This is a genomic window from Streptomyces sp. E2N166 (assembly GCF_003671715.1).
GTDB classification, from domain to species: domain Bacteria; phylum Actinomycetota; class Actinomycetes; order Streptomycetales; family Streptomycetaceae; genus Streptomyces; species Streptomyces thinghirensis.
On sequence record NZ_RAIF01000018.1, the window covers coordinates 147,557 to 200,575 of the forward strand.

The 53,019-nt window shown below is 72.1% G+C and carries 44 protein-coding genes and 1 tRNA gene; 16 read left to right on the plus strand and 29 right to left on the minus strand.

From position 1 onward, the window contains the following. Positions 1–175 precede the first annotated feature (175 nt). The 3 genes from EBH09_RS14925 to EBH09_RS14935 all read right to left on the minus strand — a co-directional run bounded on the left by EBH09_RS14925 (position 176) and on the right by EBH09_RS14935 (position 6,024). A complete protein-coding gene (locus tag EBH09_RS14925; RefSeq protein WP_193776324.1) occupies positions 176–2,053 on the minus strand; it encodes a PQQ-binding-like beta-propeller repeat protein in 1,878 nt (625 codons plus the stop codon). A 151-nt stretch (positions 2,054–2,204) separates the two neighbouring features. Further along, the gene (locus tag EBH09_RS14930) at positions 2,205–3,974 is read right to left on the minus strand and encodes a PQQ-binding-like beta-propeller repeat protein (RefSeq protein ID WP_121747499.1); all 1,770 of its coding nucleotides are present in this window, start codon (positions 3,972–3,974) and stop codon (positions 2,205–2,207) included. A 235-nt stretch (positions 3,975–4,209) separates the two neighbouring features. Next, positions 4,210–6,024: an ABC-F family ATP-binding cassette domain-containing protein gene (locus EBH09_RS14935; RefSeq protein WP_121747500.1), complete on the minus strand. Its 1,815-nt coding sequence runs from the start codon at positions 6,022–6,024 to the stop codon at positions 4,210–4,212. 143 nt (positions 6,025–6,167) lie between these two features. On the opposite strand from EBH09_RS14935, the gene EBH09_RS14940 reads away from it, so the two are divergent. After that, the gene (locus tag EBH09_RS14940; RefSeq protein ID WP_238697315.1) at positions 6,168–6,776 is read left to right on the plus strand and encodes a Uma2 family endonuclease; all 609 of its coding nucleotides are present in this window, start codon (positions 6,168–6,170) and stop codon (positions 6,774–6,776) included. Between the two features lie 11 nt (positions 6,777–6,787). Here the strand turns inward: EBH09_RS14940 and EBH09_RS14945 are convergent, their stop codons facing one another. The 6 genes from EBH09_RS14945 to rsmI all read right to left on the minus strand — a co-directional run bounded on the left by EBH09_RS14945 (position 6,788) and on the right by rsmI (position 12,478). Continuing rightward, positions 6,788–7,684, minus strand: a complete 897-nt coding sequence (locus EBH09_RS14945; RefSeq protein ID WP_121747502.1) for a 4-(cytidine 5'-diphospho)-2-C-methyl-D-erythritol kinase — start codon at positions 7,682–7,684, stop codon at positions 6,788–6,790. A 7-nt stretch (positions 7,685–7,691) separates the two neighbouring features. Then, positions 7,692–8,552, minus strand: a complete 861-nt coding sequence (gene rsmA / locus EBH09_RS14950; protein ID WP_121747503.1) for a 16S rRNA (adenine(1518)-N(6)/adenine(1519)-N(6))-dimethyltransferase RsmA — start codon at positions 8,550–8,552, stop codon at positions 7,692–7,694. Positions 8,553–8,632: 80 nt separating this feature from the next. Then, on the minus strand, positions 8,633–9,952 hold the full coding sequence (locus EBH09_RS14955) for a resuscitation-promoting factor (RefSeq protein WP_121747504.1): 1,320 nt from the start codon (positions 9,950–9,952) through the stop codon (positions 8,633–8,635). A gap of 100 nt (positions 9,953–10,052) precedes the next feature. Continuing rightward, positions 10,053–10,943: a TatD family hydrolase gene (locus EBH09_RS14960; protein WP_121747505.1), complete on the minus strand. Its 891-nt coding sequence runs from the start codon at positions 10,941–10,943 to the stop codon at positions 10,053–10,055. Between the two features lie 42 nt (positions 10,944–10,985). After that, entirely contained in the window at positions 10,986–11,423 is a 438-nt protein-coding gene (locus tag EBH09_RS14965) for a hypothetical protein (protein WP_121747506.1), read from the minus strand. Positions 11,424–11,629: 206 nt separating this feature from the next. Further along, positions 11,630–12,478, minus strand: coding sequence for a 16S rRNA (cytidine(1402)-2'-O)-methyltransferase (rsmI, locus tag EBH09_RS14970; protein WP_121747507.1), 849 nt, complete (start codon positions 12,476–12,478; stop codon positions 11,630–11,632). Positions 12,479–12,587: 109 nt separating this feature from the next. On the opposite strand from rsmI, the gene EBH09_RS14975 reads away from it, so the two are divergent. From EBH09_RS14975 to EBH09_RS14985, 3 genes are all read left to right on the plus strand, one after another. Beyond that, on the plus strand, positions 12,588–14,333 hold the full coding sequence (locus EBH09_RS14975; RefSeq protein ID WP_121747508.1) for a phospholipid carrier-dependent glycosyltransferase: 1,746 nt from the start codon (positions 12,588–12,590) through the stop codon (positions 14,331–14,333). Positions 14,334–14,499: 166 nt separating this feature from the next. Further along, positions 14,500–16,131: a penicillin-binding transpeptidase domain-containing protein gene (locus EBH09_RS14980; RefSeq protein ID WP_121747509.1), complete on the plus strand. Its 1,632-nt coding sequence runs from the start codon at positions 14,500–14,502 to the stop codon at positions 16,129–16,131. Between the two features lie 127 nt (positions 16,132–16,258). Next, positions 16,259–17,929 (plus strand): penicillin-binding transpeptidase domain-containing protein, encoded by a 1,671-nt coding sequence (locus EBH09_RS14985; protein ID WP_121747510.1) that lies wholly within the window; start codon positions 16,259–16,261, stop codon positions 17,927–17,929. 30 nt (positions 17,930–17,959) lie between these two features. Here the strand turns inward: EBH09_RS14985 and EBH09_RS14990 are convergent, their stop codons facing one another. Continuing rightward, complete coding sequence (locus EBH09_RS14990; RefSeq protein WP_121747511.1) at positions 17,960–18,343, minus strand: SsgA family sporulation/cell division regulator; 384 nt, start codon at positions 18,341–18,343, stop codon at positions 17,960–17,962. A 164-nt stretch (positions 18,344–18,507) separates the two neighbouring features. Here EBH09_RS14990 and EBH09_RS14995 point away from each other — a divergent pair, with 164 nt between their 5' ends. The 4 genes from EBH09_RS14995 (at position 18,508) to EBH09_RS15010 (ending at position 22,372) form a co-directional block, all read left to right on the plus strand. Then, complete coding sequence (locus EBH09_RS14995) at positions 18,508–19,563, plus strand: energy-coupling factor ABC transporter permease (RefSeq protein ID WP_121747512.1); 1,056 nt, start codon at positions 18,508–18,510, stop codon at positions 19,561–19,563. A gap of 1 nt (position 19,564) precedes the next feature. Then, positions 19,565–20,326, plus strand: a complete 762-nt coding sequence (gene cbiQ / locus EBH09_RS15000; RefSeq protein ID WP_121747513.1) for a cobalt ECF transporter T component CbiQ — start codon at positions 19,565–19,567, stop codon at positions 20,324–20,326. Beyond that, the gene (locus EBH09_RS15005; RefSeq protein WP_238697316.1) at positions 20,314–21,072 is read left to right on the plus strand and encodes an ABC transporter ATP-binding protein; all 759 of its coding nucleotides are present in this window, start codon (positions 20,314–20,316) and stop codon (positions 21,070–21,072) included. The genes cbiQ and EBH09_RS15005 overlap by 13 nt, the downstream gene beginning before the upstream one ends. 82 nt (positions 21,073–21,154) lie before the next feature. Further along, entirely contained in the window at positions 21,155–22,372 is a 1,218-nt protein-coding gene (locus EBH09_RS15010; RefSeq protein WP_121747812.1) for a serine hydrolase domain-containing protein, read from the plus strand. On the opposite strand, the gene EBH09_RS15015 is transcribed toward EBH09_RS15010, so the two are convergent. The 5 genes from EBH09_RS15015 to EBH09_RS15035 form a co-directional block, all read right to left on the minus strand. After that, a complete protein-coding gene (locus tag EBH09_RS15015; RefSeq protein WP_121747813.1) occupies positions 22,352–22,627 on the minus strand; it encodes a DUF1876 domain-containing protein in 276 nt (91 codons plus the stop codon). The genes EBH09_RS15010 and EBH09_RS15015 overlap by 21 nt on opposite strands. A 56-nt stretch (positions 22,628–22,683) precedes the next feature. Beyond that, entirely contained in the window at positions 22,684–23,529 is an 846-nt protein-coding gene (locus EBH09_RS15020) for a DMT family transporter (RefSeq protein WP_121747515.1), read from the minus strand. Then, positions 23,526–24,038, minus strand: coding sequence for a YbaK/EbsC family protein (locus tag EBH09_RS15025; protein ID WP_121747516.1), 513 nt, complete (start codon positions 24,036–24,038; stop codon positions 23,526–23,528). Before EBH09_RS15025 ends, EBH09_RS15020 begins: the two co-directional genes overlap by 4 nt. 137 nt (positions 24,039–24,175) lie before the next feature. Further along, positions 24,176–26,407, minus strand: coding sequence for an MMPL family transporter (locus EBH09_RS15030; RefSeq protein ID WP_121747517.1), 2,232 nt, complete (start codon positions 26,405–26,407; stop codon positions 24,176–24,178). Between the two features lie 98 nt (positions 26,408–26,505). Beyond that, positions 26,506–27,108, minus strand: a complete 603-nt coding sequence (locus tag EBH09_RS15035; protein ID WP_121747518.1) for a TetR/AcrR family transcriptional regulator — start codon at positions 27,106–27,108, stop codon at positions 26,506–26,508. Positions 27,109–27,287: 179 nt separating this feature from the next. Here EBH09_RS15035 and EBH09_RS15040 point away from each other — a divergent pair, with 179 nt between their 5' ends. Further along, positions 27,288–30,797, plus strand: a complete 3,510-nt coding sequence (locus EBH09_RS15040) for a S41 family peptidase (RefSeq protein WP_121747519.1) — start codon at positions 27,288–27,290, stop codon at positions 30,795–30,797. Between the two features lie 111 nt (positions 30,798–30,908). Here EBH09_RS15040 and EBH09_RS15045 read toward each other — a convergent pair whose 3' ends face one another. The 4 genes from EBH09_RS15045 to EBH09_RS15060 form a co-directional block, all read right to left on the minus strand. Further along, positions 30,909–31,124 (minus strand): hypothetical protein, encoded by a 216-nt coding sequence (locus EBH09_RS15045; RefSeq protein ID WP_121747520.1) that lies wholly within the window; start codon positions 31,122–31,124, stop codon positions 30,909–30,911. A gap of 86 nt (positions 31,125–31,210) precedes the next feature. Then, the gene (locus EBH09_RS15050) at positions 31,211–32,104 is read right to left on the minus strand and encodes an SDR family oxidoreductase (RefSeq protein ID WP_121747521.1); all 894 of its coding nucleotides are present in this window, start codon (positions 32,102–32,104) and stop codon (positions 31,211–31,213) included. Next, the gene (locus EBH09_RS15055; protein ID WP_121747522.1) at positions 32,101–33,045 is read right to left on the minus strand and encodes an alpha/beta hydrolase; all 945 of its coding nucleotides are present in this window, start codon (positions 33,043–33,045) and stop codon (positions 32,101–32,103) included. Before EBH09_RS15055 ends, EBH09_RS15050 begins: the two co-directional genes overlap by 4 nt. Further along, complete coding sequence (locus EBH09_RS15060) at positions 33,042–34,622, minus strand: NAD(P)/FAD-dependent oxidoreductase (protein WP_121747523.1); 1,581 nt, start codon at positions 34,620–34,622, stop codon at positions 33,042–33,044. Before EBH09_RS15060 ends, EBH09_RS15055 begins: the two co-directional genes overlap by 4 nt. Positions 34,623–34,755: 133 nt before the next feature. Between EBH09_RS15060 and EBH09_RS15065 the strand changes: the two genes are divergently transcribed. Continuing rightward, complete coding sequence (locus EBH09_RS15065) at positions 34,756–35,427, plus strand: MerR family transcriptional regulator (RefSeq protein WP_121747524.1); 672 nt, start codon at positions 34,756–34,758, stop codon at positions 35,425–35,427. Positions 35,428–35,452: 25 nt separating this feature from the next. Here the strand turns inward: EBH09_RS15065 and EBH09_RS15070 are convergent, their stop codons facing one another. Then, positions 35,453–36,256: an exodeoxyribonuclease III gene (locus EBH09_RS15070; RefSeq protein WP_121747525.1), complete on the minus strand. Its 804-nt coding sequence runs from the start codon at positions 36,254–36,256 to the stop codon at positions 35,453–35,455. A gap of 129 nt (positions 36,257–36,385) precedes the next feature. Here EBH09_RS15070 and EBH09_RS15075 point away from each other — a divergent pair, with 129 nt between their 5' ends. Beyond that, complete coding sequence (locus EBH09_RS15075; protein ID WP_121747526.1) at positions 36,386–36,871, plus strand: GNAT family N-acetyltransferase; 486 nt, start codon at positions 36,386–36,388, stop codon at positions 36,869–36,871. Between the two features lie 21 nt (positions 36,872–36,892). Here the strand turns inward: EBH09_RS15075 and EBH09_RS15080 are convergent, their stop codons facing one another. The 8 genes from EBH09_RS15080 to galU all read right to left on the minus strand — a co-directional run bounded on the left by EBH09_RS15080 (position 36,893) and on the right by galU (position 44,449). After that, positions 36,893–38,638, minus strand: coding sequence for a hypothetical protein (locus tag EBH09_RS15080; RefSeq protein ID WP_121747527.1), 1,746 nt, complete (start codon positions 38,636–38,638; stop codon positions 36,893–36,895). 196 nt (positions 38,639–38,834) lie between these two features. After that, positions 38,835–38,908: transfer RNA gene (locus EBH09_RS15085), tRNA-Ala, on the minus strand. A gap of 82 nt (positions 38,909–38,990) precedes the next feature. Beyond that, positions 38,991–40,244 (minus strand): gephyrin-like molybdotransferase receptor GlpR, encoded by a 1,254-nt coding sequence (gene glpR, locus EBH09_RS15090; protein ID WP_121747528.1) that lies wholly within the window; start codon positions 40,242–40,244, stop codon positions 38,991–38,993. Positions 40,245–40,416: 172 nt separating this feature from the next. Beyond that, complete coding sequence (locus tag EBH09_RS15095) at positions 40,417–41,025, minus strand: GNAT family protein (RefSeq protein WP_238697341.1); 609 nt, start codon at positions 41,023–41,025, stop codon at positions 40,417–40,419. 23 nt (positions 41,026–41,048) lie between these two features. Continuing rightward, complete coding sequence (locus tag EBH09_RS15100; protein ID WP_121747530.1) at positions 41,049–41,588, minus strand: MogA/MoaB family molybdenum cofactor biosynthesis protein; 540 nt, start codon at positions 41,586–41,588, stop codon at positions 41,049–41,051. Then, the gene (gene moaC / locus EBH09_RS15105; RefSeq protein WP_121747531.1) at positions 41,585–42,106 is read right to left on the minus strand and encodes a cyclic pyranopterin monophosphate synthase MoaC; all 522 of its coding nucleotides are present in this window, start codon (positions 42,104–42,106) and stop codon (positions 41,585–41,587) included. The genes EBH09_RS15100 and moaC overlap by 4 nt, the downstream gene beginning before the upstream one ends. An 85-nt stretch (positions 42,107–42,191) precedes the next feature. Continuing rightward, positions 42,192–43,475, minus strand: a complete 1,284-nt coding sequence (gene glp / locus EBH09_RS15110; RefSeq protein WP_193776357.1) for a gephyrin-like molybdotransferase Glp — start codon at positions 43,473–43,475, stop codon at positions 42,192–42,194. Between the two features lie 71 nt (positions 43,476–43,546). After that, on the minus strand, positions 43,547–44,449 hold the full coding sequence (gene galU / locus EBH09_RS15115; RefSeq protein WP_121747815.1) for a UTP--glucose-1-phosphate uridylyltransferase GalU: 903 nt from the start codon (positions 44,447–44,449) through the stop codon (positions 43,547–43,549). A 93-nt stretch (positions 44,450–44,542) separates the two neighbouring features. Between galU and EBH09_RS15120 the strand changes: the two genes are divergently transcribed. Beyond that, on the plus strand, positions 44,543–45,163 hold the full coding sequence (locus tag EBH09_RS15120; RefSeq protein WP_121747532.1) for a 5-formyltetrahydrofolate cyclo-ligase: 621 nt from the start codon (positions 44,543–44,545) through the stop codon (positions 45,161–45,163). Positions 45,164–45,247: 84 nt separating this feature from the next. Here the strand turns inward: EBH09_RS15120 and EBH09_RS15125 are convergent, their stop codons facing one another. Continuing rightward, a complete protein-coding gene (locus EBH09_RS15125; protein WP_121747533.1) occupies positions 45,248–48,055 on the minus strand; it encodes a penicillin acylase family protein in 2,808 nt (935 codons plus the stop codon). A 291-nt stretch (positions 48,056–48,346) separates the two neighbouring features. Here EBH09_RS15125 and EBH09_RS15130 point away from each other — a divergent pair, with 291 nt between their 5' ends. The 4 genes from EBH09_RS15130 to EBH09_RS15150 all read left to right on the plus strand — a co-directional run bounded on the left by EBH09_RS15130 (position 48,347) and on the right by EBH09_RS15150 (position 52,910). Then, positions 48,347–49,894 (plus strand): potassium/proton antiporter, encoded by a 1,548-nt coding sequence (locus EBH09_RS15130; RefSeq protein ID WP_121747816.1) that lies wholly within the window; start codon positions 48,347–48,349, stop codon positions 49,892–49,894. Between the two features lie 450 nt (positions 49,895–50,344). Beyond that, positions 50,345–51,574 (plus strand): MFS transporter, encoded by a 1,230-nt coding sequence (locus EBH09_RS15140; RefSeq protein WP_345940938.1) that lies wholly within the window; start codon positions 50,345–50,347, stop codon positions 51,572–51,574. Positions 51,575–51,642: 68 nt separating this feature from the next. Continuing rightward, positions 51,643–51,975 carry an FmdB family zinc ribbon protein gene (locus tag EBH09_RS15145; protein ID WP_121747535.1) on the plus strand — a complete coding sequence of 111 codons (333 nt, stop codon included), beginning with the start codon at positions 51,643–51,645 and terminating at the stop codon, positions 51,973–51,975. 83 nt (positions 51,976–52,058) lie between these two features. Continuing rightward, entirely contained in the window at positions 52,059–52,910 is an 852-nt protein-coding gene (locus EBH09_RS15150) for an S-methyl-5'-thioadenosine phosphorylase (protein ID WP_121747536.1), read from the plus strand. Positions 52,911–53,019: the final 109 nt, after the last annotated feature.

The following is a 53,019-nucleotide window of genomic DNA, read 5'->3' on the forward strand; positions in this document are numbered from 1 at the left end:
GCCCCCACCCCGCCCTTCATGCCCCGGAAGCTACACGCTGGCTCGACGTCGCGCTGCCCCTACCGGCGAGAACCGCCCCGGATCGCTGAAATCCCCCGCAATACGGCCCCGCCCCTGAACAGGGACGGGGCCGCGACGGGGGCCGTGGAGCCGGCCGGCGGTGCGCCGAGCGGCGTCAGCCGCTGGTGCCGAATCCGATCGCCAGGTACTCCTTCTCGTCCGCGCTGGACGGCTCGCTGGCGTACACCTCTGACATGTACAGGCGCCCCTGCGAGTAGAGGATCTCGGAGTACTCCGGAAGCATGCTCGACTCGACGTCCCGCACCGCCTCCGTCGCCGGGTTCTCCAGCAGCGTGGTCTGCTTGAACGACCCGCCGTCGATGCTCACGATCTGGCCGCCCTTGTCGTACGGCGGGCGCTTGTAGGCGATCACGTTGCCGCCGTCCATGCGCAGCGGGGTGATCGTGTAGCCGTCGCCGGCGTCGGCGCGCTGACCGGTCTGCTTGCCGGTGGCCAGGTCGAAGGCGACGACCTCGTTGGTCCGGCTGTACGACTCGCCGCTGCCCTCGTGCTCCTCGGTCGGGATGTAGAGCCGGTCGTTGCCGACCGCGAGCCCCGAGCAGTGCTCGATCTTGGTGATGGTGTCGCAGCGGGCCGCGAACTGCTCGCCCGGCGCGGAGATGCGGGTGAGCAGCTTGCCGGTCTTGTTGTCGATCGAGAAGAAGTCCGAGATGCCGCTTCCGTCACCGGCGGAGTCGCCGACGTCGGCGGCCACGACCAGCGGGTTCGTCGACACGATGCCCGCGTACTCGATGCCCTTGGCCATCTTGTACTCGGAGATCACCTTCCCGCTCTTCGGGTCGATGGTCTGGATGTTCAGCTGCCGTGCGTCGTACGAACCGCACTTGCGCACGGCGACCAGCTTCTCGCCGCCGCCGTAGCCGGCGTCGTAGCAGGTGTCGGTGGTCTTCGGGGACCACAGGAGGTCGCCCTTGGCGATGTCCCAGGCCACGCCGCCGTCGGTGCTGCCGGCCGCGACGGTTTCGCCGCTGATCGTGACGTTGTCGAAGGACATCGGCTGGTCACCGGCGGTCTTCGTCCACAGCTTCTTGCCCGCGTCCAGGTCGATGACCGCGACCTGGGTGCAGCCGTGCGAGGGCTCCGCCTTGGTGGGCATGGCGGGCTGGTGGACGACGACCGTCTTGTTGTCGTCGGTGACGTGCCGGCTGGCCGTGCAGACCGGGCCGTCCAGCTTGATCGTCCACTTCTCGCCGCCCTTGGCGGGGTCGTAGCCGACGATCTCGGCGATGCCGCTCTTGGCGTACACCTTGTCGGTGAGCCACGAGCCGGAGACGACGACGCTGTTGTCCTCCTTGCTCACCGCGGGCGCGGGGACCTGGAAGAGCACCTTGGAGGCGGGGTCGGAGGGCACCTTCTCCTCGCCGCCGGAGGACTTGCCGCCCTCACCGCCCTTCTCGTCCGTGCCGCCCTTGCCGCCGGTGCCCCCGCTGGAGGTCGCGGTGTCGTCCTTGCCCCCGTCGTCGGAGGAGCCGGCGTACCAGACACCGCCGCCGATGATCAGGGCGATGGCGACGACGGCCGCCACGATGATCACCATCTGCGCGTTGATCTTCCGCCCGCCGCCCGGCCCTCCGGCCTGGGCCTGCATCGGCACGGTCGCCTGCGGATAGCCGTAGCCGGGCTGACCGGGGTAGCCGGGCTGACCGGGCTGGCCGTAGGGCGGCGTCGGCTGTCCGTACGGGCCGGGCTGCTGGCCCGGCTGCTGACCGGGGTAGCCGTACCCGGGCTGGGGCTGCGGCGGAGTCTGCGGATATCCGTACCCCGGCTGCGGCGAGCCCGTCGGCGGGGTGGGCGGAGCCGCGGGCGCCTGCGGCGGCGTCTGCGGGTAGCCGTAGCCCGGCTCCGGGGCCTTGCCGAGGTTCGGCCCATCGCCCGACGGCGGGGTGGGCGGCTGCGGCGGCTGGCCCTGCGGCGGGCCGAAGCCTCCCCCCTGCGGGGGCTGGTTGGGCGGCGGGGGCGGCGGCTGGGTCATGGCTTGAGTACCTCGGGGAGCGGAGACGACGGGGACGGCCGGGATGGCCGGGCGAACCGGCCTGGGCGGCCGGATCGCACGGGCCGGGCTGATCGCACGGGCCGGGCTGATCGCACGGGCCGGGTCGATCGCACGGGTCGGGCGGAGAAGGTCACTTGCCGAAGGCGAGCATCAACTTCTCCTTCGACTCGTCGTTGCCGGTCAGGCGGGTGGTGGAGATGTAGAAGCGCCCGTCGACCCAGTCGATGTCCTTGGAGTAGAAGCTGTTCTCGATGTCCGCGACACCCTGCGGGTTCTGGAGCAGCTTGACCGGCTTGTGGCTGCTGCCGCCGGTCGCGATCGACACGACCTGGCCGCCGGCGTCGTAGGACGGCTGCACGTAGGCGATGAGCTGGTCGCCCTCGACCCGCAGCGGCATCATCGACTCGTCCGCGGGGGACTTCGCGCGCCACTTCTCCTTGCCGGTGGTGAGGTTGATCGCGACGATCTCGTTGGCGCCGCTGGTCGCCTCGGTCGGCAGGTAGAGCGTGCCCGCGGCGACGGCGACGCCCGCGCAGCCCTGGAGGTCGCGGTCGAGGATGGCCCAGCCGCACTCGGGGGCGAAGTCCTCGTCGACGCCGACCTGTTCGAGGACCTTGCCCTTGGAGGTGAAGGTGGAGATGTTCCAGACCTTCTTGTCCTCGTCGGTGGCGTAGACGACGAGCGGGTCGACGGAGTAGGCGCGCTCCACCCGCCACCCCTTCTCGTACTTGTAGGTCCACAGGACCTTGCCGGTCTTCGGGTCGAGGCCCTGGACCTCGTCGTGCGCGTTGTTGCCGCCGGCGCCGCAGGAGGCGACCTGGATGATCGTCTTCGGGCCGCTCGCGAAGCCGGCCGGGAAGCAGGCGTCGCCGTACCGCTTCTTGTCGTACAGCTTCTTGCCGCTGCGGACGTCGTAGGCGGTGCCGGACTGGGAGCGGCCGACCATCAGGATGTCGCCGCTGACGTTCAGTTCGACGGAGAGGGTGGTGTCGAAGAGTTCGCCGTCCTCGACCTCCTCCTTCCAGCCCTTCTCACCGGTGGCGAGGTCGATCTCCTGCATCTGGTTGCACTTGGCGCGGTCGCTGGAGCCGCTCATGTAGGCGACGACGATCTTGTCGGCGGCCGTCTTCTCCGGGGTGACCGCGCAGATCTTCTCCGGGAAGGCGATCGGGTCCCAGGTGGGCTTGCCGTCACCGACGTTGTAGGCGAAGACCTGCTTGTACGCCGCCTTCACCGCGGTCTCGCCGGTGATCCACATGCCGGGGGCGTCGGCGCCGGAACCGGGGGCGTCGGGCGCCTCCTTGTACCAGAGCACCTTGGACTCGCCTGCCTGGCGGCCCTCGTTGAGGTCCTCGGGATCCTCGCCGCCGTCGCCCCTGCCGTCGCCCGGATTGACCGGGGCACCGCCGGAGCCGGAGGGCTTGGGGTCGTCGCTCTTGCCGGCGACGGGCTTCTTGTCCTTCTCCTCGTCACCGCCGGTCGCGGTGACCGCCCACACGCTGCCGCCGATGACGAGCAGGGCCGCGACGGCCGCGACGACGGCCAGGGCGGGCTTGCCCTTGAAGGGGTTGCGGGATCCGGAGCCGCCGGGCGGCGGGGTGCCGGGCGCGCCCGGGAACTGCGGCTGCGGATAGCCGTAGCCGGGCTGCTGGCCGTACGGACCCGGCTGCTGGGGCTGGGCGTACGGGCCGGAGTTGTACGGGCCCGGCTGTCCGTAGGGACCCGGCTGACCCGGTTGTCCCGGCTGCTGCGGGTAGCCGTACCCCGGCTGCGGCTGCTGCGGCGGACCGGTCGGCGGGCCCTGCGGGGGCGGCGGGGTCGGTGCCCCGAAGCCTCCCGGCGGTGGATCCTGCGGTGCTCCGAAGCCACCCTGCGGCGGCTGGTTGGGCGGCTGGCTCATCAGCGCGTTCCCCCTTATTACTCACTGATTTCTAGCCACGTCCCGAGGTACGCGCTGGCCTCGGAGTCGTTTGACGGCAGTCATTCAGACAGTTCTCGGACGGCCTTTCTATCACCCGGGCAGCACGGACCACCGGGCCGCGTCCGCCCCTGTTCCCAAGGGAGGACCGGCTCGTGATGCCTCTGTTACGGGCCTTCACGCCCTCTTCACGCCGTACGCGCCCCCGCGCGCGGGGCTAGGCGTCCTCCGCCAGTTCCAGCCAGCGCATTTCCAGCTCCTCGCGCTGAGCGGCCAGTTCGCGCAACTCGGTGTCCAGTTCGGCCACCTTCGCGAAGTCGGTGGCGTTCTCGGCGATTCGCGCGTGCAGCCTGGTCTCCTTCTCGGAGACCTTGTCCAGCTGCCGTTCGATCTTCTGGAGTTCCTTCTTGGCGGCGCGCACGTCGGCGGCGCTCTTCTCGGGCGCCTCCGCGGCCGGCTTCGCGGCTGCCGCGAGTACGGTGGCCGCGGCCGCCTCCTCCATGCGCCGGCGCCGCTCCAGGTACTCGTCGATGCCGCGCGGCAGCATCCTCAGCGCGCCGTCGCCGAGCAGGGCGAAGACCCGGTCGGTGGTGCGCTCCACGAAGAACCGGTCGTGGGAGATGACGATCATCGAGCCGGGCCAGCCGTCGAGGACGTCCTCCAGCTGGGTCAGGGTCTCGATGTCGAGGTCGTTGGTGGGCTCGTCGAGGAAGAGGACGTTGGGCTCGTCCATGAGGAGGCGGAGCAGCTGGAGGCGGCGCCGCTCACCGCCGGACAGGTCGCCGACCGGCGTCCACTGCTTCTCCTTGCCGAAGCCGAACGTCTCGCACAGCTGCCCGGCGGTCATCTCCCGGCCCTTGCCGAGGTCCACGCGCTCACGGACGCGCTGCACGGCCTCCAGCACTCGCCAGGTCGGGTCGAGTTCGGCGACCTCCTGGGACAGGTACGCGAGCTTGACGGTCCTGCCGACCCGGACGTGCCCGCCCGCGGGCTGCTGCTCCCCGTCGCTGTACGCGGCGTTCGCGAGGTCCCGCAGCAGGGAGGTCTTGCCGGCGCCGTTGACGCCGACGAGGCCGATGCGGTCGCCGGGGCCGAGCTGCCAGGTGACGTGCTTGAGCAGCACCTTGGGGCCGGCCTGGACGGTGACGTCCTCCAGGTCGAACACGGTCTTGCCGAGCCGCGACGACGCGAACTTCATCAGCTCGCTGCTGTCCCGGGGCGGCGGCACGTCCGCGATCAGCTCGTTGGCGGCCTCGACGCGGAAGCGGGGCTTGGAGGTGCGGGCGGGGGCGCCGCGCCGGAGCCAGGCCAGCTCCTTGCGGACGAGGTTCTGCCGCTTGGTCTCCTCGGTGGCGGCGATGCGCTCGCGCTCGGCGCGGGCGAAGACGTAGTCGGAGTAGCCGCCCTCGTACTCGAAGACGTCGCCGCGCTGCACGTCCCACATGCGGGTGCAGACCTGGTCGAGGAACCACCGGTCGTGGGTGACGCAGACGAGTGCGGAGCGGCGCTCGCGCAGGTGCTTGGCCAGCCAGGCGATGCCCTCGACGTCGAGGTGGTTGGTGGGCTCGTCGAGGACGACGAGGTCCTGTTCGTCGATGAGCAGCTTGGCGAGCGCGATACGGCGCCGCTCGCCGCCGGAGAGCGGCCCGATGACGGTGTCCAGGCCCTGCGGGAAGCCCGGCATGTCCAGCCCGCCGAACAGCCCGGTCAGCACGTCCCGGATCTTGGCGTTGCCGGCCCACTCGTGGTCGGCGAGGTCGCCGATGACCTCGTGCCGGACGGTGGCCTCGGGATCGAGGGAGTCGTGCTGGGTGAGCACGCCGAGCCGCAGCCCGCCGGAGTGGGTGACGCGGCCGGTGTCCGGGTCCTCCAGCTTGGCGAGCATCCGGATCATGGTCGTCTTGCCGTCGCCGTTGCGGCCGACGACACCGATGCGGTCCCCTTCGGAGACGCCGAGGGACACGCCGTCGAGGAGGGCACGGGTGCCGTACACCTTGGTGACGTTCTCGACATTGACCAGGTTGACGGCCATTTCTCTCCTGACTGGGGGACGATCAGCCTTCAAGCGTAGGCCCTCCGGGGGGTGGGGTGACGCGGACGGGGGTCGTCACTCTTTGTGGTGACGTATGTCGGCCCACCCGGCTACGGTGGGGAGCAGGCAGCAGGATCCCGCCCATGGGAGGAACCATGACCGCCGAGTCCGCAGAGCACCGCCGCCCGCGCTGGCCGGTGCCGCCCGTGGACGGTTACACCGTGGACGACCTGTTCACCCTGCCGGATCTCCCGCCGCACACCGAGTTGATCGACGGGAGCCTGGTTTTCGTGAGTGCCCAGCGGGACTTCCACAGTGTTGTCATCGATCTGCTGGTGAGCGAGTTGCGCCGCACCGCCCCCCGGGAACTGCGGGTCCGCCGTGAGATGACCGTCGTTATCGACCGCCGCAACGGCGCGGAGCCGGACGTCTCGGTCGTCCACGCGGAAGCCGTGCAGAATCGGGAGCAGACGTACTACAAAGTCGCCGATGTTCTGCTCGCCGTCGAAGTGGTGTCGCCGGACTCCGAGGCGCGCGACCGCGATTACAAGCCTCACAAGTACGCGGCGGCGGGCATCCCCCATTACTGGCTCGTCGACATGACGGGCCAGGACCAGCACCCGGTCGTCCAGGTCTACGAACGCGGCGAGGCCACCGGCACCTATGCCCTGACCGGCATCTACCACGACCGGGTCAAGGTCAACGTGCCCTACGACATCGACGTCGACCTGACCGCGATCAACGAGTTGTAACGCGCACCGCGTCAAGACACCGTCGCCCCCGCCACCGCCCCCACCGCCGTACGCACGTCACGGCAGGTGCCCGACGCCCGCAGCACGCCGGCGATGTCGGAAGCCGACCGCGCGTCGGTCGCGAGGAAGGCCGTCGTCGGTCCCGAGCCCGAGACCAGGGCCGCCAGCGCACCCGCCGCCCGCCCCGCCGCGAGGGTGTCGGACAGCTCGGGGAAGAGGGAGAGCGCGGCCGGCTGGAGGTCGTTGGTGACGGCGACGGCGAGCGCGGCGGTGTCGCCCTTGGCGAGAGCGTCGAGCACGGGCTGCGCGGCGACCGGCTCCGGAATGTCCAGGCCCTCCCCCAGCCGGTCGAACTCGCGGAAGACGTCCGGCGTGGACAGGCCGCGCGAGGCCATCGCGAACACCCAGTGGAAGTCGCCGCCGACCTCCAGCTCCGTCAGCTTCTCGCCGCGCCCGGTGCCCAGAGCCGCCCCGCCGACCAGGCTGAACGGCACGTCGCTGCCCAGCTCGGCGCAGATCGCGAGCAGCTCGTCGCGCGAGGCGCCGGTGCCCCACAGGGCGTCGCAGGCGACCAGCGCGCCCGCGCAGTCGGCGCTGCCGCCCGCCATGCCGCCGGCCACGGGGATGTCCTTGGCGATGTGCAGGTGGACGTCGGGCTCGCGGCCGTATCGCGCGGCCAGCGCCTCGGCAGCCCGTGCCGCGAGGTTGGTGCGGTCGAGGGGGACCTGGTCGGCGTCCGGGCCCTCGCACGTGACGCGGAGTCCGTCGGCGGCCGGGGTCGCGGTGATCTCGTCGTACAGGGAGACGGCGAGGAAGACGTTGGCCAGGTCGTGGAAGCCGTCGGGGCGGGCGGCGCCGACCGCGAGCTGGACGTTGACCTTGGCGGGGACGCGGACCGTCACGCTCACTTGCTCGTCACTCCTTGTGTTCGGCGATACGCGCGAACTCTTCCACGGTCAGCGCCTCTCCGCGCGCCTGCGGCGACACGCCCGCGGCGACGAGGGCGGCCTCGGCGGCCGCCGCCGAACCGGCCCACCCCGCGAGGGCGGCCCGCAGGGTCTTGCGGCGCTGGGCGAAGGCGGCGTCGACGACGGCGAAGACCTCGCGCTTGGAGGCGGTGGTCTTCAGCGGCTCGGTCCGCCGGACGAGTGACACGAGCCCGCTGTCGACGTTGGGCGCGGGCCAGAAGACGTTGCGGCCGATGGAACCCGCCCGGCGGACCTCGGCGTACCAGTTGGCCTTGACGGAGGGCACGCCGTACACCTTGTTGCCGGGTCCGGCGGCGAGCCGGTCGGCGACCTCGGCCTGGACCATGACGAGGGTGCGCTCGATGGTCGGGAAGGTGTCGAGCATGTGCAGGAGGACGGGCACGGCCACGTTGTACGGGAGGTTGGCGACCAGCGCGGTCGGGGCGGGGCCCGGCAGCTCGGTCACGTGCATCGCGTCGGAGTGGACCAGGGCGAAACGGTCGGCGCGCTCGGGCATCCGGGCGGCGACGGTGGCGGGGAGGGCGCCGGCGAGTACATCGTCGATCTCGACGACGGTGACCCGGTCGGCGGCCTCCAGCAGGGCCAGGGTGAGCGAGCCGAGACCCGGTCCCACCTCGACCACCACGTCGTCGGGGCGTACCTCGGCGGTGCGGACGATACGGCGGACCGTGTTCGCGTCGATCACGAAGTTCTGGCCGCGCTGCTTGGTGGGGCGTACGCCGAGCGCTGCCGCGAGTTCACGGACGTCGGCGGGACCCAGGAGGGCGTCGGGGGCGGGGCTGCTCACCCCGCAAGGGTAGCCGGGAGCGGCAGCGGGACCGTCCGGACCGGGAGGGGGCGGGCGCGCGGTGGTCCGGGCGTCGCCGGTCAGCCCTGCAGTCGTGCCCCGCAATGCGGCCACGAGTCGGCGCCGCCGCGTACGTACAGCTTCTTCGCGCGGTACGTCTGTTCCGATGCCGGCGCGTCCTGGGGGCGGCCCTCGCCGCCGAGGCTCTGCCAGGTGTGGGTGTCGAACTGGTAGAGGCCCCCGTACGTCCCCGAGGGGTCGACGGCGTCCGGGCGGCCGCCCGACTCGCACGCGGCCAGGCCCTGCCAGTTCAGGTGGTCGGCGCCCCGCACGGACGCCGGCCGGGGGCGGGTGCCGACCCGCACGATCTGCGGGCTGGGTTCGCGCACCACCTCGGTGTGCAGCAGGAGCGGCTTCTCGCGGACGCCGTTGACGGTGCGCAGCGCGTACGTGGTGCGGCGCAGACCGGGCCGGCCCGCCTGCTCGACGACCTCGGTGCCCCGGTAGAGGGCGGCGTCCTCGGCCCGCCGCACGTCGAACGGGATCGGGTCCTCGCGGACCTCCTGGGAGCGGGTGATCCGCAGCACCGTGACGGTCTGCCCGTCGCGGGGGAAGCCGGTCGCCGGGACGGAGGTGGTGTCCTGGCCGCTCAGCGTGACCCCGGCCTCCTCGACGGCCTCGCGCACGGTCGCGGCGTTGGTGCGCACGGTGCGGGTCCGGCCGTCCGCCATGACCGTCACCACCCGCTCGGTCCGTACGTTCAGGGCGAGGCCCTCGCGTCCGATGCGCCGGGAGCCCTCGGTGGACAGGTACGCGCCCTCCGTCCGCACGCCGAGCTGCCTCAGCGCCCCCGCCACCGTCTCGGCGGTCGTCCACACCTGGCGCCGATGGCCGTCGAGGGTGAGCAGGACGGGCCGTCCGTAGCGGACGGAGACCTCCTCGCCGCTGGTGAGCGGGGTGCCGGGCGCGGGCACGATCACGTCGTGGGCGCCCACCTCGACGCCTTCCCGCGCGAGCAGTTCGGTCACGTCGTCGGCGAAGGTGTGCAGCGTGCGCGGGGTGCCGTCGACGGTCAGCTCGACCGCCTTGTCCTTGGCGACGAAGGCGGTGGTGCCGCCCGCGAGGAACGCCACGACCAGCGCGCGCGGCAGCAGCCGGCGCAGCGAGCCGTCCGCGCGCCCGGCGCACCGCTCGCGTCGCCGACGTGCGGCCCGGCCGTCGCCAGGCACCGGAGCGGGGGTTTGGGGAGCGCCCTGCCGGGGCAGCGCGGGCCCGGTCGGCTCGTGGGCGGGGCGGTAGGTGTCGCCGTACGCCAGGGTCGGTGCGCTGTGCACGTCGTAAGGCGCGTACGTCTCGTGCGTCTCGTGGGTCGCGAAGGTTTCGAACTGCGTTCTGCTCACGCCGACACGCTCCAGGGGTCCGGATCGGGCCCCCAGAACCTAGCGGAGCGTGCGTCACTCTCCAAAGCGACGCGACTACGCAGTGTGGTGCCGTCCCCGCTCAGTACCCGAAGGCGCGGGCCGTGTTCGCGGCCAGGGCCGTCGCCAGCGCGTCCTCGTCGACACCCCGCACGTCCGCCATGGCACGCACCGTGACCGGCACCAGGTAGGGCGCGTTGGGCCTGCCCCGGTAGGGCACCGGTGTGAGGAACGGCGCGTCGGTCTCCACCAGGACCAGCTCGGGCGGGGCGACCGCGAGCGCGTCGCGCAGGTTCTGGGCGTTCTTGAAGGTGACGTTGCCGGCGAAGGACATGTAGTACCCGGCGCTCGCGCAGATCTCGGCCATCTCCGCGTCGCCGGAGTAGCAGTGGAAGACGGTGCGCTCGGGGGCGCCCTCCTCCTTGAGGACGCGCAGGACGTCGGCGTGGGCGTCGCGGTCGTGGATGACCAGGGCCTTGCCGTGCCGCTTGGCGATCTCGATGTGGGCGCGGAAGGACCGCTCCTGGGCCGCCTTGCCCTCGGGGCCGGTGCGGAAGTAGTCGAGGCCGGTCTCGCCGACGCCCTTGACCTGCGGGAGTGCCGCCAGCCGGTCGATCTCGGCGAGGGCGTCGTCGAGCGCCGCGTCCCCGCCGGGCGCGCGCGCCCCCTGCCTCGACCAGCCGTCGGGGTCTCCGTGGACGACGCGGGGCGCCTCATTGGGGTGCAGGGCGACCGTGGCGTGGACGGCGTCGTGCGCCGCCGCCGTCTCGGCCGCCCAGCGGGAGCCGGCGAGGTCGCAGCCGACCTGGACGACCGTGGTGACCCCGACCGACGCGGCCTTGGCGAGAGCCTCCTGCACCGTGCCCGACTGCATGTCGAGGTGGGTGTGCGAGTCGGCGACCGGCACCCGGAGGGGCTCGGGGAGCGGGGGCGCGTCGTTCTTGTCGGACCGGCCGGAGGCGTTCGAAGGCATGCCTCCGATCCTACGAAAGGTCCCCCGGGCCCGGAACGGCCGTCAGCTCGCCCCGCGGTGGAGGTGCAGGGCGTTCAGGAGGTCGGCCAGGTGCCAGTGCCGGCGCTCGGGGGTGAGCCCCCGCGCCCCGGGTCCCGGCGCCTCGGGCACCTGCGGCACCTCCAGGGGGCCGGCCGGCGGCACCCGGTGGAGGCCGTGCGCAGCGCCGCGCACCGAGGCGACCCGCCCCGGCCGCATGATCCGTACGAGGTGGTTGCCGCAGTTGTCGCAGGTCGGACGGGTCAGCGGGGAGGGCACGACGCGGCCGTCCGTGACGTAGAGCACGAACTCGTTGCCGTCGGCGCCCTTGTGGTGCTCGATCTCGAACGACTGCTCCCAGCCGTGCCCACAGCGCATGCAGGCGAAGGAGTACGACTCGTGGACGACGGCGGTGGCTCCGGCGCGCAGCGCGGTTCGCGCCGCACTCTCACTCGTGCTCATCCCGGCTCCTTCGGTTCGCTGGCAGATCCGTTCTCGCTCCTTCCTTCAGTGGACTCCTCCACCAGCGGGAAAGCACCGGATCTGCCGAGTGTTTGAGCCGATTTGGGTTGCCCTTGGCGCAAGGGACCGAATGGTCAGGAGCGGGTCAAGCGCGGCCGGATCGCGACCGTGAGGAAAAGCTTGGACCGCGTGGAAGAACAGGACCGTCAGGCCCCGGCGTTCTTCGCCGCCACCACCGCGTCGAACACCTCCCGCTTGGGCAGGCCCACCTGTGCGGCCACCGCGGCGATCGCCTCCTTGCGCCGCTCCCCCGCCTCCTCGCGCACCCGCACCCGGCGCACCAGTTCCTCCGCGCCGACCTCCTCGGCCCCCTGCTCCGGCGCACCCTCGACCACGACGGTGATCTCACCGCGCACCCCCTCGGCGGCCCACGCTGCCAGCTCGCCGAGGCCGCCGCGCCTGACCTCCTCGTAGGTCTTGGTCAGTTCCCGGCAGACGGCGGCCCGCCGGTCGGCGCCGAAGACCTCGGCCATGGCGGCGAGGGTGTCGTCGACGCGGTGCGTGGACTCGAAGTAGACGAGGGTTCGCCGTTCCCCGGCCACCTCGCGCAGCCGGGTCAGCCGCTCGCCGGCCTTGCGCGGCAGGAAGCCCTCGAAGCAGAACCGGTCGACCGGCAGCCCGGACAGGGCGAGCGCGGTGAGCACGGCGGACGGGCCGGGCACGGCGGTGACGCGGACGTCCCGCTCGACGGCGGCGGCGACCAGCCGGTAGCCGGGGTCGGACACGGACGGCATCCCGGCGTCGGTCACGAGCAGCACGCGCGCGCCGCCCGCCAGCTCCTCGACCAGCTCGGGCGTACGGGCGGACTCGTTGCCCTCGAAGTACGACACGACACGCCCTCGGGGCGTGACGCCGAGGGCCTGGGTGAGCCGGCGCAGCCGCCGGGTGTCCTCGGCGGCGACGACGTCCGCGCCGGTCAGTTCCTCGGCGAGCCGCGGCGGGGCGTCCCGGACGTCGCCGATGGGGGTGCCCGCGAGTACAAGGGTTCCAGTCACTCCCCCATCCTCCCAGGGACGGGCGGACGCCCTGCCGCCAGGACGCATCCGGACCACCGGTGAGGGCCATGCGCGGGACGCGCACAGTACGGTTCCCTACGATGGCGCGGTGACCAGTACCGCGTCCTCCACGGACACCCGGCAGGACCAGGCCCCGCACGACCGGCGGCCCCCCTGGCAGCAGCGGCTGCGCCGCTTCGGCTACACGGCGGGGCCCGCGGCCGGCGACGTCCGCGACCGGCTGGTGCCGCCGTACACGAGCCCCGGTCCTCGCCTGTGGGCCTTCCTGGGCCTGGCCAAGGCGCCGGCCGGCCGGATCGTGCGCTGGTCGGCGTGGGGCGGGCCGCTGCTGGTGGCGCTGCTGGCGGGCGTGCTGCGGTTCTGGAACCTGGGCAGCCCGAAGGCGGTGATATTCGACGAGACGTACTACGCCAAGGACGCCTGGTCGCTGATCCACCGCGGTTTCGAGGTCAACTGGGAGAAGAACGCCAACGACCTGATCCTGAACTCGGGCGGTGACGTCCCGATCCCGACGGACGCGGCGTACGTCGTGCATCCGCCGGTCGGCAAGTACGTCATCGGGCTCGGCGAACTTCTGTTCGGGTTCGACCCGTTCGGCTGGCGGTTCATGACCGCCTTGCTCGGCACGCTGTCGGTGCTGCTGCTGTGCCGGATCGGCAGGCGGCTGTTCCGCTCGACCTTCCTCGGGTGCCTGGCGGGCGCGCTGATGGCGCTGGACGGGCTGCACTTCGTGATGAGCCGCACCGCGCTGCTGGACAGCGTGCTGATGTTCTTCGTGCTGGCGGCCTTCGGCTGCCTGGTCGCCGACCGCGACTGGGCCCGCGGGAAACTCGCCGCCGCGCTGCCGGTGGACGACGACGGCCTGGTCCGCCCGGACGCGCACATCGCCGAGACGTTCCGGCTCGGGTGGCGCCCCTGGCGGCTGGCGGCGGGGCTGATGCTGGGCCTGGCCGCGGCCACCAAGTGGAACGGCCTGTACATCATGGCGGCCTTCTGCGTGATGGCCGTGCTCTGGGACGTCGGCACCCGCCGGGTCGCGGGCGCCCACCGGCCGCATCTGGCGGTGCTGAAGTACGACCTCGGCTGGGCGTTCCTGTCGACGGTGCCGGTCGCGCTCGCCACGTACGTCCTGTCCTGGCTGGGCTGGATCCTCTCCCCCGCCGACGGCAGCGGCGGCTACTACCGCGACTGGGCGGCGACCGACGGCAGAAACAGCTCCTGGTCCTGGCTCTTCCCGGACTGGTGGCGCAGCCTGTGGCACTACGAGACGCAGGTGCTGGAGTTCCACACCAACCTCACCTCGCCGCACACCTACCAGTCGAACCCCTGGAGCTGGATCGTCCTCGGCCGTCCGGTCTCGTACTTCTACGAGTCGCCGGCGCCCGGTTCGGACGGCTGCCCGGCCGACGCGGGCGAGAAGTGCGCCCGCGAGGTCCTGGCGCTCGGCACCCCCTTGCTGTGGTGGGTGGGCTGCTTCGCGCTGCTGTACGTCCTGTGGCGCTGGGCCTTCCGCCGCGACTGGCGCGCGGGCGCCATCGCCTGCGGCATCGCGGCCGGCTATCTGCCCTGGTTCCTGTACCAGGAGCGGACGATCTTCCTCTTCTACGCCGTCGTCTTCCTGCCGTTCCTGTGCCTGGCGGTGGCGATGCTGCTGGGGGCGATCGTGGGCCGGCCGGGCTGCGGCGACGCCCGGCGGGTCGCGGGGGCGACGGGCGCGGGCGTACTGGTGCTGCTGATCGCGTGGAACTTCATCTACTTCTGGCCCATCTACACGGGCACCGCGATCCCGATGGAGGACTGGCGGTCACGTATGTGGCTCGATACCTGGGTCTGAGTCCGGGCCCGAGGACGCCGTATCTCCATTCGGCCAACAAACGGAAACATCCGTCCCGCCGGTCACACGCTGCACATAGAGTGCAACCCACAACTGCTTCTGAACGCGTTCAAGAGGGCGGACGGAAGTTCTGAACGGGGAGCCGGGAACGGGGAGGGGACTGCCGATGGGCAGGGGGGTGAAGGTCGCCGTCATAGGCGGCGTGTTCGCCGTGATGGTGGGCGGGGCCGGGTACGGCGCCTACAACGTCGTGTCGGCGCTGGACGGCGGCGGGGGTTCGGGAGCCGCCGGGACGGCGAAGAAGAGCGGACCGCCCGGCGGCGACGAGGTCGAGGAGACGACGGAGAAGTTCTTCACGGCCTGGGAGAAGGGGGACGCGGCCACGGCCGCGTCGTACACGAACAACGCCACGGTCGCCGGGACGCTGCTCACCGCCTACGGCGAGGCGGCGCACATCACCGACGTCGAGATCACGCCCGGCACGGCGACCGGCACCGCCGTGCCGTTCACCGTGAAGGCGAAGGTGTCGTACGAGGGCGCGGCCAAGCCGCTGACGTACAAGAGCAAGCTGACGGTGGTGCGCGGGGAGACCAGCGGACGCGCGCTGGTCGACTGGGACCCGTCCGTCGTCCATCCGCGGCTGAAGGACGGCGACACCCTGGTCACCGAGGAGTCGTCGACCCCCCAGATCCAGGCGGTCGGCCGCGACGGCACCGTGCTCACGAAGGAGAAGTACCCCTCCCTCGGCCCGGTCCTGGACACCCTGCGCCAGAAGTACGGCGACCAGGCGGGCGGCACCCCCGGTGTCGAGCTGATGGTCCGGCACGCGGCCGCCGAAGCCGCCGACACGTCGCTCCTGACGCTGACCGAGGGCGAGCCCGGCAAGCTGGAGACGACGCTCAGCGCGAGCGTGCAGTCGGCGGCCGAGAAGGCGGTGAAGCGGTACGGCGAGTCCTCGGTGGTGGCGGTCGAGCCGAGCACCGGCGAGGTGCTGGCCGTGGCGAACAACCGCGCGGACGGCTTCAACGCGGCCTTCCAGGGGCAGGTCGCCCCCGGCTCCACGATGAAGATCATCACCGCGGCGATGCTCATCGACAACGGCGTGACCTCGGTGAACGACCCGGCACCCTGCCCCGACACGGCGACCTGGCAGAGCCAGACCTTCAAGAACCTCACCGGCATGAAGGCCGACATGAGTGCCACCCTCGCCAACACCTTCATGCGGTCCTGCAACACCGGCTTCATCAAGCTCATCGACGAGGACCCGCTCACGGACTCCTCGCTGACGACGGAGGCCGAGGAGCGGTTCGGGCTCGGGAAGAACAACTGGCAGACCGGCATCACTTCCTTCGACGGCAAGGTCCCCGCCGTGAGCGGCCCGGACCGCGCCGCCAACGCCATCGGCCAGGGCCAGGTCCAGATGAACCCGCTGAACATGGCGTCCGTGACGGCGACCGCCATCACCGGCGAGTTCCGCCAGCCCTACCTGGTCCCGCCCGGCCTGGACGACCGTGAGCTCGCCACCGCCAAGGGCCTGCCGCAGAGCACGGCCGCCCAGCTCAAGCAGATGATGCGGCTCACCGCCACGCAGGGCACCGGCGCCCCGGCCATGTCCGGGCTCGGCGGCGACATCGGCGCCAAGACCGGGTCGGCCGAGGTCGACGGGCAGACCACGTCCAACAGCTGGTTCACCGGCTTCCGCAACGACGTCGCGGCGGCGGCCATGACCGAGGAGGGCGGCCACGGCGGCGACGCGGCCGGCCCGATCGTGGCGGACGTGCTGCGGGCCGGGGGATAGGCGGCAGAGCCTACGACGGGCCGGACGCGACGGGTGCCCCTACTGTGGTCGCCGTCGTTGGAAGCATGAGGCAGCGAGGGCACCGAGGGACCCCGGGAATCCGGGCGCCGCGGAGGAACGGGACACAGTGGGCAGCAGAAGGGCCGCGGGCGAGCGGCGGAGGACGAAACCCGCCGTGGTCGGCAGCGTGGCCGCGGTGGTCGTGGCCGGCGCCGGATTCGGCGCCTACGCGATGTACGGCGGCGGGGCCGGCACCGAGGACGGCGCCCGGACGGCGTCCGCGGCCGGGGAGGAGGTGAAGTCGGGCCCCCTCACGGCGGCCGAGGTCACCTCGACGGCCCAGCGGTTCCTGACCGCCTGGCAGAAGGGCGACGTCGCCGGGGCGGCCGCCGCGACCGACGACGCCGAGGCAGCGAAGGTCCTGCTCACCGGCTACACCAAGGACGCCCGGGTCAAGGACGTCGCACTCACCGCGGGCGCCCCGGCCGGGGAGAGGGTCCCGTTCGCCGTGAAGGCCACCGTCGCGTACGAGAAGACGACGAAGCCACTGGCGTACGACGGCGCGCTGACCGTCGTCCGCCGGGCCGGCGACGGCGAGCCGCGCGTCGACTGGCACGCCGCCGTCGTCCATCCGGAACTGAAGGACGGCGACAAGCTGGTCACCGGGGAGGCCGGGACCCCGCCGGTCGAGGCGCTGGACCGGGACGGCGCGGAGATCAGCGCCGCGAAGTACCCGTCGCTCGGCACCGTCCTGGACGGCCTGCGCGAGAAGTACGGCGAGAAGGCCGGCGGCACCCCGGGCATCGAGCTGAGCGTGGTCCGCGGCAAGGAGTCGAAGGCGGCGAAGGCCTCCGACAAGACGCTGCTGGAGCTGAGCGAGGGCAAGCCCGGCACCGTGAGGACGACCCTGGACCCCGCCCTCCAGGCCGCCGCCGAGAAGCAGGTGGCCGGCAAGGCGCGGGCGTCGGTGGTCCTGCTGCGCGCCTCCACGGGCGAGGTCCTCGCGGTCGCCAACGGCGGACACGGCTTCAACACCGCCTTCCAGGGCTCGCTGGCTCCCGGCTCCACGATGAAGGTCATCACCGCCTCGATGCTGATCGAGAAGAACCTGGCGTCGACGGACAAGAAGCACCCGTGCCCGAAGTACTTCAGCTACGGCGGCTGGAAGTTCCAGAACGACGACAAGTTCGAGATCAAGGACGGCACCTTCAAGGCGAGTTTCGCCCGTTCCTGCAACACGGCCTTCATCAGCCAGGCCCCCGAGCTGGCCAACGACGACCTGACCAAGCAGGCGAAGGAGGTGTTCGGCCTGTCGATGAACAACTGGTCGGTCGGCGTGCCCACCTTCGACGGCTCGGTGCCGGTGCAGAGCGCGGCCCCGATGGCCGCCTCCCTCATCGGCCAGGGCGGGGTGCGGATGAACCCGCTGAACATGGCGTCCGTGTCGGCGACCGTGAAGTCGGGCAGCTTCCACCAGCCGTACCTGGTCGCCCCGTCGGTCGACGGGCGCAAGCTCGCCACGGCCTCCCGCACGATGTCGTCGTCGACGCTGGCGCAGCTGCGCGAGCTGATGTCCTACACGGCGGCGGCGGGCACCGCCGCGGAGGCGATGGCCGGGGTCGGCGGTGACGCGGGCGCGAAGACCGGCTCGGCGGAGGTCGACGGCCAGGAGAAGCCCAACGGCTGGTTCACCGCGTACAAGGGCGACCTGGCCGCGGCGGGCGTGGTCCAGCAGGGCGGCCACGGCAGCGAGTCCGCGGGCCCGATCGTCGCGGCGCTGCTGAGGAACGCCGGCTGAGCACCGGCGCGAGCACGTGCGGCCGGTGGCTCAGTGGGCCACCGGCTGGGCCACCGCCGTGTAGGTCCGGCGCAGGAACCGGATGAGCGCCTTGGTCTCGAACTGGACCACGGAGCAGCCCTGCGGGGTGTGGAACTCGACGACCGCCTGCACCCGCCCGCACGGCCACACCCGCACCTCGCCGCTTCCGGCGGGGGCGCGCAGGCCCTGTTCCAGCAGCGCCCGGTCGAAGGTCCACTCACGGAAGCCGGTGCCCGGGCCGCGGCCCCGCGCGGGCAGTCCGACGCGCACCGACCGCGGGTCGTGGTCGGGGTCGTAGCGCAGCACGACCGGTATCGCTCCGCCGTCGTCCTCGTCGGGAAGGTCCGCGTCCGTCAGAACGTGGGCTCGTGCGTACTGTTCGACAACGGACATCGGATCGCCCCTTGCGCTGTGCCACCTGTGCGAAAGCTCTGCGTCCACCCTTCTCCAATGTCCCATATTTCCCGGACCACGCCCTTCGAGGCGCATCTCACATGTGAGATCAGCCTTTACCTCGCTCTTGCAAAGGGATTGCAACTGGTCCCTATCATCGAGTCGTGCATGTACCTGACGGATTCATCAACGCCCCGACCTCGGCCGTGACCGGAGTCGTCGCCGCGGGCGCCATCGCGGTCAGCCTGCGCGGCGCGCGCCGCGAGCTGGACGAGCGGACGGCACCCCTCGCGGGGCTGGTCGCGGCGTTCATCTTCGCGGTGCAGATGCTGAACTTCCCCGTCGCCGCCGGCACCAGCGGACATCTGCTCGGCGGTGCCCTCGCGGCGATCCTCGTGGGCCCCTGCACGGGGGTGCTGTGCGTCTCCGTCGTCCTGCTCATGCAGGGCATCCTCTTCGCCGACGGCGGCCTGACAGCGCTCGGCGTGAACATCACCGACATGGCGGTCGTCACCACGGTCGTCGCCTACGCCCTCTTCCGGGGCCTGGTGATGATCCTGCCGCGTACGCGCCGCTCGGTCACCGTCGCCTCCTTCGTCGCCGCCCTCGTCTCCGTCCCGGCCGCCGCCCTCGCCTTCACGTTCCTGTACTGGATCGGCGGCACCACCGACGTCGCCATCGGCAAGGTCGCCACCGCGATGGTCGGCGTGCACGTGCTCATCGGCATCGGCGAGGCCGCGATCACCGCGCTGACCGTCGGCGCCGTCATCGCCGTACGCCCGGACCTCGTGTACGGGGCGCGCGGGCTCACGCGGAAGCTCAAGCTGCGGGTGAACGGCGAACTCGTCGACGTCCCCGACGCGGAGCCGGCCGCCGCGCCCGCCGCCGCCCGCTCCCACCGCAAGTTGTGGATCACGGGCCTGGTCACCTCGCTGGTCCTCGCCGGCTTCGTCAGCTTCTACGCCTCCGCCGACCCCGACGGCCTGGAGAAGGTCGCCGCCGACAAGGGCATCGACGAGAAGACCGAGGAACACGCGAACGCCGGCTCCCCGCTCGCCGACTACGGCGTCGAGGACATCACCGACGCCCGCGTCTCCGGCGGCCTCGCGGGTGTGATCGGCGTCGGCGTCACGGTCGTCGCGGGCAGCGCGGTGTTCTGGTCGGTGCGCAGGCGGCGCACCGAGGACACCTCCCCCACCAGCACGGACGCGACCGTCTGACATGGGCGCCGGCCACACTCACCGGCTCTACCGGCACGGGGACTCCCCCGTGCACGGTCTCCCGCCGCACACCAAGCTCGCCGCGACCTTCGCCTTCGTGATCGTCGTGGTGTCGACGCCCCGCGAGGCGATGTGGGCCTTCGGCCTCTACGCCCTGCTGCTCGCGACGGTGGCCTGCGCCGCCCGGATCCCGGCCGGCTTCCTGCTGGGGCGGCTGCTGATCGAGGTGCCGTTCGTCGCCTTCGCGGTGCTGATGCCGTTCGTGGCCCAGGGCGAGCGGGTCGAGGTGCTCGGCATGTCGCTGAGCGTGAACGGTCTGTGGGGCGCGTGGAACGTACTGGCCAAGGGCACCCTGGGCGTCGCCGCCTCCGTGCTCCTCGCCTCCACCACCGAGCTGCGTGAACTGCTGCTCGGCCTCCAGCGCCTGAAACTGCCGCCGCTGCTCGTGCAGATCGCGTCCTTCATGATCCGGTACGGGGACGTCATCGCGGACGAGATGCGCCGGATGCGGATCGCCCGGGAGTCGCGCGGCTTCGAGGCGCGGGGCGTCCGGCACTGGGGCGTGCTCGCCAAGTCGGCCGGGGCGCTGTTCATCCGCTCCTACGAGCGCGGCGAGCGCGTCCACCTGGCCATGGTCAGCCGCGGGTACGCCGGTTCGATGCCGGTGATCGACGAGGTGACCGCCTCCCGGGCGCAGTGGTCGTACGCGCTGGCCCTCCCGTGTGCCGCGCTCGTCATTTGTCTGCTGGGGTGGGTGCTGTGACAGCTTCTCTGGACGTCTCCGGTCTCGCCTACGCCTACCCCGACGGGCACCAGGCCCTCTTCGGTGTGGACTTCTCCGTCGCCCGCGGCGAGCGGGTCGCGCTGCTGGGCCCGAACGGCGCGGGCAAGACGACGCTCGTGCTCCACCTCAACGGCATCCTGACCGGTGGCACCGGCAAGGTCACGGTCGCCGGGCTGCCCGTGGACAGGCGGAACATGGCGGAGGTCCGGCGCCGGGTCGGCATCGTCTTCCAGGATCCCGACGACCAGCTCTTCATGCCGACCGTGCGCGAGGACGTGGCGTTCGGACCGGCGGCGGCCGGGATGAAGGGGACGGAGCTGGAAGGTTGCGTGGACCGGGCGCTCGCCCTGGTCGGCATGGCGGAGTTCAAGGACCGGCCCCCGCACCACCTCTCCTTCGGCCAGCGACGCCGGGTGGCGGTGGCGACCGTGCTCGCCATGGAGCCGGAGATCCTCGTCCTGGACGAGCCCTCGTCCAACCTGGACCCGGCCTCCCGCCGCGAACTCGCCGACATCCTGCGCTCCTTGGACGTCACGGTCCTGATGGTCACCCACGACCTGCCCTATGCCCTGGAGCTGTGCCCGCGCGCCCTGATCCTCAGCGACGGCGTGATCGCGGCGGACGGCCCGACCGCCGGCCTGCTCTCCGACGACGAGCTGATGCGCGCCCACCGCCTGGAACTGCCCTTCGGCTTCGACCCGCGGTCGGTGTCGGCGAGCGGGTGAGGAATCGCAGGGGGCCGGCGACGGTTGCACCCACTGTCGCAGGCGATCGGAAGGAACCCGGAACGTGGACGCGGACGCGGACATGGACGTGCACGGCACAGTGGCCGAGGGCTTCGAGCCGGTCAGGGACGCGTTCGCACGGAACTTCACGGCGCTCGGGGACCGGGGCGCGGCGGTCGCCGTCTACCGGGACGGGCGCAAGGTCGTCGACCTGTGGGGCGGCACCAGGGACGTCGATGACACAGCCGGCACCCGACCGTGGCGCAGGGGCACCGCCCAGGTCGTGCGCTCGGCCACGAAGGGCGTCGCCGCGGCCGTACCGCTGCTGCTGCACCAGCGCGGGGAGCTGGACCTGGACGCGCCGGTGGGCGAGTACTGGCCGCAGTTCAAGGCGCACGCGAAGGAGCGGGTGCTGGTCCGGCACGTGCTCAGCCACCAGGCCGGGCTGCCGGTCCTCGACCGTCCGCTCACCCCGGAGGAGGCTCTCGACCCGCTGCGCGGGCCGCAGGCCGTCGCCGACCAGGCTCCCGTCTGGGAACCCGGCACCGACCACGGCTACCACGCGCTGACGTACGGCTGGCTGCTCGACGAACTGGTCCGCAGGGCGACGGGCGGGCGGAGCACCGGCGAGTGGATCGCGGACGAGATCGCGGGGCCGCTGGGCCTGGATCTGTGGCTGGGGCTGCCCGCCGCGGAGGAGGCGGCGGGCCGGGCCGGGCGGTCCGGGCGCGTCGAGGAGCCCGAACCGTCGGGCAGCGGCCCGCGGCTGCGCCCCAAGCGCGCGGTCACCGAGGCCTACCGGGACCCGGGCTCCCTCACCCGCCGCGCCTTCGCCGCGATCACGCCGTTCCCCGACCAGAACGACCCGGCCTACCGGGCGGCGGCCCTCCCCGCGACCAACGGCATCGCGACGGCCGACGGACTGGCCCGCTTCTACGCCGCGCTGATCGGCGAGGTCGACGGCGTGACGCCGCACGCCCGGCTCTTCGACCCGGCGACGCTGGAGCGGGCCCGCGCCGAGGAGTCGGCCGGGCCGGACCGGGTCCTCGTCGTGGGCACCCGCTTCGGCCTCGGCTACATGCTGCACGGCGGCGCGTCCCCGTTCCTGTCCCCCGGGTCCTTCGGCCACCCGGGCCGCGGCGGCGCGCTCGGCTTCGCCGACCCGGAGGCGGGCATCGCCTTCGGGTATGTCACCAACGGCTTCCGCAGGACCGTGACGGCGGACCCGCGGGCGCAGGCACTGGTGCGTGCGGTGCGGGCGTCGCTCCGGCGGACCGGTTCAGACGTGGATGGGGTGTGAGGTCCTCCCCGACGCCGCGTCGATCTCGTCGTGCGCCTTGGTGAGCAGTTGCATCGCCAGCTCGTTCAGAGCGCGCGCCCCCGCGACCTCCTCGCCGACCCTCGGCTGATGGGAGTCGACGCGGTGGCGGCTGGCGTGGCCATGGCCGCGGACCTCGCTGCCGTCGGGGAGCCGCACCATCGCGACCGCCCGCGTGTGCTGGTCGTCCTCCATGAACTCCAGCTCGACATGCCATCCCACTGCGGTGTGCATCATGACGATCACCTCCGGAACACCTGCTTCCAGGGTGCTCCTCGCAGCCGCCGTGCGCACTATCCCGTGTGCAGCATCAGTCCGATCCCGACGACGAGGAGGCCCGCCGCCGCGATCCGGGGCGCGCCGAACCGCTCCTTGAAGAAGAGGGCGCCGATCGCCGCGCCGACCAGGATCGAGGACTCGCGCAGGGCGGCGATCGGCGCGAGTTCCGCGCGGGTCTGCGCCCACAGGACCAGCGCGTACGCGGCGACGGACAGCACCGCGCCGAGCAGCCCCAGACCGGCGTGCGGCCGCAGCAACGCCCAGGCTCCGGTGCGGTGGCGGTACAGGAAGTAGGCCGGGAGGACCGTCCCCTGCACCGCCATCAGCCAGGCGATGTAACCGAGGGAGGACCCGGAGGCGCGCACGCCCAGCCCGTCGACGACCGTGTACACCGCGATGGTCGCCCCGGTCGCCAGGGCCGCGCCGATCGCCGCCCAGTCGGGCCGGCGTCCGCGCAGCCCCCACAGGGCGACGCCGGTCAGCCCCGCGCAGGAGACCAGGATGCCGCCGGTCGCCCAGCCGTCCGGCACCTCGTGCGCGAAGACGGCGGCGAGGACGGTGACCAGCAGCGGTGCGCTGCCGCGGGCGATCGGGTAGGCCTGGCCGAAGTCGCCCAGCCGGAACGACCGCATCAGCAGGGCGTAGTACGCGATGTGGATCGCGGCGGAGACGAGGAGGTAGGGCCACGCGCCGGCCGCCGGGAACGCCGTGAACGGCAGCAGCGCGAGCCCGATGAGCATCCCGCCGCCCGAGATCAGCGCGAAGCCGGTCAGCTTGTCCGTGATCCGGTGGGCGATGGCGTTCCAGCTCGCGTGCGTGACCGCGGCGAGCAGGACGGCGCCGGTGACCAGGGGGGTCACTCGGAGCGCTCGCGCACGTCCACGAGGGTGGCGCCGGCGGTGGCGACGAGTTCCTTGGGTTCCATCGGGAAGACGGCGTACGGGGTGCCGGCGGCGGCCCAGACGACCTCGTGCGCGAGCAGGGAGCGGTCGGCGAGTACCCGGGTCCTGCTCCGGTGCCCGAAGGGCGGCACGCCGCCGATGGCGTACCCGGTGGTCTCCCGTACGACGTCGGCCTTGGCCCGCGTGACCTTTCCGGCGCCGAGCTCCTCCCGGACCCGGTCCAGGTCGACGCGTGAGGCGCCGTCCATGAGGACCAGCACGGGCACGCCGTCGGCGGCGAAGATGAGCGACTTGCAGATCTGGCTCAGCCCGCACCCGATCGCGGCGGCGGCCTCGGCGGCGGTGCGGGTGGCCTCGGGGAAGCGCCGGGCCCGTCCGGCCAGGTCACCGAGGCCGAGTTCGCGCAGGGCCGCGGCGAATCGGGGGTGGGCGGCGGGGGTCGCGGAGGCGTCGTCGGTCGTCGTCATGGACGGCACCGTAGCGGTACGTGTAGCCGGCAGGCGACCGGGTTGCGGCGTCCTCGCGCGACAGGAAGCCGGTGAGGGCAGCCCCGTCCCCACGGAGCCCTCACCGGCTGGTCTGTCGTCCTGTCAGAGATGGCGCGTCAGGTGCGTGCCGGCTCCCGGTCCTCGGCGGGGCCCGAGCCCCGCTCTTCGGCCGTGCGCAGGCCCTCGCCCTCGACGTCCACGTTGGGCAGCGCGCGGTCCAGCCACTTCGGCAGCCACCAGGCCTTCTTGCCGAGCAGCGCGAGGACCGCCGGGACGATGGCCATGCGGACGACGAACGCGTCGAAGAAGACGGCGATCGCCAGGCCGAAGCCGATCATCTTGACCATCGACTCGCTGGAGCCGATGAAGCCCGCGAAGACCGCCATCATGATGACCGCCGCGGCCGTGACGACCCGCGCTCCGTGCCTGAAGCCGGTGACGACCGCCTGGTTGGGCTTCTCGCCGTGGACGTAGGCCTCCCGCATGCGGGTGACCAGGAAGACCTCGTAGTCCATCGCCAGGCCGAAGACCACGCCGACCATGAAGATCGGCATCATCGACATGACCGGACCGGTCTCCTCCACCCCCATCAGGCCGGACAGCCAGCCCCACTGGAAGACCGCGACGACCGCGCCCAGCGCCGCCATGACGGAGAGCAGGAAGCCGAGGGCCGCCTTCAGCGGGACCAGGATCGAGCGGAAGACCACGATCAGGAGGAGGAAGGCCAGGCCGACGACCAGGACCAGGTACGGCAGCAGCGCGTCGTTCAGCTTCTCGCTGACGTCGATGTTCATCGCCGTCGAGCCGGTGACCAGGGTCTCCGCACCGGTGTCGGCCTTGATGTCGCCGCCCGCGTCGCGGATGGCGTGCACCAGGTCCTCGGTCTGGACGGAGGACGGCTTGGAGTCCGGGATCACGGTGATGGTCGCGGTGTCGCCGCCCTTGTTGGGCGCGGGCGGGGTGACCGCCACGACGTCCTCGAGGCCCTTGATCTCGTTGGAGACGTCGGTGAAGACCTGCTTCGGGGCGTCGCTGCCCTTCGCGTCGACGACGACCATCAGCGGGCCGTTGAAGCCCGGCCCGAAGCCCTCCGACAGGAGGTCGTACGCCCGGCGCTGGGTCGTGGACGTCGGCTGGGAGCCGTCGTCGGGCAGGCCCAGTTCCAGGGAGGCCGCGGGGATCGCGGCGGCTCCGAGGCCGATGACGCCCAGGAGCAGGACGGCCAGCGGGCGGCGGACGACGAAGCTCGCCCAGCGGGTGCCGAGGTTGGCCTTGGCGGGCTTGCCGCCGGCCTCCGCGTCGTTCTTCCTGCCGCCGCCCAGGAGCCTGCTCTTCGCGCCGGTCGGCTTGACCCTGCGGCCGGCGTAGCCGAGCAGCGCGGGGACCATCGTGAGGGCGATCAGGACCGCGATGGCGACGGTGCCGGCCGCCGCGATGCCCATCTTGGTCAGCATCGGGATGTTGACGACCGCGAGGCCGACCAGGGCGATGACGACCGTGAGGCCGGCGAAGACGACGGCCGAGCCGGCGGTGCCGACCGCCCGGCCCGCGGCCTCCTCGCGCTCACGTCCCTCGGCGAGTTCGGCGCGGTAGCGGGAGACGATGAACAGGGCGTAGTCGATGCCGACCGCGAGGCCGATCATCATCGCCAGGATCGAGGTGGTGGAGCCCAGTTCCAGTGCGCCGGCCAGGGCCGTGATCGACGAGACGCCGATGCCGACGCCGATCAGGGCCGTGAGCAGGGGCAGTCCGGCCGCGACCAGCGAGCCGAAGGTGATGACGAGGACGACGGCGGCGACCGCGATGCCGATGATCTCCGTGGCGCCGGTGTGCGGGACGGCCTGCAGCGCGTCACCGCCGACCTCCACGGTCAGCCCGGCGTCGCGCGCCTGCTGGGCGGCGTCCTCCAGGGCGTCCTTGGTGGTGTCCTCCAGTTCCATGCCGGAGACGTCGTACCGCACCGACGCGTAGGCGATCGTGCCGTCCTTGCTGACGGCGTTGCCCGTGTACGGGTCGGCGACCGAGGCGACCTCGGAGCCGTCGGCGAGGTCGGCGACCGTCTTCTCGACGGTCGCCTTGTTGTCGGCGTCCGTCATCGTCTCGCCGGGCGGTGCCTTGAAGACGACGCGTGCGGTCGCCCCGTCGGCGCTGGTGCCGGGGAAGCGCTCTTCGAGCAGGTCGAAGGCCTTCTGGGCCTCGGTGCCGGGGATGGAGAAGGAGGTGGTGCCGGCGGGCGGGGCACTGGCCGCGCCGACGCCCGCGAGGGTCAGCAGCGCCACCCATATCAGGGCGACGAAGTGCCGCCGGCGGAAGGCGAGCCGGCCGAGTTTGTAGAGGAACGTGGCCACTGGGGCGTACTCCCGGTCAGGTCGTGGGAACTTCAGGGCAGGGGGGATCGGCCCGACGACGTGAGCGGTTACGTCAGGTGGGGCTCAGGCGGGGTTGCTCAGGTGGTGGGGACGCCGAGGGCGGGGAGGATCACGGCGTCGATGTAGGAGGTGAGGAAAGCCCGGGTCGGCGGCTGGTCCTCGAGCAGCGTGCGGGTGGCGAAGGCACCGACCAGCATGGGCACGAGGAAGTCCAGTGCCGGGCAGTCCGCTCTGATCTCGCCCCGGTCGACGGCGCGTTGCAGCAGATGCCGGAACTCCGCCATCTCCGGTTCGACGAGTTGGTCCCGGAAAGCTTGGCGCAGGTCCGGGTTCTGGTGGAGCGCCATGGCCACGCCGCGCATCAGCGCGGAGTTCTGGGCCATGGTGCAGTCGTCCTCGCGGGCCATCAGGGCGTGCAGGTCGCCGCGCAGCGAGCCGGTGTCGACATCGCCGATCTCACCGGGCTTGTTGTGCCGCATGGCCTTGACGACCAGCTCGGGCTTGCCGCCCCACTGGCGGTAGAGCGTCGCCTTGCTGGACCGGGTGCGCGCCGCCACGGCGTCCATGGTGAGGGCGTCGTAGCCGACTTCCCGGAGCAGGTCGAGCACTGCCTCGTACAGCTCGGCCTCGCGTTCGGGAGTGATCCGACTGCGGCGCGCGGTGGCTGCTGCCTCGGTCATCCCGCTCACCCCTCTCCGTCCACTCCGTCTGAACGACACCGTTTCGTACACGACCAAGGTACCCCACCCTCTAGCGAAACGAAACGGTTTCGTTCGTGTTCTGGGTCACGGTCGTCGGTCACTCATGAGCGCCGACGGGAGCGCGGGCCGAGTTGCCGGGGTCCGGCCCCCGGCAAAGCATGGGGTGGGTGAGCTATCTGCGCCTTCCGCACCTCAGTGGCGACCAGCTGTGCTTCGTGGCCGAGGACGACCTCTGGCTCGCGAACCTCGACGGTCCGGGCCGTGCCTGGCGGCTCACCGTCGACCGCACCAAGGCCGGCCACCCGCGCTTCTCGCCCGACGGCCGCCACATCGCCTACACCAGCTGGCGCAGTCTGTCGCCGGAGGTCCACCTCGTGCCGGTGGACGGCGGGCCCGGACGCCGGCTCACCCACTGGGGCGGCCTCGACACCCGGGTCTGCGGCTGGTCCCCGCCCGAGCCCGACGGCCACGCCGCCATCCTCGCCGTCGCCTCGCACGGCGAGCCCTTCTCCCATCTGACCTGGGCCTACAAGGTCACCCCCGACGGCGACCCCGGCCGCAAACTGCCCTGGGGACCGGTCACCGACATCCAGGCCGCCGACCTCGACGGGGAGCGCAGGACCCTGCTCCTCACCGGCACCCCGCCGCACGAACCCGCCGCCTGGAAACGCTACCGGGGCGGCGCCACGGGCAGACTCTGGCTGCACGGGCAACGGCTCCTGCCCGACCTCCAGGGGCACCTGCACTCCCCCATGTTCGTCGGCGGCCGGATCGCCTTCCTCTCCGACCACGAGGGCGTCGGCAACCTCTACTCCTGCGCCCAGGACGGCTCCGACCTGCGCCGCCACACCGACCACGACGCCTGTTACGCCCGGCACGCCGCGAGCGACGGCGACCGCGTGGTGTACCAGTGCGCGGGCGACCTGTGGATCGTCGACGACCTGACGCCCGGCTCGGTGCCGCGCCGGCTCGACGTCCGGCTGAGCGGGCCGCGCGCGGGACGGCGTACGTACCAGGTACCCGCTGCGCAGCACGTGGGCGGCGTCTCCGTCGACGAGACGGGCCGCGCGAGCGCCGTCGTCGTACGCGGCAGCCTGTACTGGCTCACCCACCGCGACGGCCCGGCCCGCACCCTCGCCGACACCCCGGGGGTACGGGTGCGGCTGCCGGAGATGCTCGGGGCGAGCGGGCGGATCGCGTACGTGACGGACGCGGAGGGCGAGGACGCCGTCGAGATCGCCCACCTGCCGCGCGCGACCGGGGGCCGCGCGCCCAGGCGGCTCGCCTCGGGGAAGCTGGGCCGGGTCCTGGAACTGGTCTCGGACCCGGCGGGCGAGCGACTCGCCATCGCCTCGCACGACGGCCGGCTCCTGCTGCTCGACGTCTCGGAGGAGGACGCGGAGGTCGCCCGGGCGCTGGACGCGGTGGCCACGGAGGGCCCGGCGGCGGAGGCAGGGGATACGGGGAGCCCGGCGGAGGCAGGGGACACGGTGGCCACCGGCACCGGCACCGGCACCGGCGCCGGCACCGATGGCAACGGCGGCGCGGACCCGGGCCCGGACGGCGCGACGGAGGTTGCCGGGGACAGTGGCACGGCGGGGGCCTCCGGCCACACCGGTGCCGCCGCGGGCCGCGTCACCGAGCTGATCCGGTCCGTCAACGGCCCCGTGAGCGACCTCGCCTTCTCCCCGGACGGGACCTGGCTCACCTGGTCGCACCCGGGCATCGGACGGTCGCTGCGCCAGATCAAGATGGCCCGGATCAACGGGCAGAACGGGCAGAACAGGCAGGAGGGCCCGCTCGTCGTCGATGTCACCGACGGCCGCTTCGAGGACGAGAACCCGGTGTTCACACGGGACGGCCGCTATCTCGCCTTCCTGTCCTGGCGCGGCTTCGACCCGGTGTACGACGTGCACACCGGCGACCTGTCCTTCCCGCTGGGCTGCCGCCCCTACCTGGTGCCGCTGTCCTCCGCGACCCCCTCCCCCTTCGCGCTGAACCCGGAGGGCCGTCCCGCCGCCGGGGGCCTGGACCCGCTGGAGGACGAGCCCGGCGAGGGGGGCGCGGTGACCGTCGAGGTGGAGGGGCTGGAGAACCGGGTGACCCCGTTCCCGGTCACCGCGTCCAAGTACTCGGCGCTGCACCCGGTCGCGGGCGGCGGCCTGGTCTGGCTGCGCTGGCCCATCTCCGGCGCGCTCGGCGAGACCTTCGCCAACCCGGCGGATCCGAGCGAGCGGCCCACCCTGGAGCACTTCAACCTCGCCAAGGCGAAGAAGTCCGAACTGGTCGACCACCTCGACTGGTTCCGGGTCAGCGGCGACGGCACCCGCCTGGTCGTACTCGACGAGGGCGACCTGCGCGCCGTACCGGCGACCGAGATGGGCGACGGCGACTCGACCACCTGGATCGACCTGCGCCGCATCCTGCACGAGGTCGACCCGGCCGCCGAGTGGCGCCAGGCGTACGACGAGGCGGGCCGTCTGATCCGCGCCTACTTCTGGGACCCCGGCATGTGCGGCATCGACTGGGACGCGGTGCTGGACCAGTACCGGCCGCTGCTCGAACGGGTCGCCTCCCCCGACGAGTTCGCCGACCTGCTCCGCGAGGTGCTCGGCGAACTCGGCACCTCGCACGCGTACGTCGCCGCCGCCCGGCGCAACGAGGGTCCGGCCCACTACCAGCGCTGGCAGGGCCTGCTCGGCGCCAACTTCGTGTGCCGGGACGGCCACTGGGTGGTCAAGCGCATCCTGCCCGGCGACTCCTCCGACTCCAAGGCCCGCTCCCCGCTGGCCGGCACCGGCATCCGCGAGGGGGCGGCGCTGACCCACGTGGACGGCCGTCCGGTGGATCCGGTGGCGGGCCCGTACCCGCTGCTGGCGGGAGCGGGCGGTACGACGGTGGAGCTGACCTTCACGCCGGGCGAGGGCGGCCCGGGACCGGCCCGCCGGGTCGCCGTCGTACCGCTCGTCGACGAACGGCCGCTGCGCTACCAGGACTGGGTGGCCAAACGCCGCGAGGTAGTGAGGGAGTTGAGCGGCGGACGGTGCGGCTACCTGCACATCCCCGACATGGGCGGCTCCGGCTGGGCGCAGTTCAACCGCGACCTGCGCATGGAGGTGTCCCGGCCCGCCCTGATCGTGGACGTGCGCGGCAACGCGGGCGGGCACATCAGCGAACTCGTCATCGAGAAACTGACCCGCACCATCCTGGGCTGGGACCTGACCCGCGACGCGCAGCCGGTGTCGTACACCTCCAACGCCCCGCGCGGGCCCGTGGTGGCGGTCGCGGACGAGGCGACGTCCTCCGACGGCGACATGATCACGGCGGCTTTCAAACTGCTGCGCCTCGGCCCGGTGGTCGGGCAGCGCACCTGGGGCGGGGTGGTCGGCATGACCGGCCGGCACCGCCTCGGCGACGGCACGGTGATCACGGTGCCGATGAACGCGGCCTGGTTCGACGCGTACGGCTGGTCCGTGGAGAACTACGGCGTCGCCCCCGACGTCGAGGCGCTGCGCACGCCACTGGACTGGGCCGAGGGCCGCTACCCGGTGCTGGACGAGGCGGTCCGGCTGGCACTGGAGCTGCTGGAGACCAACCCGCCCGCCACGCCGCCCGGTTACGACGACGTCCCCGACCGGACACGGCCGCCGCTGCCGCCCCGGGCATGACGCGGGAGGGACCCGGGAGTGACCCGGCAGCGAGCCGGTAGCGAGCCCGGAGCAGGCGAAAGGGCGCCCCCGCGTGTGCGGTGGGCGCCCCTTCGACTCAGCGGCGGCGCGTCAGGCGTCGTAGCTCTCCTCGAACCGCTCGTCCGCGTCGCGGCGGCGCGTGGCGGGCTCACGCTCCTCCGCGTCCCGGCGGCGCGACGGGTCCATCTCGTCCTCGTCACGACGGCGGTCGCGGTTCTGGAACTGCTCCCTGGCCTGGTCGGCCCGCTGCTTGCCCTGCTGCTGCATGCGCTCGGCCTTGTCCTGGAACTGATCCTTCATACCCATGTGGGTTCACTCCTGTGATGTTCGGGCCCGGCCGGATCGGCCTGGCTCGATCAGATTCACATGGGCCGTGACCGTGCGCATGTCGATCACTTACGGACCGTAGTCCTGCTGGTGGGACGCTGTTCGTCGGCCGCTCCGCCCGCACCGACCAGGCCCGTGCGCACGCTGTCGAGCCGGTCCCCGAAGCGCCGCATCTCGCGCTGACCGACGGTGCCGATGACGGCCGGCAGGTAGCCGCGCATCCCCTGCATGCCGCGCAGCCACCACTGCCCGTAGACGTGGGCCGAGCGGCGCTCGATGCCCTCCACGAGCCGGTCGACCGCCGGGCCCAGCGGATAGGTCTTGTTCGACGGCCAGGGCAGCCGCTGGCGCAGTTCGCGCATGACGTCGTCCTGGTCCGCACCGCGCACCATGTCGGTGTCGGTCCAGGACAGATAGCCGACGCCGACCTTCACGCCCCGGTGCCCGACCTCGCCGCGCAGGCAGTGCGCGTACGCCTCGACACCGGACTTGGAGGCGCAGTAGGCGCTCATCATCGGCGCGGGGGTGATGGCGGCGAGGGACGCGATCTGGAGCAGGTAACCGCGGCTCTCCAGCAGTGCCGGCAGGAAGGCGCGGGCGGTGACCGCCGAGCCGATCAGGTTGACCTCGACGACCCGCCGCCAGGACTGAGGGTCGGAGTCGACGAAGGGCCCGCCGGTGGCGACGCCCGCGTTGGCGACGACGATGTCGATCCTGCCGAACCGTTCCTTGACCTCGCCCGCGACCCGGGCCATCGCCTCGTGGTCGGTGACGTCGGCGTGCCAGTGCTCGCTCTCGCTGTGCAGCCGGGCCGATACCTGCTTGAGCTCGTCCGGCTCCAGACCGACCAGGGCCACCTTCACCCCGCGCGCGGACAGCTTGCGGGCCAGCAACTCCCCGACCCCCCGCGCGGCTCCGGTGACGACGGCGACCCGCCCTTCCAGGCTCACCCTGCTCATGCGCTCTCCTCGACGTGTACGGCACGCTCGCCGCGTGCGGTGGGTATGTGGGTGGCGGCGAGGGCGCGTATCTTCCCGGTGACCAGCTCCGGCGCCTCCACCGGCGTCATGTGGCCGAGCCCCGCGAGCTCCGTCAGACCCACGCAGTGGGGCAGCGCGGCGGCCAGCGAGCGGGCGTGCACGGGCGGGGTCAGCCGGTCGGCCGTGCCGACGACCACCTCCACCGGCATCGTCAACTCCCGCACCCCGTGGTCGAGGTCGAGCAGGTCCAGCACCTCCGACCAGGCGTGCCGCACCTTGCGCGGACAGGCGTGCACGATGCGGGCACAGGCGTCGACCATGTGCGGGGCCGAACCGGGGCCCATCGTCCCGTACTTGAGGATCCTGCGCGCGAGGGGCGTGACCGGTCCGAGCGGCGCCCGGGAGCCGAGGATCCGCCGGGTCAGCCAGGTGCGCACCCTGCCCTCCCCGAGCGGCACCACGGTCGAAGAGGCCACCAGCCGCGAACTGCCCGTGCTGCACAGCAGGACGGCCGCCGCGTGTTCGCGCACCGCGGGACGGGCCGCGGCGGCCATCACCGTCATCCCGCCCATGGAGTGCCCGGCGACCACGGCCTGCTCGCCCGGTGCGAGCGTGGCCGTGAGGACGGCTTCGAGGTCGTCGGCGAGGGCCTCGGTGCCGCACGCCGGGTTCGCCGGGCTGCGGCCGTGGCCGCGCTGGTCGTACACGACGACCCGGTGGTCGGCGGCCAGCGCACGGACCTGCGCCGCCCAGAAGGCGGTCGAGCAGGCCCACCCGTGCGCGAGGACGACCGCGGGGGCGTCCTCGGGGCCGTGCACCTCGACGTGTATCCGGGCGCCGTCGGCGGCGGTGACGGTCAGCTCGCGGGCGGGGGCGGGCGGCGCGTACGGCCCGGCGGCGACATGCAGCAGGCGGCTCACGCGCCCACCTCCGCGGTCGCGTCCGCGCCGGGGGCCGCCTCGGCGTCCCCGGCCGCGCCGGCGCTCGTGTGCGCTCCAGCGGCCGCCTCGGCGACGGCCGGGCGCAGCACCTCGTACTCCGCGAGGTCCACGCGCCGCGTCGCGCGCCGGAACTCGGCGGTCGTGCCGGGCCAGACGGTGGTGTTGCGGCCGCTCGCGTCCAGGTACCAGCTGGTGCAGCCGCCGGTGTTCCACACCGTGCGCTTCATGCGCTCCTGCACCCGGTGGTTCCAGTTCCGCACGGCGGCGGGCCGGGCGTCGAGGGCCGCCCGGCCGCCGAGCACGTTGATCTGCCGCAGGTAGTCGGCCATGTAGTTCAACTGCGACTCGATCATCAGGATCATCGACGAGTTCCCGAGGCCGGTGTTGGGACCGATGACCGTCATGAAATTGGGGAAGCCGGCCGCCGAGGCGCCGCGCAGCGCCTCCATGCCGCCCTTCCAGGTCTCGGCGAGGGTCCGCCCGTCGGCGCCCACGACGCGCTCGGCGATGGGCATGTCGGTGACGTGGAAACCGGTGCCGAAGATGATCGCGTCCACCTCGGCCTCGGTGCCGTCGGCGGCGACGAGGGTCGAGCCGCGCACCTCGCTCAGCCCGCTGGCGACGACGTCCACGTTGGGCTTGGCGAGCGCCGGATAGTACGTACTCGACAGCAGGATCCGCTTGCAGCCGATGCGGTAGTCGGGGGTGAGTCTGGCGCGCAGGGCCGGGTCCTTGATGGCGGCGCCCATGTTGCGCTTGGCGATCTGCTCGACGAAGCCCAGCTCGTTCGGGTGCTTGGTGAAGGCCTGCACCTGGAGTTCCCGGATGCCCCACAGCAGCCCGCGGCGCAGCTTGGTGGTGACGGGCAGCGCCCGGTGCAGGGCGCGCTCGGCGCCGCTGATCGGCCGGTCCATGCGGGGCATCACCCAGGCCGGGGTGCGCTGGAAGAGGGTGAGGCGGCCGGCCTTCGGCTGGATGGACGGCACGATCTGGATGGCGGACGCACCGGTGCCGATCATGGCGACCCGCTTGCCGGTGAGGTCGTAGTCGTGGTCCCAGCGGGCCGAGTGGAAGACCTTGCCGGGGAAGGAGTCAAGACCCGGGATGTCCGGCACCTTGGGGTCGGACAGCGGCCCGGTCGCGGACACGACGACATCGGCGGTGAGACTCCCGCTCGCGGTCTCGATCTCCCACCGCAGCCGCTCGCCGTCCCACGCCATCCGCTTCACCTCCGAGTCGAAGCGGAGGTGGGGGCGCAGCCCGAAGGTGTCGGTCACGTGCTCCAGGTAGGCGCGGATGTGCTCCTGCCCGGAGAAGGTGCGCGGCCACTCGGGGTTGGGCGCGAAGGAGAAGGAGTACAGGTGGGACGGCACGTCACAGGCGCACCCGGGGTAGCTGTTGTCCCGCCACGTACCGCCGACGCTCGAGGCCCGCTCCAGCACCACGAAGTCCGTGATCCCCTCGCGCCGCAGCCGCACGGCGGCCCCCAGCCCGCCGAAGCCGGACCCGATCACCGCCACCCGCACGTGTTCTTGAACCTGCTCGTGCTCGGCCATCCCGAAGCCTCCACGCGTCGCCTAGAACTCTGCCAGTGAACACTGGCGCAATGGGGAGAGTAGAACAGCGCCGTACTGATGGGTAGGGGGCGGGCCAGGAAAGTTACCGCCGGTACGACTTAGGGTCGGGGGCGTGACCGAGAAGCGCGAATACCGCATGGAGGAACTGGCCGGGCTGGCCGGCATCACGGTGCGCACCCTGCGCTTCTACCGCGAACGCAAACTGATCCCGCCGCCGCGCCGCGAGGGCCGCATCGCCTGGTACGACGACCACCACCTGGCCCGCCTGCGCACCATCGCGGCGCTGCTGGAGCGCGGCCACACCCTGAACGGCATCGCGGAACTCGCCGACGCCTTCGACCACGGCCGCGACGTCGGCGACCTGCTGGGCCTCGGCGAACCCACCGAGGAGACCCCGGTCCGCCTGACCCCCGAGGAACTCGCCGCCCGTTTCGAGGGCGAGGTCACCCCGGAGAACCTCGCCGCCGCGATGGACCTCGGCTACCTGGGCACCGACGGCGACGAACTCGTCCACATCAGCCACCGCCTGCTGGAGGTCTCCTCCGCCCTGGTCCGCGAGGGCATCCCCCTCGGCGAGGTCCTACAGGCCGGCGCCCGGGTCCGCGAACACGCCGACGCCCTGGCCGACCTCTTCGCCGACCTGATCCTGCGCCACGCCCCCGAAGAGGAACTCCACCGCCTGCGCCCCCTCGCCCGCAGCGTGATCGAGGCGGAACTGTCCCTGGCGCTGGACCGGCGGATACAGAGGCGGGGCGGAGAAGGCGGACAAGGCGGAGAAGGCTGACGGAGGCGGAGAAGGCGGACGGAGGCTAGCGGTCGTAGACGACCGTCACCGGGGCGTGGTCGGACCAGCGCTCGGCGTGCGTGGCGGCCCGCTCGACGTGGCCCTTGACCGCCTTGGCGGCCAGCCCCGGGGTGGCCATGTGGCAGTCGATGCGCCATCCGGAATCGTTGTCGAAGGCCCGCCCCCGGTAGGACCACCACGAGTACGGCCCCTCGACGTCCGGGTGCAGGGCGCGTACGACGTCGACGTAGCCGCCCTCAGCCGGATCCAGGACGCGCCCCAGCCACTCGCGCTCCTCCGGCAGGAAGCCGGAGTTCTTCTTGTTGGCGCGCCAGTTCTTGAGGTCGGCCTCGCGGTGGGCGATGTTCCAGTCGCCGCAGACGACGACCTCGCGGCCGTCGGCGGCGGCGCGTTCGCGCAGTTCCTTGAGGTAGGCGAGGAACTCGCCCATGAAGCGGACCTTCTCGTCCTGGCGCTCGGTGCCGACCTCGCCGGAGGGGAGGTAGAGGGAGGCGACGGTCACACCGGGCAGGTCGGCCTCGACGTAGCGGCCGCTGGCGTCGAACTCCGTCGAGCCGAAACCGACCTGGACGCGGTCGGGCTCGCGGCGGGTGTAGAGGGAGACGCCGGCGCGGCCCTTGGCGGCGGCGGGGGCGTGCGTCACGTGCCAGCCGTCGGGGGTGCGGACGTGTTCGGGCAGCTGCTGGGGCTCGGCCCGCACCTCCTGGAGGCACAGCACGTCGGCGGAGGTGTCGGCGAGCCACTCCACGAAGCCCTTCTTCGCGGCGGCGCGCAGACCATTCACGTTTACGGAGGTCACGGTTAGCAAAGCACTCTTCCTACCTTCACTGCCGACCCCCGAAAACGTTGACGGAGGTCACGGTGAGCACCAGGGCACGATACCGGCACACTGGACGATGTCCCGCTCCGGATAGCGCATCCATATACGGTAGGTAGCATGAACATACGCCGGGTCCCCTTCGACCACCCCGACGCAGTGAAGCTCAACGACGAGGTACAGGCCGAGTACGACGTCCGCTACGGCGACGGCGGCGACGCCACGCACCTGGACCCGTCGGACTTCGCGCCGCCGAACGGCCTGTACCTGATCGCGTACGACGAGAACGACGTCCCGGTCGCCTCCGGTGGCTGGCGCGGCCAGGAGACCAACGACGAGGGTTACCGCGACGGGGACGCCGAACTGAAGCGGATGTTCGTGATCGAGCAGGTGCGCGGGCGCGGGCTGGCCCGCCGCATCCTGGCCGCCCTGGAGGAGGACGCCCGTGCGGCGGGCCGGACCCGCATGGTGCTGGAGACCGGCACCAAGCAGCCGGAGGCCGTGGCCCTGTACACCTCCAGCGGCTACGAGCCCTGCGGGAAGTTCGGCTTCTACCGCTTCCACGAGGAGAGCCTCTGCTACGCGAAGGCTCTGCGGGTCCCGTAGCGCTGGACCATCAGGCCCTCGTCAGGCCGTGCCGGCTGCCTTGCGGCGGCGCGCGACGGCGAAGAGTACGCCGCCCGCGGCCAGGGCCAGCGCCGCGCCGGCCGAGGCGAGCAGTGCCGTGGAGCCGGTGGAGGCCAGCAGGCCGTCCTGGCCGCCCTGCGGCGACTGGCCGCCGGCCGTGCCCGCGGTGGAGCCGGTGCCGCCCGTGCCGGTGCCGCCGGTGCCGCCCGTGGTCTCCGAGCCGCCGGTCGTGCCGGTGCCGCCCGTGGTCTCCGAGCCGCCGGTGGTGCCGGAACCGCCCGTGGAGCCGCCGTCGGTACCGCCCGTGGCCCCGCCGGTGTCGCCCGGTGTCTCCTCGTCGCCGGTGCCGTTCAGCACGATCCAGCCGGTGTCGTTGGACGGGTCGCCCTCCCACGGGTTGTCCCACTCGGGAAGGGCGATCTTGCCCTTGGCGCCCTCGACGACCTTGTCGATGCGGAGCTGGAAGGGGAAGGTGCGCCGGTCGTCCTCGAGGAACGGCGTGTCGGCGAAGCAGAGGTACTCGGACGTGGCCTCGTCGTTCATGGGACGGCAGGGGCTGTCCACGACGCTCGCGCCCTCGGGGATCCGCACGCTGAAGCCCAGCGGCTCACCGCCCGAGCGCAGCGCCCCGATCCAGGCGGGTCCGTGGTTGCTCAGGCCGATGTCGACCGTGACGGTCTCGCCCTGCTCGCCGTCGACGCGCGCACCGGTGAGGTCGAGGTCGTAGCTGTTCTGCGTGGGCAGGTCGATCTCGGCGTACTTCGTGTAGTCGCCGCTCTGGCCGCCCTTGACCGGCTTCAGGGTGAGCGTCCTGCCGGACCCCTGCCGGTAGTCGGCGCCCGACCGCAGCGCGCCGGCCTCCTCGGCGCCGACCGAGTCGAAGCCGTAGTGGAAGATGTCGCCGAGCGCGAAGTCCGCGGTCTTCACCCGGACCGGCTCGCTCAGTTCATAGGCCGTGCCCGGCAGGAATTCGCCCTCGAAGGTGCACAGGGCGACCTTCTGATAGCGGATCAGGTCGTCCTTGTTCTCCTCCGCGTACGAGCAGTTGTCGTACGAGTCGGGGAAGGACAGGCCGCGCGTGCCGCCGAAGCGGAGGACCACGCCGTCGGCCGGCATGCTGCCGACGTTGCGGAAGCCGAGCGGGGCGCTGTAGGTGTCGCCGGCCTCGAAGTCCTCGGGTTCGGCCGGGAGCTTCTTCTTCAGCAGCTCGGGCCCGCCGACCAGCACGTCGACGGTGTGCTCGTTGAACTCCAGGCCCTCGCCGGCGCCCGTCACCCGTACCTTGCCGAAGTCCCCGGCCTCGGCGGTGTCCTTGAGGTCGAGGCGGATGCTCCAGCTCGGGTTGTAGGAGTCGCCGGGGTACAGGCTGCTCGTGTCGCAGACGGCGGTCAGTCCGTCCGCGTCGCACGACTGTGGCAGGTCGACCTCGGCGAAGCCCTTGAGCGCGGTGGCGTCGATGGTGACGCTGTAGCCGTTGTTCGGGACCGGCTCCGGGTCCGTGCCGCTGTCCGGGTCGTACTCCCCCGGCCCGGTGATGCCCAGCCGGATCTGCGGCTCCCCCGGCTCGCCCTCGGCGCCGTCCAGCGCCAGGTCCACCTTGTCCGGACCGGTGATGGTGACGGGAAGCGGCGCCTGGCCGCCGTCCGCCTGTGCGACTCCGGCCAGCCCCAGCGTGGCGAGTCCCGCGACGGCCACTTGGGCCACTGCCGCGCGAGTCCACGGCGCGCGCAGGGAGCTATGTCTCATGCTTTTCTTCCGTTCCCCAGACGACAGGACGGCGCCACTGCGGTGACGCCGCGCACAGGTGACCCGCTGGTAACGGCGAAGGTTGCACAATGCCCGGTCACGGATTTATCTCGGCCCTACGTGCCACAGGTGCGCCTGGAAACGACGAAGGCCCCGCCCGATCGTGATGACCGGACGGGACCTTCGTCAATGTGCGTGGACCTGTGGGGATTTGAACCCCAGACCCCCTCGATGCGAACGAGGTGCGCTACCAGACTGCGCCACAGGCCCTTGCGACGTGTGAAACTTTAGCACCCCGACCGGCCTGCTCAAAAATCGCTTACGACCGGCGAGCAGGCGGCCCGGCGGGAAGCTACTCGTTGGCCGCGCGGGGGCGGTCTCCGTCGTCGTACTGGTCGAAGAGCGGGGTCCGGCCCCGTTCCCGGGACCGGCGGGCGGACGCGGCGCGGCGGGCGTCGCTGCGGCCCGGGGTTTCCTCCCGGTCCTCGGCGTGGCTCGCCGGGTGGTCCGGCTGGGGGTCGGCCGCCGCGTCCTCCTGGTCGGCGACGGCGCTGGAGCGTGCCGAACTCCAGGCGTCCGGCGCCGCGAGGTCCACGTCGGGCGTGGCGCGGGGGGCGACCGGCGCGGTGACGTAGGTGGGCAGGGGGACGGGCACCGGGTCCCAGCTGTCGCCCTGCGGCCGCCGCTGCCGTTCGCGCTGCTGGTCCACCCACTCGGCGTGGTCGGTCTGCTCCACCAGCGCGCGCCGGTCGGCGGCGAGCGCCGACAGGCCGGAGTCGGGCTCCTCCTCGGGGCCCTCGTCCGGCTCCTCGGCGTCGGGGTCGCCGACGGGGCCGGCGGGGGCGGCGGGCATGCGCCGGCGCGGCCGGCGGTCGCCGTCGCGCAGGCGCTGCGCGGCGACCTCCGCCTGGCGGCGGTCCATGTGGAAGGCGAACCGGTGGCGTTCCTGCGAACGCAGATAGGCGATGTAGGCGCTGAGCAGCACGGCGGGCACCCCGGGTGCCCACAGGAAGGCGAGTCCGCCGACCGCCGCGACGACCGAGCCGAGGGTGAAGGCCAGGAACAGCATCACCGTCGTGCGCCGACGGCGCGCGAGGACCTTGGTGCGCCGGGCGCGGGCCGCGGCCGCCGGTGAGACGGGTGCGCGCCGGGCCTGCGGCACGCGCTTGCGCGCAGCTGCCGCACCGGGTCCGGGGGACTGTTCGGGTCTGGGGCCGTGCGGAGGTCCCCCGGTCTCCTGGCGCGCCGGTTCGGGCCGGCGCGCCGGTCCGGGCTGCTCCGCGGGCTGGGCCGCGGGCTCCTGCCGTGCGTCGGGGCGGGGGTGCCGGCGCGTTCTGGACACGGCGAAGGCCCGGACGTCCACCGAGTCGGTGACGGCGTCCGGGGCGTCGGCGTCGGGCTCCGCCTCGTCGGCGGAGCGCGACCGCAGGTCCTTGGCGTACCGGCGCTCCATGCCCGCCCGTCCGGACAGCAGCCGGATGGCGGTGCTGAAGCGTTCCGTCGGACGGGCCTCGTTCAGCTCGTCCTGCCTACGGAGCCACATCGGCACCAAGTAGGCGGCCCAGGCCCCGACGATGACTGCGTAGATGAGGCCGCTGCTGCTCACGCCTCACACGGTAGAGGGGTTTGCTTGAGGCCATCCGCCAATTGAGCCGGTGTGTCGCACGATCTGGCTGATATTTCGAGCTTTTTTTGTGATCGATGCGATCAGCCGACCGCCAGGGTCGCGAAATTATCCGTTCCGGACGGTCGCACCCTGGTCAATTTCGAACGTTTATTCAATTACCGGTCTTCCGCGTACTCCGGTCCCGTGACCGGTGCCAGCGCCGCAACAGCCCCTCCGGGACCTCTTCCGCGGTGAGCGCGAAGACGAGATGGTCGCGCCAGGCTCCGTCGATGTGGAGATAACGCGGCCTGAGACCCTCCTCGCGGAATCCGAGTTTCTCCACGACCCGTCGACTGGGCGCGTTCTCGGGGCGAATACAGACCTCGACGCGATGCAGTCCGACGGTGCGGAAACAGTGGTCCACCACCATCGCCACGGCGGTCGGCATCACCCCGCGGCCGGCCACCGCCTCGTCCACCCAGTAGCCGACGTGACCGGAGCACATCGAGCCCCAGGTGATGCCGGCCACCGTCAACTGCCCTACCAGTCGCCCCTGGTACTCGATGACGAACGGCAGCATCCGGCCCGCGTGGGCCTCGGACCGCAGGTGCCGCACCATCTGGCGGTAGGTGGGCCGGTGCGTGAGCGGACCGCCGGGCGTCGGCGGCGGAATCGTCGCCTCCCACGGTCGCAGCCAGTCGCGGTTGCGCCGGTTGACCTCCCGCCAGGCCCGCTGGTCGCGCAGCCTTATCGGCCTGATGACGATGTCGCCGTCCACCAGCTCCGCGGGCCAGGATGGGCTGTTCAGCTCGCACCCCCACCACTGGCGGGTCTGGCGTGGTCGCCGCCGCGGAGCTGGTCCACGGCGTGCGTGAGCAGCGGCTCCAGCACGGCGAGACCGTCCCTCACCCCGCCGGAGGAACCCGGCAGGTTGACGATCAGCGTGCCGCCCGCCACTCCGGCCAGGCCCCTGGAGAGCACCGCGGTCGGCACCTTGTCCCGGCCGTACGCCCGGACGGCCTCCGCGATGCCGGGGACCTCGTAGTCGATCACCGCCCGGGTCGCCTCGGGGGTGCGGTCGGTGGGCGAGATGCCGGTGCCGCCGGTGGTGACGATCACGTCGTAGCCCGCCTCGGCGCCCGCTCGCAGGGCGGCCTCGACGGGGTCGCCGTCGGGGACGACCCGGGGGCCGTCGACGGCGAAGCCGAAGCGGCGCAGGCCCTCGGCGATCAGCGGCCCGCCCTTGTCCTCGTAGACCCCGGCGGCGGCCCGGTTGGAGGCGGTGACCACGAGGGCGCTGTACGGCGCGAGCAGGGCGCCTCCGGCCGGCCCGTCCAGTTTCATGACCGGCTCCAGTCGCCCGACTTGCCGCCCGTCTTCTCCTCCACGCGCACGTCCGTGATGACCGCTCCCTTGTCGACCGCCTTGACCATGTCGATCACGGTGAGCGCGGCGACGGAGACCGCTGTGAGCGCCTCCATCTCGACACCCGTGCGATCCGTCGTGCGCACCGTGGCGGTGATCTCCACGGCGTCGTCCGCGACCGACAGGTCCAGTTTCACACCGGAGACCGACAACGGGTGGCACAAGGGGATCAGGTCCGGGGTGCGTTTGGCGCCCATGATGCCCGCGATGCGCGCGGTGGCGAGGGCGTCGCCCTTGGGGACCCCCTCGCCGCGCAGCAGCTCGACCACACGGGGCGCGACGAGGACGCGTCCGCTCGCGCGCGCGGTGCGTGCGGTCACTTCCTTGGCGGACACGTCGACCATCCGGGCGGCGCCCGCCTCGTCGATGTGCGTCAGCCGGTCCTGCGGGTCGTGCGCGTCCTGGCCGTGGTGCGGGGGTCGGTCCTGCGTACTCATGCTGTGTGGCGCTCCCGGTCCGGGCCCGGCGCGGTGCGGCGCGTGGGCCTGCTGTGCGCGACACGGTACCGCCAAGGGGGCGGGGTCAGCCGAGCAGGACCACCTCGACGTCGGCGCCGGGCTCGACGGACTCGGCGTCCTCGGGGACGACGATCAGCGCGTCGGCGTGCGCGAGGGCGGCCACGAGGTGGGAGCCCGAGCCGCCGACCGGGGTGACCGAGCCGTCGGCGTAGCTGCCGCGCAGGAACTGCCGGCGTCCCTTCGGCGAGGTCAGCGCCTTCTCCGCGGCCAGGGACGCGGTGGTCGTGGGGCGGTGGACGTCGGTGAGGCCCATGAGGGTGCGGATCGCGGGGCGGACGAACAACTCGAAGGAGACGTACGACGACACCGGGTTGCCGGGCAGGGCGAGCAGCGGGGTGTGGTCGGGGCCGATGGAGCCGAAGCCCTGGGGCTTGCCGGGCTGCATGGCGAGCTTGCGGAAGTCCACGCCGCTGCCGGGCTCGTCCTCGTCGGCGACGTGTGCCAGCGCCTCCTTGACCACGTCGTACGCCCCGACGCTCACCCCGCCGGTGGTGACCATCAGATCGGCGCGGACCAGCTGGTCCTCGATGGTGGACCGCAGGGTCTCGGCGTCGTCGGCGACGGCGCCCACGCGGTAGGCGATGGCGCCGGCGTCGCGGGCGGCCGCGGTGAGGGCGAAGCTGTTGGAGTCGTAGATCTGGCCGTGGGCCAGTTCCTCGTCGGGCTGGACGAGTTCGCTGCCGGTGGAGAGCACCACCACGCGGGGGCGCGGGCGGACGCGGACCCTGCCCCGGCCGATCGCGGCCAGCAGCGCGATCTGCGGCGGGCCGAGGACCGTGCCGGCCTCCAGGGCGCGGTCGCCCGACCTGACGTCGCTGCCCTTCGCGCGGACGTGCGCGCGTGCCTCGGCCGGGCGGTACACGTGGACCTGGCCCTCGGCACCCTCGGGGGCCAGGCTGCGGGCGCGCATGCCGGCCACCGGGCCCTCGCCGAGCCCGCCGTCGGTCCACTCGACGGGGACGACGGTCTCGGCGCCGGGCGGGAGCGGGGCGCCCGTCATGATGCGGGCGGCCTGGCCGGGACCCACGGTCAGCGGGTCGGCCTGGCCGGCGGCGACGTCCCCGACGACGACCAGGGCGGCGGGGAACTCCTCGCTCGCGCCCGCGACATCGGCGACCCGCACCGCGTACCCGTCCATGGAGCTGTTGTCGAACGGCGGCAGGGAGAGCGGCACCGTGATGTCGTCGACCAGGACGCAGCCCTGGGCGTCGAGCAGGTTCAGCTCGATGGGTTCCAGGGGGCGGACGGTGGTGAGGATGTCGTCCAGGTGGTCCTGCACCGACCACAGCCGGTCCGGACCGAAGTCCGCGGGGGCGTGGTCGTGGCCGGTGTCACGGTGCGCTGTGCTGCTCAACGTCCCTACATCTCCTCGGCTACGTAACTGCGAAGCCAGGTCCGGAAGTCCGGGCCCAGGTCTTCACGTTCGCATGCGAGTCTGACAATGGCACGCAGATAGTCGCCGCGGTCACCGGTGTCATAGCGGCGGCCCTTGAAGACGACGCCGTGCACCGGGCCGCCGACCTTTTCGTCCTCGGCGAGTTGCTGGAGGGCGTCGGTCAGCTGGATCTCGCCGCCGCGGCCGGGCTCGGTCTTGCGGAGTATGCCGAAGATGTGGGGGTCGAGCACGTAGCGGCCGATGATGGCGTAGTTGGAGGGCGCGTCGGCCGCGTCGGGCTTCTCGACCAGTCCGCCGACCTTGACGACGTCGCCGTCCTCGGTGCTCTCCACGGCCGCGCAGCCGTAGAGGTGGATCTGCTCGGGCGCGACCTCCATGAGGGCGATGACGCTGCCGCCGTACTGCTCCTGGACCTCGATCATGCGCTGCAGCAGCGGGTCGCGCGGATCGATCAGGTCGTCGCCGAGCAGGACCGCGAAGGGCTCGTTGCCGACGTGCGGGGCGGCGCACAGCACGGCGTGGCCGAGGCCCTTGGGGTCGCCCTGGCGGACGTAGTGGATCATGGCGAGGTCGCTGGACTCCTGGACCTTGGCCAGCCGGCTCGCGTCACCCTTCTTCTGGAGGGCGGACTCCAGTTCGTAGTTGCGGTCGAAGTGGTCCTCAAGGGGGCGCTTGTTGCGGCCCGTGACCATGAGGACGTCGCCGAGGCCCGCGGTCACGGCCTCTTCGACCACGTACTGGATCGCCGGCTTGTCGACGACCGGCAGCATCTCCTTGGGAGTGGCTTTGGTGGCCGGCAGGAACCGGGTACCGAGCCCGGCTGCGGGGATGACAGCCTTGCTGATCCTGGGGTGGGACTGAGTCATGCGCGCCACCATATCCGGTGCCAATAGGGAGAATCTGTGACTCCGGATCATTGGCGCTCATATGAGCGCATTAGAGAGGTACGGGAGCGACCTTTGAGTCACATCGGACCTATTGGCCAGCCTGACAAGCGGACGTTGCGGCGCGGGTTCCTCGCGGTGAGGAACGGGTTGACGGCCGATGACGTGCGAGAAGCGGCGGACTCGCTGGCCGCACGGGCGCTCGCGATGCCGGAGGTGGCGCAGGCGCGCGCCGTGGCGGCATACGTATCCGTGGGCGCCGAACCGGGCACCCTCACGCTCCTGGACGCGCTGCGCGCGCGGGGGGTGCGCGTCCTGCTGCCGGCGCTGCTGCCGGACAACGACCTGGACTGGGGCGAGTACGCCGGGGAGGACTCCCTCGCGGTAGTGCGGCACGGTGGGCGGATGGCCCTGTCCGAGCCCGCCGGCCGGCGCCTGGGGCCGGACGCGGTGACGGAGGCCGACGTCGTGCTGCTGCCGGGCCTGGCCGTCGACGGACGCGGCCTGCGGCTGGGGCGCGGCGGCGGGTCGTACGACCGGGTCCTGGCGCGTCTGGACCGGGCGGGCGCGCGTCCCGCGCTGCTGGTCCTGCTGTACGACTCGGAGGTCGTCGCGCACGTCCCCGCCGAGCCCCACGACCGGCCGGTGGACGCGGTGGTGACGCCGTCGGGGGTGCGCAGGTTCACGCGCGCGTGAGCCGGGGGTGCGCAGGTCCACGCGCGCGTCGACTGAAGCGGCCCTCCACGCGCGCGTGGAGGGCCGCTTCGGGTCAGTCGTCGGCTACGGCTTCAGCAGCAGCGTGTCGCTCGTACTGTCGTCGACCGCCTTCTTGGAGAAGGCCCACGGCAGCAGCTCTCCCTCGGCCCACTTGTCCGTCTGATCCGTGTAGTGGGCGCTGTAGGCGTGTCCGGAGGCACCGGTGAGGTTGATCCACCGCGACTTGTCGAGGTCGCCGAGGTTGACCACCATCCGCATCGACGGCACCCACACCACCCCGTAGCCGCCGGCCGCGTTCCAGCCGGAGGCGTTGACCGCCGCCTCGCCGCCGCTGAGCTTCCACGGGCCGCGGTTGAGGGCGTACTTCAGGAAGCCGGGGCCCTCGGTGCCCAGGGTCTGGTTCTTCAGGAACAGGCGGTGCAGCCGGCCCCAGTTCCAGGTGTCGATGTCCTTGCCGAGCTTGGCGGTCAGTTCCCAGCGGGCGTCGATCATGGCCCGCTTGAAGAGGTCGTCGCGGTTGTGGTCGGCGCCCTTGCGGGTGCCGGAGGCGGGCGTCGTCCACCAGTCGCTCTCGGGCTTGTCCATCAGGGTGCGCACGACCTCGAACCAGCGGTCGCCGCCGTCCGGCTGCGACTGGTCGGCATCCCGCTGGCCGCACTCGCGGACCTTGTTCGTCTCGTCCGCGGGTCCGGTGGTGTTGACCGGGTCGACCCACAGGCACTGGCCCTCGACCCGCAGCTCCTTGGGCAGCTTGTTGCCGAAGGCGAGCTTGAGGACGTTGCGCCACACCGCGTTGAAGTAGGCGGCGGCCGCCGAGTCGGCGTCCTGGGTGTAGTCCCAGCCCTCCAGCAGCTTCTGCGCCTCGCGGACGTCCTTGTCACCGACGTCGATCTTCAGCAGCTGGGGGACGAGCAGCTTGGCCATCTCGCTGCTGTTGTCCAGCTGCATCTGGCGCATGTCGTCGGTGGAGATCTTGCCGCCGTCCTTGATCTTCTGCTCGATCAGGGAGGTGATCCGCTGACTGCGGGTGCCGTAGCCCCAGTCCGTGGTCAGCGTGTACGGGTACTCTTCCGCGTCGACGACGGCCTGGTTGGCGGTCACGATGTAGCCGCGTTCCGGGTCGTACTCGTACGGCAGCTCGTCCGGGTCGATGTACTCGCCGGTCCAGCGGTACTCGGAGGCCCAGCCCGGTGCCGGGACCGAACCGTCGTGGTCCTCCGCGCGCACGGGGATCCTGCCGGGCAGCGTGTAGCCGATGTGCTCCGCGTCGGCGTAGACGAGGTTCTGCGAGGGCACGTCGAACAGGGCTGCGGCCTCGCGGAAGGCGTCCCAGTCCTTCGCCCGGTCCATCGCGAAGACGGCGTCCATGGTGGTGCCGGCGTCCAGCGCGGTCCAGCGCAGCGCGACGCCGTAGCCGTCGCCACGGTCGGGGGCGGCGGTGTCGACGGTGGCCTTCTTGCCGACCTTCACGAGTTCGTCGTCGCGGTCGGAGAGCAGGGGGCCGTTGTTGGTCTCGCGTACGACGATCTTCTTGGACTCGCCGCCGGCGACCTTGATGGTCTCCTCGCGCGTCTCGAAGGGGACCACCTTGCCGTCGTACTGGTAGCCGTTGCCGGTGATCTTCTCCAGGTAGAGGTCGGTGACGTCGACGCCGGAGTTGGTCAGGCCCCAGGCGATGTCCTGGTTGTGGCCGATGACCACGCCGGGCATGCCCGCGAACGTGTAGCCGGCGACGTCGTACTGGCACTTCGCGGAGACGCTGCGGCAGTGCAGGCCCATCTGGTACCAGACTGACGGCAGCGACGGCGACAGGTGCGGGTCGTTGGCCAGCAGCGGCTTGCCGGTGATGGTGTGCTCGCCGGAGACGACCCAGGAGTTGGAGCCGATGCCGTTGCCGTTCACGCCGACGGCGGTGGGCAGGTCGTCCAGGACGTCCTGGAGACCGGCCAGTTGGCCTTGCAGAGCGTTTCCCGTACCTGCGCCGGTACCGGTGCCGGCCCCGATGCCATTGCCCGTACCCGTCCCGGTGCCCGTACCCGTGCCCGTACCGGACGAGGAGTCGTCGCCGCCACCGGACGCGCCGCCGCCGTCGAACGTCTCGGTCAGTTCGTCGTACTGGCCCTCCTGGACGATCGCCTTGTTCCGGTCGTACGGGTACGCCGGATACAGGTCGGCGATCTGCTTGGGACCGAGGCGGCTGGTCATCAGGGCACGGTCGACCTCGTCCTGCATGTTGCCGCGCAGGTCCCAGGCCATCGCCTTCAGCCAGGCCACCGAGTCGACCGGCGTCCACTCCTGCGGCTTGTAGTCGTTGGTGAAGCCGAGGGCGGCGTACTCCAGGGAGATGTCCTCGCCGTCCTTGCCCTCCAGGTAGGAATTGACGCCCTTGGCATACGCCTGGAGGTACTTCTTGGTGGAGTCCGACAGCTTCTCGTCGTACTCCTTCTTCGCCACCCGGTGCCAGCCCAGCGTGCGCAGGAACTCGTCGTTGTCGACCTGGCCCTTGCCGAACATCTCCGACAGGCGCCCGGAGGTCATGTGGCGGCGCACGTCCATCTCGTAGAACCGGTCCTGCGCCTGGACGTACCCCTGCGCCATGAACAGGTCCTCGTCGGAGGAGGCGTAGATCTGCGGGATGCCGTAGTTGTCGCGCTTGACGTCGACCGGCCCCGACAGGCCCTCCAGCGTGATCGAGCCCTTGGTCTGCGGAAAGGACGCGCGGACGGTGCTGATGGACCAGTACGCCCCGTAGACGAGGCCGCCGATGACGGCCAGGACCAGCACGAGGACGAGCAGGCGCGCCTTGCGCCCCTTCTTCCTGCCGGACTTGCCGGGCTGCTGACCCGTAGAGGCGGTGTTGGTGGGGGGCATCGCTGTCCTTGCTGTCCTAACACGAGCGGCAGGGGCGGGCTGTGCTTTGTACTGAACGCTGGAGCAACTGTAGGCGCAGGGCCCACGCCCCCTTGACGCGGAGTCGGGTACCGGCGGGCACGGGCGTTCGATCTTGCCAAGCCGAGCGTCAAGAAATCGTCAAGAGTTAGGTAAGGTAACGAAGTAGTTGTCCGCAGAGCACTGGGGCTCGTGTGCCATGGGGGTGTGCTTTCGCGCACCGCGCGGGAGGCACTCGTCCGTGCCGCGATCCGCACTGTGGTCCGCGTCGCGATCCGTGCTGTGCGCCAGGGAAGGGAACGGCCGCTGACTGTCCACCACCTCAACCAGCTCCTGCTCGTCTGCTCGCTCGTACTGCTCATCGCCGTGGCGGCGGTCCGGATCTCCTCGCGCAGCGGGCTCCCCAGCCTGCTCGTCTACCTGGCGATCGGTGTCGCCATGGGTCAGGACGGCATCGGCGACATCCAGTTCGACAACGCCGAACTGGTCCAGGTCATCGGGTACGCCGCCCTGGTCGTGATCCTGGCCGAAGGCGGTCTCGGCACGAAGTGGAAGGAGGCGAAACCGGCTCTGCCGGCCGCCTCCGCACTGGCGCTGGCCGGGGTCGCGGTCAGTGTCGGCGTGACGGCCGCGGGCGCGCACTACCTGACCGGGCTGGAGTGGCGGCAGGCGCTGATCGTCGGTGCGGTGGTGTCCTCCACGGACGCGGCCGCCGTCTTCTCGGTGCTGCGCCGGATTCCGCTGCCCTCACGGATAGTGGGCACCCTGGAGGCCGAGTCGGGCTTCAACGACGCCCCGGTGGTCATCCTGGTGGTCGCCTTCTCCGCGGCCGGACCGATCGAGCACTGGTACGTGCTGCTGGGCGAGATCGCCCTGGAGCTGGTCATCGGCGCGGCCGTCGGACTCGCGGTCGGGTGGCTGGGGTCGCTGGGGCTGAGGCACGTGGCGCTGCCCGCCTCCGGCCTCTACCCCATCGCCGTCATGTCGATCGCCGTCGCGGCCTACGCGGCCGGTGCCATGGCCCACGGCAGTGGCTTCCTCGCCGTCTACCTCGCCTCGATGGTCATGGGCAACGCCCGGCTGCCGCACTGGCCCGCCACCCGGGGGTTCGCGGACGGGCTCGGCTGGCTCGCCCAGATCGGCATGTTCGTACTGCTCGGTCTGCTGGTCACCCCGCACGAGCTGGGCGACGACATCCTGCCCGCCCTGGTCATCGGACTGGTGCTCACCATGGTGGCGCGCCCGCTGAGCGTCGTGCTGTGCCTGGTGCCGTTCCGGGTGCCGTGGCAGGAGCAGGCCCTGATGTCCTGGGCCGGGCTGCGCGGCGCGGTGCCCATCGTCCTGGCGACGATCCCCATGGTGGAGGGCGTCGACGGCAGCCGCCGGATCTTCAACATCGTCTTCGTCCTGGTCGTCGTCTACACCCTGGTCCAGGGGCCGACCCTGCCGTGGCTGGCCCGCAAGCTGCGCCTGGGCAAGGGGGACGAGGCCGCCGACCTCGGCATCGAGTCGGCACCCCTGGAACGGCTGCGCGGGCATCTGCTGTCCGTCACGATCCCCGAGGGTTCGAAGATGCACGGCGTCGAGGTCAGCGAGCTGCGGCTGCCGACCGGGTCCGCCGTCACGCTGGTCGTCCGCGACGGGAAGTCGTTCGTGCCGCTGCCCACGACGGGACTGCGGCGCGGGGACGAACTCCTCGTGGTCGCCACCGACCCCGTCCGGGACGCCGCCGAGGCGCGGCTGCGCGCGGTCGGCCACGGCGGCAAACTGGCCGGCTGGCTGGGCACCGGAGGCACCAGCGGCCATCACAGGCGAGCGTGAGAGGCGAGCGCAGGTGTGCGGCAAGGGCTGGTGCGGCAAGGACAGGCGGGCGGCAAGGGCAGGCGCACGGCAAAAACAGGCGGGCGGCGCGGACAGGCGGACGGCAATCGTAGGCGTGGAAGAGAGGAGTGCGCGCTTTCACAGGTTGCGCCCCTCTTGATCCCTGTACGATGAAGGCGGCACCTGATCGAACCAACTCTGCCTGAAGCAGAGCTGGCGCGACCGTATGGCGGCCGGCACGCCCCCTCCCCCATCGGGCTCCGGCATCTACCGCAGTCCGCGCAAGAGGACAGCTCTCGGCGCTCCCGCACGGCGACAGCCGCGAGGCGGACCGCGCTACCAGGCGGCAGAAAGGCACGGGCCGTGGCATCCACGGTCACCCCGTCGAAGAAGTCGCCGGAGGGGGCGCAGCACACCGCGCCCGGCTCCGCCCGCCCCGGATACGGACAGCTGCTGCGCACCCGCGGCGCCTGGACGTTCCTGCTTCCCGGCTTCGCGGCACGCCAGCCCTTCGCCATGCTGACGCTCTCCATCGTGCTGCTCGTGCAGCACACCACCGGCTCCTACGGCGTCGCGGGCGCCGTCGCGGCCGTCACCGGCGTCGCCATGGCCGTGTTCGCCCCCTACACCGGCCGGCTCGCCGACCGCTACGGACAACGCGCCGTCCTGCTCCCCGGCGTACTCGTGCACGCCGCGTCCGGTCTGATCCTGACCGCCCTCGCGCTCGCGGACGCACCCCTGTGGGCGCTGTTCGTGGCGGCCGTGCCCACCGGCGCCTCGGTGCCGCAGGTCGGGCCCATGGTGCGGGCCCGCTGGGGCGTGAAACTCAAGGGCTCGCCCCTGATGGGCACCGCGGCCGCCTTCGAGTCCGTCACGGACGAGCTGACCTTCGTCCTGGGCCCGCTGATCGCCACCGCTCTGTGCACTGCCGTCGACCCCGCCGCGGGCCTGGTCACGGAGGCGGCGCTCACCCTGGTGGGCGGTCTGCTGTTCGCCGCGCAGAAGAGCACTCAGCCGAAGGTCGGCCGAGCCGACGGCGACCACGCGCGCGCGGAGCACGTTCCGGCGCTGCGCGTCCCCGGGGTGCGCGTCCTGGTCGTGGTCTTCCTGGGCATCGGTTCCGTCTTCGGCGGCATGCAGGTCTCGCTGGCCGCGTTCACCGAGTCGATCGGCGAGCCCGGGCTGAACGGCGTCCTGTACGGGATCTTCGCCGCGGGCAACATGCTCTCCGGCCTGGCCTGCGGCGCCATCGCCTGGAAGGTCGCCCCGCAGCGGCGCCTCCTGGTCGGCTACACCGCCCTCGCGCTGACCGCGTCCGGGCTGTGGGCCGCGCACTCGGTGCTCGTACTGGCCGGCCTCGGCCTGCTCGTCGGCATGTGCATCGCGCCCGCCCTCATCACCGGCTACACGCTGGTCGAGGGGCTGGTCCCGGCCGGCGCCCGCACCGAGGCCTTCACCTGGCTGACCGGCGCCGTGGCGCTCGGCCAGGCGGCGGCCGTGACCGTCTCCGGGCAATTGGAGGACCGGTTCTGGGACGGCGCCGGGTTCCTGGTGCCGATGGGCGGCACCGTGCTCGCGCTGGCGACGCTGGTGACGCTGCGATCCCGGCTGGAGACCCGGCCCCGGGAGCGTACGGTCGCACGTGGCGTCGGTCACCGCGAGCACGCCGCAGTGGACTGATCCCGCGGAATACGTCACTATGGACCGTCGTTAGCACTCATCGAGTGAGAGTGCCAGGAGGAAGACAAGTGCCGACGTACCAGTACCAGTGCACCGAGTGCGGCGAGGGCCTCGAGGCGGTGCAGAAGTTCACCGACGACGCCCTGACCGAGTGCCCGAACTGCCAGGGCCGCCTGAAGAAGGTGTTCTCGGCGGTCGGCATCGTCTTCAAGGGCTCCGGCTTCTACCGCAACGACAGCCGCGGCAGCTCGTCCAGCAGCTCGACCGCGTCGAAGTCCTCCGCGTCCTCGACGTCCTCTTCTTCGTCGAAGTCGTCGGACTCCGGTTCGTCGTCGGGCTCCGGTTCGTCGTCGGGATCGTCGAGTTCCGGCAGCTCCTCCTCCAGCACCACCGCCGCGTAAGGCCCATCAGGACTTCTTACGGGACCCTGTCGTCGTCCGACGACGGGGTCCTCGGCGTTTTCCGGGGCGGCTAGGGTGCGGGCATGGCGAACAAGGCGAACAAGGTGGATGCCGAGATCGGCGTGATCGGCGGCTCGGGTTTCTACTCGTTCCTCGACGACGTGACCGAGGTCGAGGTGGAGACCCCGTACGGGCCGCCCAGCGACTCCCTCTTCCTCGGCGAGGTCGCCGGCCGGCGGGTCGCCTTCCTCCCCCGGCACGGGCGCGGCCACCATCTGCCGCCGCACCGCATCAACTACCGGGCCAACCTGTGGGCGCTGCGGTCGGTCGGCGCGCGCCAGGTCCTCGGCCCGTGCGCGGTCGGCGGCCTGCGCCCCGAGTACGGGCCGGGCACCCTGCTGGTGCCGGACCAGTTCGTCGACCGTACGAAGACCCGGCCGTCGACGTACTTCGACGGGCTGCCGATGCCCGACGGCACGGTGCCCAACGTGGTGCACGTGTCGCTGGCCGACCCCTACTGCCCGACCGGTCGGGCCGCCGCGCTGAAGGCGGCCCGGGGGCTGGACTGGGAGCCCGTGGACGGCGGCACCCTGGTCGTGGTCGAGGGGCCGCGCTTCGGGACCCGCGCGGAGTCCTTGTGGCACCGGGCACAGGGCTGGTCGGTGGTGGGCATGACCGGCCATCCCGAGGCGGCGCTCGCCCGTGAGCTGGAGCTCTGCTACACCTCGCTGACCCTCGTCACCGACCTCGACGCCGGTGCGGAGAGCGGCGAGGGCGTTTCGCACGAGGAGGTACTGCGGGTGTTCGCGGCGAACGTGGACCGGCTGCGGGGCGTCCTGTTCGACGCGGTGGCCGCGCTGCCGGCGACCGGGGCCCGGGACTGCACGTGCGGGGCTGCGCTTGGCGGGATGGATCCGGGGCTCACGCTGCCGTAGCCGCGGGGCCGTGCCGATCGGGGGGTGGTGCCGGGGCGGCCGGGTGGTGGCTTCGGTGGCGACTGGGGCGGCCGGGTGCGGGCGTCGGCGGGCGACTGGGGCAGCCAGG

Coding starts and splice junctions, on each gene's coding strand:
- EBH09_RS14925 (WP_193776324.1), bottom strand. CDS start 2,053: ATGACCCAGCCGCCGCCCCCGCCGCCCAACCAGCCCCCGCAGGGGGGA.
- EBH09_RS14930 (WP_121747499.1), bottom strand. CDS start 3,974: ATGAGCCAGCCGCCCAACCAGCCGCCGCAGGGTGGCTTCGGAGCACCG.
- EBH09_RS14935 (WP_121747500.1), bottom strand. CDS start 6,024: ATGGCCGTCAACCTGGTCAATGTCGAGAACGTCACCAAGGTGTACGGC.
- EBH09_RS14940 (WP_238697315.1), top strand. CDS start 6,168: ATGGGAGGAACCATGACCGCCGAGTCCGCAGAGCACCGCCGCCCGCGC.
- EBH09_RS14960 (WP_121747505.1), bottom strand. CDS start 10,943: ATGCCTTCGAACGCCTCCGGCCGGTCCGACAAGAACGACGCGCCCCCG.
- EBH09_RS14965 (WP_121747506.1), bottom strand. CDS start 11,423: ATGAGCACGAGTGAGAGTGCGGCGCGAACCGCGCTGCGCGCCGGAGCC.
- EBH09_RS14980 (WP_121747509.1), top strand. CDS start 14,500: ATGGGCAGGGGGGTGAAGGTCGCCGTCATAGGCGGCGTGTTCGCCGTG.
- EBH09_RS14990 (WP_121747511.1), bottom strand. CDS start 18,343: ATGTCCGTTGTCGAACAGTACGCACGAGCCCACGTTCTGACGGACGCG.
- cbiQ (WP_121747513.1), top strand. CDS start 19,565: ATGGGCGCCGGCCACACTCACCGGCTCTACCGGCACGGGGACTCCCCC.
- EBH09_RS15010 (WP_121747812.1), top strand. CDS start 21,155: ATGGACGTGCACGGCACAGTGGCCGAGGGCTTCGAGCCGGTCAGGGAC.
- EBH09_RS15015 (WP_121747813.1), bottom strand. CDS start 22,627: ATGATGCACACCGCAGTGGGATGGCATGTCGAGCTGGAGTTCATGGAG.
- EBH09_RS15025 (WP_121747516.1), bottom strand. CDS start 24,038: ATGACGACGACCGACGACGCCTCCGCGACCCCCGCCGCCCACCCCCGA.
- EBH09_RS15035 (WP_121747518.1), bottom strand. CDS start 27,108: ATGACCGAGGCAGCAGCCACCGCGCGCCGCAGTCGGATCACTCCCGAA.
- EBH09_RS15040 (WP_121747519.1), top strand. CDS start 27,288: ATGGGGTGGGTGAGCTATCTGCGCCTTCCGCACCTCAGTGGCGACCAG.
- EBH09_RS15045 (WP_121747520.1), bottom strand. CDS start 31,124: ATGGGTATGAAGGATCAGTTCCAGGACAAGGCCGAGCGCATGCAGCAG.
- EBH09_RS15050 (WP_121747521.1), bottom strand. CDS start 32,104: ATGAGCAGGGTGAGCCTGGAAGGGCGGGTCGCCGTCGTCACCGGAGCC.
- EBH09_RS15060 (WP_121747523.1), bottom strand. CDS start 34,622: ATGGCCGAGCACGAGCAGGTTCAAGAACACGTGCGGGTGGCGGTGATC.
- EBH09_RS15075 (WP_121747526.1), top strand. CDS start 36,386: ATGAACATACGCCGGGTCCCCTTCGACCACCCCGACGCAGTGAAGCTC.
- EBH09_RS15080 (WP_121747527.1), bottom strand. CDS start 38,638: ATGAGACATAGCTCCCTGCGCGCGCCGTGGACTCGCGCGGCAGTGGCC.
- EBH09_RS15100 (WP_121747530.1), bottom strand. CDS start 41,588: ATGAAACTGGACGGGCCGGCCGGAGGCGCCCTGCTCGCGCCGTACAGC.
- moaC (WP_121747531.1), bottom strand. CDS start 42,106: ATGAGTACGCAGGACCGACCCCCGCACCACGGCCAGGACGCGCACGAC.
- galU (WP_121747815.1), bottom strand. CDS start 44,449: ATGACTCAGTCCCACCCCAGGATCAGCAAGGCTGTCATCCCCGCAGCC.
- EBH09_RS15125 (WP_121747533.1), bottom strand. CDS start 48,055: ATGCCCCCCACCAACACCGCCTCTACGGGTCAGCAGCCCGGCAAGTCC.
- EBH09_RS15150 (WP_121747536.1), top strand. CDS start 52,059: ATGGCGAACAAGGCGAACAAGGTGGATGCCGAGATCGGCGTGATCGGC.